The organism is Lentzea xinjiangensis (assembly GCF_900110955.1).
Taxonomy (GTDB): domain Bacteria; phylum Actinomycetota; class Actinomycetes; order Mycobacteriales; family Pseudonocardiaceae; genus Lentzea; species Lentzea xinjiangensis.
Window position 1 is genome coordinate 1 of the sequence record NZ_FOFR01000005.1, and the last position, 57,671, is coordinate 57,671.

Annotated in this window: 47 protein-coding genes (1 of these 47 running past the window's edge); 23 read left to right on the forward strand and 24 right to left on the reverse strand. The window is 71.4% G+C overall.

Translation table 11 applies throughout. The features are described 5' to 3' along the window. A partial coding sequence (locus tag BMW88_RS13870) for an NHL repeat-containing protein (protein ID WP_483868429.1) occupies positions 1 to 1,662 on the reverse strand: 1,662 nt, incomplete at its 3' end. A 187-nt stretch (positions 1,663 to 1,849) separates the two neighbouring features. On the opposite strand from BMW88_RS13870, the gene BMW88_RS13875 reads away from it, so the two are divergent. Then, positions 1,850 to 2,494, forward strand: coding sequence for a hypothetical protein (locus BMW88_RS13875; protein ID WP_089951126.1), 645 nt, complete (start codon positions 1,850 to 1,852; stop codon positions 2,492 to 2,494). A gap of 179 nt (positions 2,495 to 2,673) precedes the next feature. On the opposite strand, the gene BMW88_RS13880 is transcribed toward BMW88_RS13875, so the two are convergent. Together BMW88_RS13880 and BMW88_RS13885 are read right to left on the reverse strand one after the other, a co-directional pair. Continuing rightward, positions 2,674 to 3,345, reverse strand: coding sequence for a fibronectin type III domain-containing protein (locus BMW88_RS13880; RefSeq protein ID WP_218148056.1), 672 nt, complete (start codon positions 3,343 to 3,345; stop codon positions 2,674 to 2,676). Beyond that, entirely contained in the window at positions 3,342 to 3,944 is a 603-nt protein-coding gene (locus tag BMW88_RS13885) for a polysaccharide lyase family protein (protein WP_089951127.1), read from the reverse strand. Before BMW88_RS13885 ends, BMW88_RS13880 begins: the two co-directional genes overlap by 4 nt. Before the next feature lie 79 nt (positions 3,945 to 4,023). Here BMW88_RS13885 and BMW88_RS13890 point away from each other — a divergent pair, with 79 nt between their 5' ends. Further along, entirely contained in the window at positions 4,024 to 4,911 is an 888-nt protein-coding gene (locus BMW88_RS13890) for a LysR substrate-binding domain-containing protein (protein ID WP_089951128.1), read from the forward strand. On the opposite strand, the gene BMW88_RS13895 is transcribed toward BMW88_RS13890, so the two are convergent. Further along, positions 4,814 to 5,677 carry an EamA family transporter gene (locus BMW88_RS13895; protein WP_089951335.1) on the reverse strand — a complete coding sequence of 288 codons (864 nt, stop codon included), beginning with the start codon at positions 5,675 to 5,677 and terminating at the stop codon, positions 4,814 to 4,816. The two genes, BMW88_RS13890 and BMW88_RS13895, sit on opposite strands and share 98 nt — an antisense overlap. 93 nt (positions 5,678 to 5,770) lie before the next feature. On the opposite strand from BMW88_RS13895, the gene BMW88_RS13900 reads away from it, so the two are divergent. Further along, positions 5,771 to 6,679: an RluA family pseudouridine synthase gene (locus BMW88_RS13900; protein WP_089951129.1), complete on the forward strand. Its 909-nt coding sequence runs from the start codon at positions 5,771 to 5,773 to the stop codon at positions 6,677 to 6,679. Here BMW88_RS13900 and BMW88_RS13905 read toward each other — a convergent pair. The 3 genes from BMW88_RS13905 to BMW88_RS13915 all read right to left on the reverse strand — a co-directional run bounded on the left by BMW88_RS13905 (position 6,674) and on the right by BMW88_RS13915 (position 11,436). After that, entirely contained in the window at positions 6,674 to 7,567 is an 894-nt protein-coding gene (locus tag BMW88_RS13905) for a phosphotransferase family protein (protein ID WP_177221095.1), read from the reverse strand. The two genes, BMW88_RS13900 and BMW88_RS13905, sit on opposite strands and share 6 nt — an antisense overlap. 166 nt (positions 7,568 to 7,733) lie before the next feature. Next, positions 7,734 to 10,928 (reverse strand): GH92 family glycosyl hydrolase, encoded by a 3,195-nt coding sequence (locus BMW88_RS13910; protein WP_089951131.1) that lies wholly within the window; start codon positions 10,926 to 10,928, stop codon positions 7,734 to 7,736. 73 nt (positions 10,929 to 11,001) lie between these two features. Next, complete coding sequence (locus tag BMW88_RS13915) at positions 11,002 to 11,436, reverse strand: hypothetical protein (protein ID WP_089951132.1); 435 nt, start codon at positions 11,434 to 11,436, stop codon at positions 11,002 to 11,004. 58 nt (positions 11,437 to 11,494) lie between these two features. On the opposite strand from BMW88_RS13915, the gene BMW88_RS13920 reads away from it, so the two are divergent. From BMW88_RS13920 to BMW88_RS13935, 4 genes are all read left to right on the forward strand, one after another. Continuing rightward, on the forward strand, positions 11,495 to 11,878 hold the full coding sequence (locus tag BMW88_RS13920) for a VOC family protein (protein ID WP_089951133.1): 384 nt from the start codon (positions 11,495 to 11,497) through the stop codon (positions 11,876 to 11,878). 115 nt (positions 11,879 to 11,993) lie between these two features. Beyond that, on the forward strand, positions 11,994 to 12,683 hold the full coding sequence (locus tag BMW88_RS13925; RefSeq protein ID WP_089951134.1) for a chitinase: 690 nt from the start codon (positions 11,994 to 11,996) through the stop codon (positions 12,681 to 12,683). A 131-nt stretch (positions 12,684 to 12,814) separates the two neighbouring features. Next, complete coding sequence (locus BMW88_RS13930; protein ID WP_425434656.1) at positions 12,815 to 13,867, forward strand: chitinase; 1,053 nt, start codon at positions 12,815 to 12,817, stop codon at positions 13,865 to 13,867. 53 nt (positions 13,868 to 13,920) lie between these two features. Next, positions 13,921 to 14,409, forward strand: a complete 489-nt coding sequence (locus tag BMW88_RS13935; RefSeq protein ID WP_089951136.1) for a DinB family protein — start codon at positions 13,921 to 13,923, stop codon at positions 14,407 to 14,409. Between the two features lie 40 nt (positions 14,410 to 14,449). Here the strand turns inward: BMW88_RS13935 and BMW88_RS13940 are convergent, their stop codons facing one another. Then, on the reverse strand, positions 14,450 to 14,728 hold the full coding sequence (locus BMW88_RS13940; protein ID WP_089951137.1) for a mycoredoxin: 279 nt from the start codon (positions 14,726 to 14,728) through the stop codon (positions 14,450 to 14,452). Between the two features lie 282 nt (positions 14,729 to 15,010). Between BMW88_RS13940 and BMW88_RS13945 the strand changes: the two genes are divergently transcribed. Both BMW88_RS13945 and BMW88_RS13950 read left to right on the forward strand, forming a co-directional pair. Next, positions 15,011 to 15,634 carry a DUF4360 domain-containing protein gene (locus tag BMW88_RS13945; RefSeq protein WP_089951138.1) on the forward strand — a complete coding sequence of 208 codons (624 nt, stop codon included), beginning with the start codon at positions 15,011 to 15,013 and terminating at the stop codon, positions 15,632 to 15,634. Between the two features lie 58 nt (positions 15,635 to 15,692). Then, complete coding sequence (locus tag BMW88_RS13950; protein WP_089951139.1) at positions 15,693 to 16,337, forward strand: DUF4360 domain-containing protein; 645 nt, start codon at positions 15,693 to 15,695, stop codon at positions 16,335 to 16,337. 146 nt (positions 16,338 to 16,483) lie between these two features. Here the strand turns inward: BMW88_RS13950 and BMW88_RS13955 are convergent, their stop codons facing one another. Together BMW88_RS13955 and ilvA are read right to left on the reverse strand one after the other, a co-directional pair. Then, positions 16,484 to 16,810 carry a hypothetical protein gene (locus BMW88_RS13955; protein WP_089951140.1) on the reverse strand — a complete coding sequence of 109 codons (327 nt, stop codon included), beginning with the start codon at positions 16,808 to 16,810 and terminating at the stop codon, positions 16,484 to 16,486. A 122-nt stretch (positions 16,811 to 16,932) separates the two neighbouring features. Continuing rightward, positions 16,933 to 18,168, reverse strand: coding sequence for a threonine ammonia-lyase IlvA (gene ilvA, locus BMW88_RS13960; RefSeq protein ID WP_089951141.1), 1,236 nt, complete (start codon positions 18,166 to 18,168; stop codon positions 16,933 to 16,935). A 67-nt stretch (positions 18,169 to 18,235) separates the two neighbouring features. Between ilvA and BMW88_RS13965 the strand changes: the two genes are divergently transcribed. Both BMW88_RS13965 and BMW88_RS13970 read left to right on the forward strand, forming a co-directional pair. After that, the gene (locus tag BMW88_RS13965; protein ID WP_177221096.1) at positions 18,236 to 19,117 is read left to right on the forward strand and encodes a lytic polysaccharide monooxygenase auxiliary activity family 9 protein; all 882 of its coding nucleotides are present in this window, start codon (positions 18,236 to 18,238) and stop codon (positions 19,115 to 19,117) included. A gap of 73 nt (positions 19,118 to 19,190) precedes the next feature. Further along, on the forward strand, positions 19,191 to 20,435 hold the full coding sequence (locus BMW88_RS13970) for a ThuA domain-containing protein (protein ID WP_245777771.1): 1,245 nt from the start codon (positions 19,191 to 19,193) through the stop codon (positions 20,433 to 20,435). On the opposite strand, the gene BMW88_RS13975 is transcribed toward BMW88_RS13970, so the two are convergent. Next, entirely contained in the window at positions 20,414 to 20,791 is a 378-nt protein-coding gene (locus BMW88_RS13975; protein WP_089951144.1) for a hypothetical protein, read from the reverse strand. The two genes, BMW88_RS13970 and BMW88_RS13975, sit on opposite strands and share 22 nt — an antisense overlap. Positions 20,792 to 20,993: 202 nt before the next feature. On the opposite strand from BMW88_RS13975, the gene BMW88_RS13980 reads away from it, so the two are divergent. Genes BMW88_RS13980 through BMW88_RS14000 form a run of 5 tightly spaced genes read left to right on the forward strand, consistent with a single transcriptional unit; the run spans position 20,994 to position 24,741 of the window. Continuing rightward, positions 20,994 to 21,431 carry a helix-turn-helix domain-containing protein gene (locus BMW88_RS13980; protein ID WP_089951145.1) on the forward strand — a complete coding sequence of 146 codons (438 nt, stop codon included), beginning with the start codon at positions 20,994 to 20,996 and terminating at the stop codon, positions 21,429 to 21,431. A gap of 3 nt (positions 21,432 to 21,434) precedes the next feature. Continuing rightward, positions 21,435 to 21,947, forward strand: a complete 513-nt coding sequence (locus BMW88_RS13985) for an ImmA/IrrE family metallo-endopeptidase (protein ID WP_089951146.1) — start codon at positions 21,435 to 21,437, stop codon at positions 21,945 to 21,947. 1 nt (position 21,948) lies between these two features. Continuing rightward, positions 21,949 to 23,058, forward strand: a complete 1,110-nt coding sequence (locus tag BMW88_RS13990) for an MAB_1171c family putative transporter (protein WP_089951147.1) — start codon at positions 21,949 to 21,951, stop codon at positions 23,056 to 23,058. Between the two features lie 16 nt (positions 23,059 to 23,074). Beyond that, on the forward strand, positions 23,075 to 24,139 hold the full coding sequence (locus BMW88_RS13995; protein WP_089951336.1) for an ATP-dependent DNA ligase: 1,065 nt from the start codon (positions 23,075 to 23,077) through the stop codon (positions 24,137 to 24,139). Further along, entirely contained in the window at positions 24,136 to 24,741 is a 606-nt protein-coding gene (locus BMW88_RS14000; protein ID WP_089951148.1) for a YigZ family protein, read from the forward strand. The genes BMW88_RS13995 and BMW88_RS14000 overlap by 4 nt, the downstream gene beginning before the upstream one ends. Positions 24,742 to 24,757: 16 nt before the next feature. Here BMW88_RS14000 and BMW88_RS40930 read toward each other — a convergent pair whose 3' ends face one another. From BMW88_RS40930 to BMW88_RS14015, 3 genes are all read right to left on the reverse strand, one after another. Next, positions 24,758 to 24,961: a hypothetical protein gene (locus BMW88_RS40930; protein WP_143116069.1), complete on the reverse strand. Its 204-nt coding sequence runs from the start codon at positions 24,959 to 24,961 to the stop codon at positions 24,758 to 24,760. 63 nt (positions 24,962 to 25,024) lie between these two features. Further along, a complete protein-coding gene (locus tag BMW88_RS14010; protein ID WP_089951150.1) occupies positions 25,025 to 27,625 on the reverse strand; it encodes a glycoside hydrolase family 3 protein in 2,601 nt (866 codons plus the stop codon). Positions 27,626 to 28,075: 450 nt separating this feature from the next. Continuing rightward, the gene (locus tag BMW88_RS14015) at positions 28,076 to 29,722 is read right to left on the reverse strand and encodes a glutamate--tRNA ligase (RefSeq protein WP_089951151.1); all 1,647 of its coding nucleotides are present in this window, start codon (positions 29,720 to 29,722) and stop codon (positions 28,076 to 28,078) included. Positions 29,723 to 29,799: 77 nt separating this feature from the next. On the opposite strand from BMW88_RS14015, the gene BMW88_RS14020 reads away from it, so the two are divergent. Continuing rightward, positions 29,800 to 30,981, forward strand: a complete 1,182-nt coding sequence (locus BMW88_RS14020; protein ID WP_089951152.1) for a zinc-dependent alcohol dehydrogenase — start codon at positions 29,800 to 29,802, stop codon at positions 30,979 to 30,981. Positions 30,982 to 31,000: 19 nt separating this feature from the next. Next, positions 31,001 to 31,621: an L-threonylcarbamoyladenylate synthase gene (locus BMW88_RS14025; RefSeq protein ID WP_089951153.1), complete on the forward strand. Its 621-nt coding sequence runs from the start codon at positions 31,001 to 31,003 to the stop codon at positions 31,619 to 31,621. Positions 31,622 to 31,675: 54 nt separating this feature from the next. Here the strand turns inward: BMW88_RS14025 and BMW88_RS14030 are convergent, their stop codons facing one another. Further along, complete coding sequence (locus tag BMW88_RS14030) at positions 31,676 to 33,499, reverse strand: S8 family serine peptidase (RefSeq protein ID WP_177221097.1); 1,824 nt, start codon at positions 33,497 to 33,499, stop codon at positions 31,676 to 31,678. A 243-nt stretch (positions 33,500 to 33,742) separates the two neighbouring features. Here BMW88_RS14030 and BMW88_RS14035 point away from each other — a divergent pair, with 243 nt between their 5' ends. Next, positions 33,743 to 34,702 carry a hypothetical protein gene (locus tag BMW88_RS14035; protein ID WP_143116070.1) on the forward strand — a complete coding sequence of 320 codons (960 nt, stop codon included), beginning with the start codon at positions 33,743 to 33,745 and terminating at the stop codon, positions 34,700 to 34,702. A 320-nt stretch (positions 34,703 to 35,022) separates the two neighbouring features. Here BMW88_RS14035 and BMW88_RS14040 read toward each other — a convergent pair whose 3' ends face one another. Further along, entirely contained in the window at positions 35,023 to 35,604 is a 582-nt protein-coding gene (locus BMW88_RS14040) for an NUDIX domain-containing protein (protein ID WP_245777772.1), read from the reverse strand. A gap of 128 nt (positions 35,605 to 35,732) precedes the next feature. On the opposite strand from BMW88_RS14040, the gene BMW88_RS14045 reads away from it, so the two are divergent. After that, the gene (locus BMW88_RS14045; protein WP_177221098.1) at positions 35,733 to 36,827 is read left to right on the forward strand and encodes a helix-turn-helix transcriptional regulator; all 1,095 of its coding nucleotides are present in this window, start codon (positions 35,733 to 35,735) and stop codon (positions 36,825 to 36,827) included. Here BMW88_RS14045 and BMW88_RS14050 read toward each other — a convergent pair whose 3' ends face one another. Together BMW88_RS14050 and BMW88_RS14055 are read right to left on the reverse strand one after the other, a co-directional pair. Next, entirely contained in the window at positions 36,828 to 37,742 is a 915-nt protein-coding gene (locus BMW88_RS14050; RefSeq protein ID WP_245777773.1) for a ParB/RepB/Spo0J family partition protein, read from the reverse strand. It abuts the gene before it with no gap. A gap of 58 nt (positions 37,743 to 37,800) precedes the next feature. After that, complete coding sequence (locus tag BMW88_RS14055; protein ID WP_089951156.1) at positions 37,801 to 38,193, reverse strand: CoA-binding protein; 393 nt, start codon at positions 38,191 to 38,193, stop codon at positions 37,801 to 37,803. Positions 38,194 to 38,309: 116 nt separating this feature from the next. On the opposite strand from BMW88_RS14055, the gene BMW88_RS14060 reads away from it, so the two are divergent. Beyond that, positions 38,310 to 38,735, forward strand: coding sequence for a YciI family protein (locus tag BMW88_RS14060; protein WP_089951157.1), 426 nt, complete (start codon positions 38,310 to 38,312; stop codon positions 38,733 to 38,735). Between the two features lie 15 nt (positions 38,736 to 38,750). Here BMW88_RS14060 and BMW88_RS14065 read toward each other — a convergent pair whose 3' ends face one another. Both BMW88_RS14065 and BMW88_RS14070 read right to left on the reverse strand, forming a co-directional pair. Further along, the gene (locus BMW88_RS14065) at positions 38,751 to 39,545 is read right to left on the reverse strand and encodes a PucR family transcriptional regulator (RefSeq protein WP_089951158.1); all 795 of its coding nucleotides are present in this window, start codon (positions 39,543 to 39,545) and stop codon (positions 38,751 to 38,753) included. 113 nt (positions 39,546 to 39,658) lie between these two features. Beyond that, on the reverse strand, positions 39,659 to 40,576 hold the full coding sequence (locus tag BMW88_RS14070; protein WP_143116071.1) for a PucR family transcriptional regulator: 918 nt from the start codon (positions 40,574 to 40,576) through the stop codon (positions 39,659 to 39,661). Between the two features lie 108 nt (positions 40,577 to 40,684). Here BMW88_RS14070 and BMW88_RS14075 point away from each other — a divergent pair, with 108 nt between their 5' ends. Then, entirely contained in the window at positions 40,685 to 41,395 is a 711-nt protein-coding gene (locus BMW88_RS14075) for a Crp/Fnr family transcriptional regulator (RefSeq protein ID WP_177221099.1), read from the forward strand. Between the two features lie 28 nt (positions 41,396 to 41,423). Further along, positions 41,424 to 41,846 carry a DUF6069 family protein gene (locus BMW88_RS14080; RefSeq protein WP_089951161.1) on the forward strand — a complete coding sequence of 141 codons (423 nt, stop codon included), beginning with the start codon at positions 41,424 to 41,426 and terminating at the stop codon, positions 41,844 to 41,846. Between the two features lie 55 nt (positions 41,847 to 41,901). Here the strand turns inward: BMW88_RS14080 and BMW88_RS14085 are convergent, their stop codons facing one another. The 4 genes from BMW88_RS14085 to BMW88_RS14100 form a co-directional block, all read right to left on the reverse strand. After that, the gene (locus BMW88_RS14085) at positions 41,902 to 42,903 is read right to left on the reverse strand and encodes a beta-ketoacyl-ACP synthase III (RefSeq protein ID WP_089951162.1); all 1,002 of its coding nucleotides are present in this window, start codon (positions 42,901 to 42,903) and stop codon (positions 41,902 to 41,904) included. 284 nt (positions 42,904 to 43,187) lie between these two features. Then, positions 43,188 to 43,862 carry a helix-turn-helix transcriptional regulator gene (locus tag BMW88_RS14090; protein WP_089951163.1) on the reverse strand — a complete coding sequence of 225 codons (675 nt, stop codon included), beginning with the start codon at positions 43,860 to 43,862 and terminating at the stop codon, positions 43,188 to 43,190. A gap of 539 nt (positions 43,863 to 44,401) precedes the next feature. Beyond that, positions 44,402 to 44,833 carry a glycosyltransferase gene (locus BMW88_RS14095; protein ID WP_089951164.1) on the reverse strand — a complete coding sequence of 144 codons (432 nt, stop codon included), beginning with the start codon at positions 44,831 to 44,833 and terminating at the stop codon, positions 44,402 to 44,404. Positions 44,834 to 45,063: 230 nt separating this feature from the next. Beyond that, positions 45,064 to 57,671, reverse strand: partial view of a type I polyketide synthase gene (locus BMW88_RS14100; protein ID WP_089951165.1) — the final stretch only. 17,203 nt of this gene lie beyond the right edge of the window; 12,608 of the gene's 29,811 nt are visible here — the last part of the coding sequence; the start codon falls outside the window, past its right edge; its stop codon occupies positions 45,064 to 45,066.

Sequence of the window (57,671 nt, forward strand, 5' to 3'; positions counted from 1 at the left end):
CGGGGTGTTCGGGGGCGGGGTGTTCGGCGGGGGCGTGTTGGGCGGCGGGGTGTTCGGCGCCGTCACCGTGAACGCCGCCATGCCCGCGGCACCGGCCTGCGTCGCCGTCGACGCCCGCACCGTCACGTCCAGCCTGCCGCTCGTGCAGAAGGTGGACCCCGTGCAGGGCACCGACAGGTCCGTCGACGTACCGCTCACCTGGGCCGACACCGAGCCGCCGGAGAACGAGCCGGAGCCCGCCACCGTGTAGCCGACGACCGGGTCGGTGGAGGAGACCGCGCTCCAGCTCACCGTCACGACCAGCGCCGAGGCCGAGCGCGACTTCTCCCGCACCGTGACACCGGCGGGCGCGGGCGGAGCCGCCGCGCCGGACGAGGAGGGCGGCGTCGACGCCGGAGCCGACGACGGCGCCGGCGGCACCTCGGTGGTCGGGCCGTTGCCCACGCCGGGGTGGCGCGGCGGCTTCACCGGCTCGTTCGGGTTCGGCGGCGGGGGCGGCGGCACGGACGGCGGCGGCGAGCGGTCCGGGTCCTTCACCGGCAGCTCGGGGCTGCGGATCGTCAGCGACCGCGTCGCGCCGTCGGAGTCGACCAGCACGCCTGTCGAGGAACCCGGCACGTTCACGAACAGCCGGCCGTCGTCGAACACCAGCTCGGGGTCGGACCCGCCGGACGTGCGCACGTCGTCGCCGCCGCGCCGGCCGCCGCGGTCGAGCACGACGACCTTGCCGGATCCCTTGCACGGCACGTAGACCTTGTCGCGGAAGACCGCCGGCCGCCCCGGCTTCGGGCAGCCCATGGCACCGACGTCGACGCGCAGGACGTCGCGCCCGACGACGAGCACCACGGCCGAGGACGACGGCACCGACGCGGGCACGAGGTCGAGCGGCGAGGACTGCGCCGCGATCACCTCGGCGTCCGAGCGGTCGGTCGACGACGCCACGTCCTCACCCGTGCCGTCGCGCACCACGACACCGCCGTCGAGGCCGATCAGCGTGACGCCCTGGTCGTGCGGGACGAGCACGGTGCGCGGTCCCGCGCCGGTGACCGCCCGCTGCGAGCGCTCCTGGAAGCGCTGCTCGTCGTCGGACCAGTCGAGCGACCTCAGGGTCCCGCCGTGGTCGACGAGCCACAGCACGCCGCGCTCGTCCACCACGGCGTCCGCGAGCGGCTGACCGGCCTGCCACGTCTGCCCGACGTCGGCGAGCGTCAGCGGGTCCGCGGTGTGCACGGTGCCGCTCGCGCGGTCGACGACGAACACCATCCCGTTCGCCACCAGCACCTTGCTCGTCGCGCCGGGAGGTGCCTGCCGGCGACCGGACGCGAGCAGCGTGGCCAGGTCGACGACGGTGATCTCGCCGGTCCGCCGGTTCAGCACGATCAGGCGGCCGTCGGACTGGGCGATCTCGAGCTGCGAGTCCGGCCCGCTGATCTGCAGGCGGGTCTGCGGCTTGCCCGACATCGGGTTGACCTGCACGACCTCGCCGCGCTGGTCGTCACCGAGCCAGGTGAGCCCGTCGGACACCGCGACAGACGTCCGGGAGATCCCCTGCCCGAGCGCGGCGCCCGCGAGCACCAGCACACCCAGCAGTGCCGCGGCGAAACTCGCCGACTCCCGCCCTCCACCGGAGATAATGCGTCTGATCCGGTGCCACCAAGACATACCGCGCCCTCCCTCGCCCGCCGGGATGCTAACCCCCGGCTATGACAACTTCGGACGGCGCACGGTTCCCGGATCGCCCGGTCAGCCGACTGGCAGACATCAGGAACGGTGATGACTGCGGCCTGCCAGTTCCGAAAACCGAATGGCGTTACGCCGAACCGGTCAACACATAGGGCAGAGTGGTCGTATGGAGATCCCCGGCATGGGACTTGCCAGGCAGGCGCTCGGCGCCGCGCTCGACACGACGGCCGCCGCCGCCGCGGTCCCGGGGCGCGTGCTGGACCTGATCGGCGAGGTCGAACGGCTGGTCCGCAAGGTCAACGGCACGATCGACGCCGTCGACGGCGTCGTGCAGAAGGCCGACGCCCTGATCGACCGCACGGCGGACGTGGTGGCGGACGCGGAGAAGACCGTGGTGGAGGTCCGCGCGATCACGGCGAGCGCGAGCGACGTCGCTGAGCGGGCCGGAGTGGTCGTGGCCGCGGCGGGCCGGACCGCGGACACGGCGAACGAGCTGATCGGCATCTACGAGCCCATCGCGAAGCAGGCGCAGCCGCTCGCGCAGCGGTTCGTGGAGGAGCTCTCGCCGCACGAGGTGGAGGCCGCGATCAAGCTCATCGACGAGCTGCCGGTGCTGACCGAGCACCTGACCAGCGACATCCTGCCGATCCTCGCCACGCTCGACAAGGTCGGTCCCGAGGTGCACCAGCTCCTGGAGGTCACCAGCGACATGCGCCAGGCCATCCTCGGCATCCCCGGTTTCGGGTTCATGCGCCGCCGCGGCGAGAAAAAAGAAGAGGAGGAAGGTGTGAACGAGGCCGAGAACGGGTAGCCCACTCTCCATGACCTCTCGCGCGCACGACGACCAACTCACGTGGTGGCTGCTCAGCGGCGTTTTCGGCCTGCTGTCCCTGATCGACATCGGCCTCGCCCTCACCGAACGCGCGTCCTGGCCCTACGCGCTCGCGGCGCTGCTGCTCGCCGCGAGCGCGTGGTGCGCCAGACACGCGCTCAGACCTTCCCCGTCCTCTGGTGGGTCAGGTTCGACGGTGCCCCGAACCGGAAGGCCCGCACCCGATACGTCGCGGTTTTCTCGTCTGGGAGTGTGATCAGCCCGAACGAGGTGACGTCCGGGTCGAGCCTGGCCGCGACGCGGTAGTCCGCCGCGCCTTCCGGCTTGAGCTCGACCAGGTACCCCTCCTCGCCTTCCGCGCGGTCCTCCCACGTGAGGAGGATCCCGTTGGCGTGCTTCACCTCCGCCACCAGCCGTCCCGGCGCCGCCTCTGGTGAGGACAGCGGGTGCGCACCCCCGCCGCTGCCGCGCGGCCGCGCCCACTCGTGCCCGTCGGTCTCCGGCACCTCGTCACCGGGCGGCAGGGCGATGTCCACAGTGGCCGACGCGGGCCCGTGCACCGGCCGGACCCGGTAGTAGAACGGCGTGTCCGGGATCAGGTCCGGGTGCCGGTAGGAGCCGCGCGAGGGAGGCGCGAACTCCAGGACCACGTAGTCGCCGCCGGCCGCGTTCGCGTACTCGACGACCTGTCCGGCCGCCCCCGCCTCCGGACGCCAGCGCAGCGCCACGTCGACCGGCGAGGTCAGCTCGGACGTCAGCACGGGGTCCGGCCGCTCCTGGCCGCAGGCAGCCAGGAACAGCAGTCCCACCAGGGTGAGGCGCCGGATCACTTGCGCCAGAACCGGACGTTGCTCCAGACGACCGTGGCAGGTCCTTGACCGCTGGACGTCCGATACGCGCCGAACTTGTCGTAGAAGCTCGTGCCCGAGCTCGCATAGGTGTGCTTGCGCGAGCCGTTGATGTACGTGCGGTGTTCCGTGGCCGTGTTGTGCACGGTGTTCACGCGCACTGTCGTGCCGACCGTCGCGCCGGTGGCGATGGTGTCGCCCCCGTGCACGGCGTAGAGCCGGCCGCCGCGTTCCACGGCGAGCATCCAGAACGGTCCCGCGGTGGGGGCCTCGCGGAACGTCTGCTTGAGACTGACGCGGGTGCCGCCGAGACTCGTGATCCGGAAGCTCCCCTCGAACTGCCGCGTGCCGCCGGTGTAGGTGGCGTACCGGCGCTCGGCGCGCTGGTCACCGCTCGCGGTCGAGCAGGTGAGCTGGAACGTCAGGCCGCTGACGGTGCCGCAGCCGCGTTCCTGCACGGTGAACGAAGGCGAGTAGCCGGTCCACGGACCGGTTTCGACCTGGGCCCGCGCGGGTGATCCCGCCACGAGCAGACCGGTTGCCAGTGCGAGCCCGGCGGTGGTGCGGAGCCGTTTCGCCATACCGGAACCTCCTCAAGACGTGCTGAGGACAGCACGTTTCTCAGGGGGCGGTGACGGCAGCGTAGCCGATAATGATCGGATGTTCGACCTCCACCGCCTGCGGCTGCTGCGCGAACTGTCCCAGCGGGGCACGCTCGCCGCGGTCGCGCAGGCGCTGAACTACAGCCCGTCGTCGGTGTCGCAGCAGCTCTCGTTGCTGGAGACCGAGGTCGGCGTGCCGCTGCTGGAACCGGTCGGCCGCCGGGTCAAGCTCACCCCGCAGGCCGAGATCCTGGTGCGGCACACCGAGGAGGTGCTCGCGCGGCTGGAACGGGCGGAGTCGGAGGTCGCCGCGTCGCTGCACGAGGTCACCGGGACGCTGCGGGTCGCGACGTTCCAGACGGCGGCGCTGGCGCTGATCCCGGCGACGCTCGCCCGCATGCGCGACGAGCACCCGGCGTTGCGGATCGAGTTCCAGGTGCTCGACCCCTCGGAGGCGTTGTCCGGCCTGAACGCCCGCGACTTCGACCTCGTGTTCCTGGAGGAGTGGCCCGACCAGCCGCAGGCCCGGTTCTCCTCGCTGGAGTACCGGGAGCTGATCAGGGACCCGATCCGGCTGGCCGTCCCGCGCGGCCTGCCGGTGAGCGAGATCCGCTCCTCCCCGTGGATCATGGAGACCGCCGGCATGCCGCAGCGGTTCTTCAACCTGAACTGGTGCCGCCACCACGGTTTCGAGCCGGACGTGCGCTTCTCGTCGGTCGACGTGCTGGTGAAGCTGCGCTTCGTGGAGCGGGGGCTCGCGGTCGCGCTGCTGCCGGACCTGGTCTGGTACGACCGCGAGATCACCGTCGACCTGCACGAGCTGCCGGAGCCGATGTCCCGGCTGCTGTTCACCGCGGCACGGGCAGGGCGGGGTCAGCACCCGGCGGTGCGGGCGTTTCGCGAGGCGCTGGAGCTGGCCGCAGCGCCGCTCCGGCACCAGCCGTGATCACCAGCGCGATGGCGGCCAGCGAGACGACGCCCAGGCGCTGGCCCAGCAGCACCGCGCCGGCGAGCGCGGCCGCGGCCGGCTCCAGGGCCAGCACGACGCCGAACGTGGTGGGCCGCAACGACTTCAGCGCCCTGATCTCCAGCGTGTACGGGATCACGGACGCGAGCAGCGCCACCAGCGTGCCGAACAGCAGCACCCGCGGCTCGACCAACGTGGCACCGGCCGTCGAGAGCCCGTACGGCAAGGTCAGCGCGGCGGCGACCAGACTCGCCGCGGCGAGACCGCCGGTGCCGAGCCCCGCCGTCGCGAGCCTGCGCCCGGCGAGCACGTACCCGGCCCAGAACGCGGCCGCCACCAGCGCGAGCGCCACGCCGATCAGGTCGAGCGCCGCGCCGGTGTGCTCGCGCACGCCCAGCACGACGACGCCGGCGAGCGCCAGCCCGACCCACACGAAGTCCCTGGGCCGCCTGCTCAACGCCGCCGCCAGCCCGAGCGGCCCGAGGAACTCGATCGTCACCGCCACGCCGAGCGGGATCCGTTCGAGCGCCAGGTAGAACGTGCCGTTCATGCCGGCCATGGTCATCCCGAGCACGAGCGCCTCCTGGCGGAACCTCGGTCGCACGAGGACCGCCAGCACCAGTGCGGCGATGCTCAGGCGCAGCGCCGTGGCGCCCGGCGCCCCGATCTGCGCGAAGAGCCGGCTGGCGAAAGCCGCGCCGAACTGCAGTGAGACGACCGAACCGAGAACCAGGAAACCCGCCATGCGGTCAGCGTCGCCGACCACATCCGATCGGTAAAGCGGATGTTTCCGAGCGATATCGATCGGCTTTTCCGAACATTTAGACTGGCCGGTGCGATGAGACGCAAACCTTCCTCCCCCCTCCCCCAGCGCCACGGCCTGGACGCGGCCCGCCTGAAGCTGCCGGCGGACGGCCCGTGGCCGTCGCTGCGCGACCACCTGGTGGAACGCCTGCCGCGGGTGGAGCCGGCGCGCATCGAGGAGATGCTGCGCGAAGAACGGATCTGGAGCGTCTCCGGGCCCTTGGGCATCGACGCGCCGTTCGTCCCCGACAGCTACATCTGGTTCCACCGCGACCTGCCCGTCGAGGTACCCGTCCCGTTCGAGGTGGGCGTGGTCCACCAGGACGACGACATCGTGGTGGCCGACAAACCGCACTTCCTCGCGACGATCCCGCGCGGCAGCCACGTCATGCAGACCGCGCTGGTGAAGCTGCGCGACTCGCTGGGCCTGCCCGAGCTGTCCCCCGCGCACCGGCTCGACCGCGTCACGGCCGGTCTCGTGCTGTTCGTCGTGCGGCGCGAGCTGCGCGGCAAGTACCAGACGATGTTCCGCGACCGGTCGGTGGAGAAGGAGTACGAGGCCATCGCCCCGTACGACCCGGCGCTGGAGCTGCCGCGGGTCGTGCGTTCGCGGATCGTCAAGGAACGCGGGATCATCACCGCGTTCGAGGTCGACGGCGAACCGAACGCCGAGACCCACGTGGCGCTCGCGGAGCACCGCGGTGGCGTGGGCCGCTACCGCCTCAAGCCGCTGACCGGCCGCACCCACCAGCTGCGCCTGCACATGTCCGGTCTCGGCGTGCCGATCGTGAACGACGACTTCTACCCGGTGCTGCGGGAACGACCGCTCGACGACTTCTCCTCGCCGCTGCAGCTCCTGGCCCGCACGCTGTCCTTCGTGGACCCGATCTCGGGGGTGCGGCGCTCCTTCACGTCGCGGCTGTCGTTGTCCACCTGGTCATGACACGTGCGTGCGGACCGTCCCGATCGGCTGCGGCTCCCAGATCCGGCTCATCCGCTCGTGCAGGCGCGCGGCGAGCGCGCTCGTCTTCGGGTGCGTCTCGGTGAACGTCGCCACGACCCGCGTGCGGTACAGCAGCCGGCCGCGCGCGGTCGTGCTGTACCAGAACCAGTCCTCGTCGAGGACCTTGGCGAGGTGGTCGGTGCCGTCGCGTTCGGAGCGCTGCACCAGGGCGTCGCCCTGCACGAGCCACCGCACGCACGCGTCCTCGAGCCCTTCGACGTGCCCGCGTTCGGCGAAGTAGGCCTGCTCGGCGGCTTCCCGCAGCTCCCGGGGCGTCTCCGTGACCGTCGCGCAGGTCGGGAACCCGATGCGGAGGTAGACCAGCTCGGTGACCCCGTCACCGAGCGCCGCGCCTTCGAGGTCGACGAACCGGGCACCCCGCTCGGTGTACATGTCGTTGCCGGGGCACGGGTCGCCGTGCAGCAGGTCGAACTTCCCGGTGTCCTCGAACGCGAGCTCGTCCTCGGCGCCGCCGATCTCGACGCCCAGCGCCCGCGCGAACCGCAGGAACGGCTCGGGGTCGGGCACCTCCTGGCGGGGCAGGAGCCCGGCGTGGCCCGGCCCGGTGGCCATGTGCAGCCGCGCGAGGCCGCGGGCGTAGTCGACCACCCAGTCCTCGGCTGGCGGGTCGGAGCGCAGCCGTTCGAGCACCACGGTCCTGGTGTCCGGGTCGACGTCGAGGACGCGGGGCACCACACCGGTGTGCTCGGCCAGCCGCAGGGCGGTGACTTCCCGGTCGAACGCCGCCGGGTCGCCGATCACCTGCTTGACGATCCGGTCACCGTCCGCCCAGACGCGCGAGCGCCGGCCGCTGGGGAGGAGTTCCACGCCGCCAGTATCGCGGGTCGTGGACTTCGTCGTGGTCCGGGCAGGACCGGGGCCGGTGGGGACGACGCCGAGCCGCCCGTGAGCGGCTCGGCGTCGTCCCGGTCGAGTTCGACGGCGATCTCCCGCCCGCACATCCCGCGCGCGCAGGAGATCGCCGAGATCATCCTCAGGCGAGGGTGATCGCGTACAGCTCCACCCGCGGGTCGTCCGGCAGCGTCACCGAACGCACCGTCTTCGTCGCGTCCAGGCGCAACGACTGGCCGAACAACCGGACCGGCGGCCCGTCGACGCCCTGCCCCGCCTTGATCCGGTGCGGCATCTCCAGCACGGCGAGCCCGCCGCCCGCCCAGTCGGGCACCGTGGCCGCCACCTCGGCCGAGGTGCCGTCGGTGTACCAGACGGTGAACCCGGCGGACACCGGGCCGTTGTGCGACGACCCCACGAAGTGCAGCCAGGAGAACTGGCCGCCCGGCAGCAGCAGGGCCTGCCCCCGCGCCTCCACGAAGTTCGGCGCGGTACCGGTCGGATCCGGTGCCTGGTAGGTGATGCCGCCCCACGTCACGGGCCCCTTGGCGGGCAGCAGGGCGGCGTCGTAGCTCCAGCCGCCGCCGTCGAAGTCACCGGACGCGGAGTCGGCGACCGTGGCGGTGCCGTCGTGGTTGAGCTCCGGCGTCACGTCGACCGAGCACGTCGAGAACGCGCACACCGCGGCCGGTTTGATCTCGATGACGGCCTTCACCGCCACCGACTCGACCCGCGCGGACACCTCGTAGGAGCCCGGAGCCGCACCGGCGGGCACCGACACCGTCAGCGGCACCGTCCTCTGCGTGGGCAGGTGCCGCGACACGATGACGAACGGCCTGGCGCCGCTCACCTGCCAGCCGGCGGGCGCGGTCACCTCCGGCCGCACGGACGTCGCGCCCGGCGCCTGCGCCAGCACGTCGAGCTGCAGCGTCAGCGACTGCGCGGCGTCCGAGGTAGGCAGCACGATCTCGGAGTTGCGCAGCGACGCGGACACCGCCCGGCGCGGGTCGGCGTTGCCGTCGTTGAGCGACGGCGGCTCGTCCGAACGCCCGGTGCCCCACGACGACGGCTTCGAGGACACCTCGTGGGTGAGCTTCCCGCCGCGCTGCAACGAGGTCCACGACAGCCAGGTCTTGCGGACGTCGCGGCCGCCGAAGGACACGCTCTTGATGTAGCGGTTGGTGTCGGAGACCCCGCGCGCCGACACGGTCAGCGTCCCGCCCTGGGTGCCGTGCTGTCCGATCCGGACGGTGGCCGACTCGAACTGCGGCGAGGACAGCGCGAGGAAGTCGGCCCCGTTGAACGTCGGGTACAGGCCCAGCGACGAGAAGACGTACCAGGCCGACATCGTGCCCAGGTCGTCGTTGCCGGTCATGCCGTCCGGTCCCGTGGTGAACAGGGTCATCGCCGCGCGCACGACCGTCGCGGTCTTCGACGGCGTGCCCGTCCACAGGTACATGTACGGCGCGAGCAGGTCGGGCTCGTTGTTCGGGTTGTAGGTCGGCTTGCCGTAGTAGTCGTACGGCTCGGTGATCCAGTCCTTCCGCGCGGTGCCCGCCGGGTCCACGAGCAGCTTGCCGTAGGCGAAGAACGAGTCGAGCCGCTTCTCCGTCTCCCGGCGGCCGCCCATCAGCGACACCAGTCCGGCCGGGTCCTGCGGGACGAGCCACTGGTACTGGTAGGCGCCGCCCTCGTGGAACTGGTGCGAGGCGTCGACGGGGTTGTACGGCGTGAGCCACGTGCCGGCGGTGGTCCGCGGCCGGAACTGGCCGATGGAGGAGTCCCACAGGTTGCGGTACCACTGGCCGCGGTCGGCGAACAGGCGCGCGTCCTCCCGCTTGCCCAGGCCCTTGGCCATCAACGCGAGCGACGCGTCCGCCGCCGAGTACTCCAGCGTGGCCGAGGCCGGGTGCACGCAGTCGTTGTCGCCGCCCTTGTGCGCGCAGTCCTCGCCGAGCTCCAGACCGGACGGGATGTAGCCGCGGTCGGAGTAGTACCGCACGCCCGAGCGGCCGTTGTAGGGCGAGTCGGCGGGCGGCAGTGACAGGGCGTTCTTGCGCAACAGCTGGTAGGTCTCCTCCTCGTACCCGCGCAGCAGCCCCTTCGACCAGGCCTCGACGAGGAACGGCGTGACCGGGTCGCCGGTCATGATGTTGGTCTCGGAGGAGGCCAGCGCCCAGCGCGGCAGCCACCCCCCGTCCCGGCCGCTGGCCACGACGGACAGCGCGACGTCCCGGGCCACGCGGGGTTCGAGGATCTGCAAGAGCTGGTTCTGCGGCCGGTAGGTGTCCCAGAGCGAGAAGTTCTGGTAGGGCGTGAAGCCCGACGCCGTGCGCACCTGGTTGTCGAAGCCCAGGTACTTGCCGTCGACGTCACCGGCGAGGTTCGGGTGCAGCACCGAGTGGTAGAGCGCGGTGTAGAAGGCGACCTGCCGGTCGCGCGGCCCGCCGGACACCCGCACGGCGTCCAGCTGCTTCTTCCACACCTCCTTCGCGGCGTTGACCGTGCCGTCGAAGTCGTAGGTGGGAGCCTCCGCCGCGAGGTTCTTCCGCGCGCCGTCGAGGCCGGTGTAGGACAGGCCGATCTTGAGCACCACGTCGCGGTCGGCCGAGGCGTCGAAGGTCACCCAGGCGCCGTTCCCGCCGGTGCCGGCGGCGTCCCGCGAGCCGGGCGTGGGAGCGTTCCCCCGCCAGGAGCCGAACGACGCGAACGGCCGGTCGAACGACGCCGTGAAGTACACGGTGTGCTCGTCCTTGCCCGCGCAGAACCGGCCGTTGCGCACCCGGCCCTCGATGGTCCGGTCACCGACGACGTGGATCTCCGAGTCGAGCACGGTCTGGTTGGACCGCCCGGTGTTGAACAGCACGTTGGCCGCGCCGGAGGCGGGGAACGTGTAGCGCTGCCAGCCCGTCCGCTGCGTGGCCGTGACCTCGGCGTTCACCCCGTACCGGGACAGCCCGACCCGGTAGTAGCCGGGCTGCGCGGCTTCGTCCGAATGGCTGAAGTCCGACTTGTAAGCGTTGATGTCAACGTTGTCAACGGACCCGACTGTCGGCATGACCGGCAGCTCGCCCATGACGCCGCAGCCCACGCCGGACAGGTGCGTCTGCGAGAAGCCGTAGATGGAGGTGGCCTTGTAGTCGTACCCGCCCTGCCCTCCCGTGTCCGGGCTGACCTGCACCATCCCGAACGGCACCGAGGCGCCCGGGAAGGTGTTGCCGAAGTTCTGCGTCCCCACGAAGGGGTTGACCAGGGACGAGGGCTCCTCGTCGGCCTGAGCCGCTTGCGCAGGGACTGTTAACGCCAGTAACAGTCCGGCTACCACCAGTGTCCGCATGAGAGGCAGTATTGCCTGATCGGCGCGTCGCCGACACCCCCCGCAAGTGCCGGCGACGCGGTGCGAGCCGTTCCTAGCAGCGTTTGGTGGAGTAAGCGATGAAGTTGTCGTCCTGCTGAACGCTGACCATGCCGTAGGCGGCGGTGCACTTGGACAACGTGTCGGCCGGCTTGCCCCACAGCTCCACAGGATCGAACTGGTTGCTGTTGCCGCCCTTGTAGGAGTCCGGGGTGCTGTCGCTCGAGCTGCTGTAGACGGCGATCGCGGTCTGCGTGATCCAGTGACGGCCCGTGGCGCGGAAGCTCTCCCACACGTAGACGTAGGAGTAGTTCGACCCGCACCCGGCGAACTGCTTCACCGAGGCGATGGTGTCGCCTCGCCACTTGACGTGCCCGGTCGACCCGATCTGCGCGGCGCTGGCGCAGCCGGGCGGCGTCTCCGCGGTGGCGACACCGGGAAAGACGAAACCGAGCAGCACGAGCGCGACGGCGATGATTCCCCTCTTCATGCGGGGAATCATCATGATCGGCGCTGACAACTCCCTGACACGCGAGTAGGCATGACACATGCCCGTGCAGCTCAACCACACCATCGTCCACGCCACCGACCAGGAACGCTCGGCGCGCTTCCTCACCGAGCTCCTCGGCCTGCCGGACCCGGTCCGCTTCGGCCCGTTCCTCGTCGTCGAGGTCGCGAACGGCGTCTCCCTCGACTACCTGACCAGCCAGGCCCCGATCACCGGGCAGCACTACGCGTTCCTGGTGACCGAGGAGGAGTTCGACCAGATCTTCGGCCGCATCCGGGAACGCGGCCTCGACCACTGGGCCGACCCGCACCACTCGCAACCCGGCCGGATCAACCACCACGACGGCGGACGCGGCGTCTACTGGGACGACCCGGACGGCCACGCGCTGGAGATCATCACCAGGCCCTACGGCTCCGGCGCCTAGACCAACCGGCTCAACCCGGCAAAGGTATAGACCACCTCTTGTGCTCGGAGTCCTTCCCTGCCACCGTGAGAGCGGTAACACAGTGGGCGCGCCGATGCTCCGAGGAGTTGGTCCCATGTTCAGGACACGCGCCGCCGCCCTGATCGTCGCGTTGCTCGGCGTCCTCACGCCCGCGCAACCGGCGACGGCGGCGCCCTTCATCGTCACCGAGGCGCAGTTCAACCAGATGTTCCCGTCCCGCAACGGCTTTTACACCTACAGCGGCCTGAGGAACGCGATGAGCTCGTTCGGCTCGTTCGCGAACCAGGGCAGCGAGACGGTGAAGAAGCAGGAACTGGCGGCGTTCCTCGCGAACGTCTCGCACGAGACCGGCGGGCTCGTGCACATCCGCGAGATCAACCAGAGCGGCGACTACTGCGACGAGAGCCAGTCGTACGGTTGCCCCGCCGGAACCAGGGCCTACTACGGCCGCGGCCCGATCCAGTTGTCGTGGAACTTCAACTACAAGGCCGCGGGCGACCACCTGGGTCTCAACCTGCTGAACAACCCCGACCAGGTGGCCACCAACGCCACGACGTCGTGGAAAACCGCCATCTGGTACTGGATGACGCAGCACGGTCCCGGCACGATGACCCCGCACAACGCCATGGTCGGCTCGCGCGGGTTCGGCCAGACCATCCGCAGCATCAACGGTTCCCTGGAGTGCGACGGGAAGAACCCCGGCACGGTGGAGAGCCGCGTCTCGAAGTACCGGCAGTTCACCGGGATCATCGGCGTGGCCCAGGGGTCGAACCTCTACTGCTGACCGCGGGCAGAATGGTCTAGACCCTTGACTGGTCTGGACCACTGCTGCGAACCTCGGCACTGTTCACGTCCTTGTTCCATCCGAAGCGCACAGGCTCCAGGAGTGGAGGACTTTTGCTGAAAAAACGCATCTTGGCGTCTCTCGCGGCGGGTGTGATGGCGGCGGCATTGGCCGTCATCGCACCGACCGCCCCGTCCCAGGCGGAGGTGTCCGCGCAGGCGTGCACGTTCACCGACTGGGCGCAGGGCCAGTGGTACACCGCCGGTTCCATCGTGAGGTTCGAAGGCGCGTACTACATCGCCGAGCACGACAATCCCGGCTACAGCCCGACGGTCTCCACCTGGTACTGGGAGCCGACGAGCTGCGACGGCGGCGGAGCCCCCGGCGGGGGCGGTTGCACGTTCACCGACTGGGTGCAGGGCCAGTGGTACACCGCCGGCTCCATCGTCCGGTTCGAGGGCAACTACTACATCGCCGAGCACGACAACCCGGGCTACAGCCCCACGGTCTCCACCTGGTACTGGGAGCCGACGAGCTGTGACGGCGGCGGCGGCGGAAACCCCGGCGGCGGCAGCTTCGTCGTCAGCGAAGCCCAGTTCAACCAGATGTTCCCGGGGCGCAACAGCTTCTACTCCTACAGCGGGCTCGTGGACGCGATGAACTCGTTCCCCGCGTTCGCCAAGACGGGCAGCGACACCGTCAAGAAGCAGGAAGCCGCGGCGTTCCTCGCGAACGCGTCCCACGAGACCGGTGGCCTGGTCCACATCCGTGAGATCAACCAGGGCAACGACCTCTGCGACGAGAGCCGCCCCTACGGCTGCCCGGCCGGCACCTACGCCTACTACGGCCGCGGCCCGATCCAGCTGTCGTGGAACTTCAACTACAAGGCCGCGGGCGACTACCTGGGTCTCAACCTGCTGAACAACCCCGACCAGGTGGCCACCAACTCCGCGACCGCGTGGAAGACGGCGCTCTGGTACTGGACCACCCAGACCGGGCCGGGCACCATGACGCCGCACGCGGCGATGGTCAACTCGCGTGGTTTCGGCGAGACGATCCGCAGCATCAACGGTTCGCTCGAGTGCAACGGCGGCAACCCCGGCCAGGTCCAAAGCCGCGTCACGAAGTACCAGCAGATCACCGGGATCCTCGGGGTGACCCCCGGCGGGAACCTGTACTGCTAGAGGTCGGCCCCACCGGGACTTGAGGTGTCCTGGTCCGGCCACAGCTTGACTGCATGACCATGGAGCTCGACGAACTGCTGCACGAGCTGAACGACCAGCGCAGGACCTTCCGCGTCACCGTGCGGGGTCTGACCGCGGCTGACGCGGTCAAGCGCACGACCGTCAGCGAGCTCACGCTGGGTGGGTTGCTCAAGCACCTCACCCGGTGTGAGCGCACCTGGACGCACGTCCTCACCGAGCGGCCCCTCCCGCCTCCCGGCATGCTGGACCACGACCAGTACACCTGGTCCGGCCACGACTTCGAGGCGCTGCTCGCGTCCTACGACGAAGCGGTGCGCGCGACCGACGAGGCCGTGCGCACCGCTTCGCTGGACAAGCTCGTCGCACTGCCGCCCGCGCCGTGGGACCCGCACCCGGAACCCCTGTCCGTCCGGCGCATCGTGCTGCACCTGATCCGGGAGACCGCGCAGCACGCGGGCCACGCCGACATCATCAGGGAGGCCCTGGACGGTCAGTCGTCCACCGCGGCCCTGTACGAGTGACAGTTCAGGACGAGTGACGGCCCAGGACGAGTGACGGCGCTCAGGCCGCGAGCTGTTCCTTGACCTGGGCGAGCGACGGGTTGGTGAGCGCCGTGCCGTTCGGGAAGTGCACGGTCGGCACCGTGCGGTTGCCGCCGTTCACGCTCATCACGAAGTCCGCCGCACCGGGCGTCTCCTCGATGTTGATCTCGACGTACTCGATGCCCTCTCGGTCGAGCGAGCTCTTCAGGATCCGGCAGTAGCCGCACCACGAGGTGGAGTAGACGGTCAGCTGGTCGGGGGCCATCAGGGCGCACTCCTCGTCGTCGGGTGAAGTCATCAGTGTCAACGCCCGGCGGGGACGGCTTCTTCCCGGGGTGGCGCTGTGCCCCGCGCCACTCGGGCGGCCGGATCGTCAGACAATCGTCAGGTCAATTCCCGACACGGTGAGTGAGCATTGGTTCGCGCACGCCGCGAAATTTCGGGCGTGCAATTCGTCGTGCATCTCGGCGAAAGTCACCCACCATTTCAGTCACCCAATCGGCGGCCCGTCACCACGCGGAGTTTCCGATATCGTCTGCATTCCGCCGCCGCTACCGCACCTCGGAAAGAAAGGCTGGCCATGCTGAAAACGGTGGCGGCTACCGCCCTCGCGCTGTCCGCGGTCCTGACCGCGCCCGCCGCGAACGCGGTCGCAGACGTTCCCGATTTCGTCACGATCGATGTGGTCACCGTGAACGGTTCCGGTTGTCCCGCCGGCACCGCCGCGGTCGCGGCCGCGGACGACCGCACGGCGTTCACGGTCACCTACAGCCAGTACCTCGCCCAGGCGGGGCAGGGCTCCGGTCCCACCGACTTCCGCAAGAACTGCCAGCTCAACATCAAGGTGAGCTACCCGCAGGGCTTCACGTTCGGCATCGCGCAGGCGGACTACCGCGGTTTCGCCCACCTGCAGCAGGGTGCCACCGGAACGGAAAAGGGGAGCTACTACTTCCAGGGCATGTCCCAGGGTTCGAGCCGCACCCACAACTTCTCCGGCCCGAAGAGCGACAACTGGCAGGCGACCGACCGCGCCCAGGTGTCGGAAATCGTCTACGCGCCCTGCGGAGAAGTCCGCAACCTGAACATCAACACCGAACTGCGCGTGAACGCGGGAACCGCGTCGAAGGCCAACAGCTTCATGACGATGGATTCCACCGACAGCAGTGTGAGCACGAAGTACCAGTTCTCCTGGAAGCGCTGCTGACTCCAGGCACCAATGCCGCCGCCCGTTCATCGTCGGACCCCAGACGGAAAGGTGCCCCATGTTCACCACACTGGCCGCGGCCGCCCTCGCGTTGTCGACGATCATCATCCCGCCGGGCGGCGCCCCCGGCGACACTCCCCCGCCGGACCACATCACCATCGACGTCGTCACGATCAACGGGTCCGGCTGCCGGCCGGGAACGGCCGCGGTCGCCGTCAGCCCGGACAACAAGGCGTTCACCGTCACCTACAGCGAGTTCATGGCGCAGGTCGGTCCGCAGGCGCTGCCGACCGACTTCCGCAAGAACTGCCAGCTGAACCTGCGCGTCAACGTGCCGTCCGGCTTCACCTACGGCATCGCGTCGACCGACTACCGCGGTTTCGCGCACCTCGAGCGCGGCGCCACGGCCCTGGAGAAGGCCAACTACTACTTCCAGGGCATGTCGCAGACCGAGTACAAGCAGCACAACTACAAGGGTCCGTTCAGCGACGACTGGCAGGCGACGGACACGACCGACGTGGCCGCGATCGTCTACCACCCCTGCGGCGAGAAGAGAAATTTCAACATCAACACAGAGCTGCGGGTCATGGCGGGCACGTCCGACCCGAAGAAGGTCACCAGCTTCATCGCGATGGACTCCACCGACGGGTCCATCGAGACGACCTACCACTTCGCGTGGAAGACCTGCCCGCCCAAGCCGTAGCGGCTCCGCCCGGCGGCCTGCGCGGGCCTGCCGGTCGACGCCCGCGGATGATCAACGCATGCCCCGGAGCCCGCGAGGCGGGCCCGAACACCGCACTGTCCCCTGGTGTTCGGGCCCGCCTCGCGGCGGGCGAGCGGCTCCCGGTGCTACCGGCCGTCCGGCACCGACGGCGTGCAGAAGACCGCCAGCACGGTCTCGTCCTCGTCGTCCTCGCTCAGCTCGATGGAACCGCACTCGAACCTGGCCGAGCCGTGGTCGAGCAGGGTGAGCACCCCGCGGTCGTCCCGGTCTTCCTCCTCCTCGCTGGAACAACCGGCGGCGCTGATCGCGAACAAGCCGCCGTCGAGGTGCTCGATGTGCAACGTCCGCGCGCACGTCACGTGGAGGCCGGGCTCGGCCTGGGCCGCCGACGTCAGAACCCCGCAGGTCAGCAGCATGCTCACGCCGAGCGTGCCGACGATCAGTCGCTTCATCTTTCCTCCACATCGCGGACGTGCACGAGGCGCGGACCGGGCTGGACGCCGCGCTGGAGGTGGGGTTCCCGTGCCGGAGGCCGAGTGGTGTGGAATCACCCCATCGGGGTTCCGCGCACCGGTCAGATCAGGAAGCGGTACGCCGTCGACCCCGGCTCGACGTGCTGGATCCGCAGCGGGGACTCCTTCATCCGCCCCCACAGCAGGTCGTAGTCCTCGCGCCGGCCGAGCTCGATGCACACCAGCGCGGCCCCGGTCTCCCGGTTGTCCCGCTTCACGTACTCGAACTGCACGATGTCGTCGTCCTTGCCCAGCACGTCGTCCAGGAACCGCCGCAGCGCGCCGGGCTCCTGCGGGAACTCGACCAGGAACCAGTGCTTCAGGCCGCGGTGGACCATCGACCGCTCGACGATCTCGGCGTAGCGCGAGACGTCGTTGTTGCCGCCGGACAGCAGGCACACCACGGTCGAGTCCGGCGCCACGGAGATCTCCTCCAGCAGCGCGGCGGAGGCGAGGGCGCCCGCCGGTTCCGCGATGATGCCGTCGACCTGGTACAGCTCCAGCATCTCGGTGCAGACCGCGCCCTCGGCCACGGTGAGCAGCTCGGCTCCGCTGTCGCGCACCATCGGGAACGTCACCTCGCCGGCCCTGCGGACCGCGGCGCCGTCGACGAACGAGTCGACCTCGGGCAGCGTGACCGGGTGGCCCGCCTCCACCGCGGCGATCATGCTGGCCGCGCCGGCCGGCTCGACGCCGATGATCCGGGTGCGCGGGAAGCGCTCCTTGAACCACGTGCCGACACCGGAGAGCAGGCCTCCGCCGCCGACCGGCACCACGACCACGTCCGGCGCGCCGCCGAGCTGCTGGACGATCTCCAGGCCGACGGTGCCCTGGCCCGCGACCGTGCGGGGGTCGTCGAAGGCCGGGACGAGGGTCGCGCCCGTCGCCTGCGCGTAGTCCTTGGCCAGCGCGGCCGCGTCGTCGTAGGTGTCGCCGTCGACGACGAGCTGCACCATGCCCTGCCCGAGGGCGGAGATGCGGTCGCGCTTCTGGCGCGGGGTCGTGCGGGGGACGTGCACGCGGCCCTCGATGCCGAGGCGGCGGCAGGCGTAGGCCATGCCCTGCCCGTGGTTGCCCGCGGACGCGCAGACCGCGCCACCGAACGCGAGCTCGGTCTGGCACAGCAGGTTGAACGCGCCGCGCAGCTTGTAGGAGCGGCCCACCTGGAGGTCCTCGCGCTTGAACCACACGCGCGCGCCGGTCCTCTCGGACAACCGCTGGTTCACCTCGAGCGGCGTCGTGCGCGCGACCCCGCCCAGCCGGGCTGCGGCGGCGGACACCTCATCAGCGAAGGACATGACACAACATCTTCCGTGAACGACTCGGGTCTGGCACGCGTACCCCTGGATGACAAGGGAGGTGGTCGTGTTTCGCCTTGTGGGCGTGCTGACGCTGCTCATGGTGCTCTCCGCGGTTCCCGCGCACGCCCACGGCGCGCCCACCGACCCGGCGAGCAGGGCCTACCTGTGTTCACCAGGTCAGCCGGGAGCATCATCCCCGCCCTGCCGCGCCGCCGTCGCGGCGGGGCTGCCGTCCACGGAGTGGGACAACATCAGGCTGCCGGGCGTGGCCGGCCGCGACGCGGCGAGGGTCCCGGACGGCGAGCTGTGCAGCGCGGGGCTCGCGAGGTACGCCGGTCTCGACGCGCCCAGCGCCCAGTGGCCGGTGACGAGGCTGAAGAGCACCGCCTTCACCTACCGGGCGACGATCCCGCACCAAGGCTCGTTCCGGTTCTACGTGACGCGCGAGGGCTACTCGCCGGCGGCGCCGCTGCGCTGGGCCGACCTGGAGCAGTTCCTCACCGTGACGAGCCCGCCGCTGGTGAACGGCTCCTACGCGTTCACGGTGCGGCTGCCGGAGAACCGGACGGGACGGCACCTGATCTACACGATCTGGCAGAACACCGACACCCCCGACACCTACTACTCGTGCACCGACGTAGAGGTCCCGGCGCGTGGGGCAGCGGCGAACCCGCCCGCGCCGGTGGCCGCGCCGCCCGCTCCCGCCCCGGCCAGCCCCTCCGCCGTGCCCTCCGGGCCCACCTCCAGGTCCGTGCCGGCGTCCGGGCCGGGCACCCCGCGGCCCGTGCCCGTCGCGTCGAGTGCGGACCAGCCTCCCTCCGGCGCGACGCGGTTCGGCATGGCGGCCGTCGTCGCGGCGCTGGGCGGTCTCGCGGTGCTGGGCGGGTTCGTGCTGGGCGGGTTCGTGCTGGGCGGTCTCGTGCTCCGGCGCCGGCGAATTCTGTGAACGTCCCGGTCCCCGCCAGGACCCGGCCGGTCCTACGATGATCTTCGGGCGCGCAACCCAGCGAGATGAAGGTGTGCCCTTGAAGACTCGAAAACTGCTGGCGCTGCTGGCGATGATCGCCGCGACGCTCGTCCCGGTCGCCGGTCCGGCACCGGCGCACGCCGCCCCGTTCAAGGTGCTCGCGTTCTACAACGGCACCTGGGACAAGGCCCACATCGCCTTCGTCGCCGAGGCGAACCCCTGGCTCACCCGGGCCGGTCAGGCGAACGGCTTCACCTACGAGGCGACGACGGACTGGAACCGCCTGAACGCCCTGACCCCCGCCCAGGCGCAGGTCGTGGTCTTCCTCGACGACGCGCCCACCGGCGCCGCCGCGCGGGCTGGCTTCCAGCGCTACGTGGAGGCCGGTGGCGGGTTCTTCGGCTTCCACGTCTCGGCGTTCACGCAGAACGCGGACGAGTGGCCGTGGTACCACAACACGTTCCTGGGCAAGGGCAACTTCGTCGGCAACACCTGGGAGCCCACCACCGCGGTGCTCAGGGTCGAGACCCGCACGCACCCGTCGACGCTGCGCCTGCCGGAGCGCTTCACGTCGTCGGTGAGCGAGTGGTACAGCTGGTCGCGCGACCTGCGCACGAACCCGGACATCCAGGTCCTGGCCAGCGTCGACCCGGCGAGCTTCCCGCTGGGCACCGACCCCGCCCAGCAGTGGCGCAGCGGGTACTACCCGATCATGTGGACGAACAAGAACTTCAAGATGGTCTACGCGAACTTCGGCCACAACGCGATGGACTACGTGAACAACGTCCCGAAGTCGTCCACCTTCGCCTCCCCGGTCCAGAACGACTTCCTCGTCGACAGCCTCCGCTGGCTGGGCGGTGCGGGCGCTCTCCCGCCACAAGGCGAGTGGAAGACGGCCGTCAACCGCGGCAACGGCAAGTGCGCCGACGCCCGTGCGGCCGGTACCGCCAACGGCACCGTCATCCAGCAGTACTCGTGCAACGGCACCACGGCGCAGAACTTCCGCGCGGTGGCGACGACCGACGGCTACTCCCGCCTGGAGTACCGCAACGACCCGCTCAAGGTGCTCGACGTGAGCGACGTGAGCGTCGCGGACGGCGCCGGCGTCCACCTGTGGGACTACGTCGGCGGTGCCAACCAGCAGTGGCGCGTCACGACCGGCGCCGACGGCTTCTCGACGCTGACGGCCCGGCACTCGGGCAAGTGCCTGAGCGCCCCGGCCGGCGGCGCCGACGGCGGGCAGCTCGTCCAGGCGGCCTGCGACGGGTCGGCTGCTCAGTCGTTCCGGCTGAGCTGAGGCGCGGTCACGGTCACCCGTTCCCCCGGTCTCGCCTCCGCCGAGGCCGGGCGGGACGAGGCCAGGAAGCCGTACATGTCGTTGAGCTGGTGCAACGCCTGCACCGCGTCCCGCCACACCGGGCAGGGCCAGGCCCGATGCCGCCCGTACCACGCCTGGCACGACTTGCAGCGGTGCCGGGCGTCGGGCTCGTGCATCCGCAGCAGCCCCCGCCACCAGGGCAGGGCCTCGCGGAGCTGCTCGCGCAGCTCGTACACCTCGTCGGGCGAGTCAGCCCCGGCGAGCTGGTCCATGGTCTTGTAGACGACGTCGATGACGGTTCGGTGGAAGGAACCCTGTCGTTCAGCAAGCGCCATGTCCCAGAACCTCCGAGAGGTGGCGATCGGGTGGGCTGACCTGGCCGTGCCGGACCGCGTGAACACCCTCGGCAGTTGAGACAGGCACGGGGTGGAGTCTATGTTGGCCTTTGGCAGGCTTTCAACTGGCGAAAATCGGGTCACCCAGATAGCCCTTTCCACCAGTGGAAGAGCTCACTGCGCGCTACGGGGGGAGCAGGCAATGGCGGGGGAACGGTCCCTGGCTGACAAGCTCAACCACCTCTTCGCCCGGCACACCGCGCGGTCCGGCCAGGAGTACAGCAACGAACAGGTCGCGGCGGCCATCGCGGACACCGGCGTGACCATCTCCCAGAGCTACATCTGGCAGCTGCGCAAGGGCAAGAAGGACAACCCGACGTTCAAGCACTTGCAGGCCCTGGCAGGCTTCTTCGGTGTGCCGGTGAGCTACTTCTTCGACGACGCGGTCACCGACCGCGTCGACGAGCAGCTGAAGTCGTTGCAGGACGAGCAGACCAGGCTGAACGAGATCGCTTCCGGCAGCGACGCGCAGCTCATGGCCATGCGGGCGGGAGAGCTCTCCCCGGACCGCCGGCGACTGGTCATGGAGCTGCTCGACGTCGTCTACCGACAGGAACAGGCCGAGCGCGGTGAAGGATGACTCGTGGCCGAACGAGAGTTGCGCAGGCGGTGCCGCCGCCTGCTGAACGAGCTGGACATCCAGCCACCGCTGGACGTCGAGGAGCTCTGCCGGCGCGTCGGTGACCAGCGGGGCAAGCCGATCAGGCTCATCGCCCACCCGATCCCGGTGCCCGGCCCGTTCGGCGTCTGGATCGCCACCGCCAAGGCCGACTACATCCTGTACCAGCAGGAGACGTCCAAGGCGCACCAGAACCACATCATCCTGCACGAGCTGGGGCACGTGCTGGCCGGGCACACGAGCGACGAGCAGGACGACGACCTGCTCACGGGGCTGTACCCGGACCTGGAACCGGACGCGGTCCGCCGGGCGCTGCGGCGCACCTCCTACGACTCCGAGCACGAGCGCGAGGCCGAGACGGTCGCGACGATCATCCTGGAGTGGGCGTCGGTGCTCGACAAGGTCGCGCCGAGGGCCTCGGAGGGCCCGGCGCGCCGCATGTCCTCCTCGCTCGCGGACCGGCTGGGGTGGCTCTGACGTGGAGTACCTGAAGGAGACCCAGGGCATCGTCGCCTACTCCGCGCTGGTGGTGATGCTGTACCTGCTGGTGCGCCGCCCGCACGACCCGCGGCTGCGCTCGGTCACGGGGCTGGTGGCGGGCTGGGCGGTGGGCTACCCGTTCGGCAGGGCGGCGGCGAACGGCAGGTGGTTCCTCGGGCTCGACCCGATGGTCTGCCAGCTGATCCAGCACTCGATGCTGCAGGTCGGCGTCTACGGCCTGATCTGCTTCTTCATCTTCTCCGCGCTCGACGACGCCAAGGCGAGACGGCACGCGCTGCTCCAGCTCGCGCCGCTCGTCCTGTGCATCTCGGTCATGACGTGGGCGGTCCTGTCGATCCCCGACGAGATGCGGGTGGCGGCGGCGCGCGTGCCGAACTCGCTCGGCGGCGGCCCGACCGGCGTGCTGGCCATCACGGTGTTCTACGCGCTGGGCAACGGCTACCTGCTCTACGGCTTCGCGACGATGTTCGTGTGGGCCCGGCGCTACGCCCGCGGCGCCGAGCCGCGGCTGCGCAGGGGCCTGCTGCTCACCTCGACGGGCCTCGCGCTGCTGGTGCCCGCCGACGCGATCTTCGTGTCGTCGAACGTCTCGCGCTACTTCGGCGAGCCGCTCCCCCGCTGGTTGCTGACCGCCGCCGTGTGGTTCCTGCTGCCGGGCGTGCTGCTGTGCGTGACCGGGGTCGTCTACCCGATCGCGGCGATGCGGATCGCGGCGACCAGGCTGTGGCTGCGGCACCTGCGCGCCTACCACCGGCTCGCTCCGCTGTGGACGCTGCTGCACCAGTCGTTCCCCGAGGACGCCCTGCACCGCGTGCCGTCGCGGCGCGACGCGTTCTCGCTGCGCGGCGTGCACCGGCGCTACTACCGGCGCGTCATCGAGTGCCGCGACGGGCTGGTGCGGATCAGCCCGTACATCGCGGAGACCCCCGAGGAGCTGCCGCTGGCCGAGAGGCTGCGGGCGGGGCTGGAGACGCGCCGGTCCGGAGTGGTCACGATGCGGCGGCCGATCGCGCTGGCGCTGCCGGAGGACGACGGGATGGACGCCGACGTGCGGGAGCTCGAAAAGCTCGCGGTGGCGTTGCGCTGAGCTTATGGTCACGGGCGTGGACCTGCCCGTGATGCCGCCGGTGAAGCCGATGCTCGCGAAGTCCGTTCCCGAGCTGCCGCGCGGGGACGGCCTGTCCTACGAGCCGAAGTGGGACGGGTTCCGCTGCGTGGTGTTCCGCGACGGCGACGAGGTCGAGCTGGGCTCGCGCAACGACAAGCCGCTCACCCGGTACTTCCCCGAGGTCGTCGAGCTGCTCAAGCGGGCGCTGCCGCCGCGCTGCGTCGTCGACGGCGAGATCGTGCTGGTCACGCCGGACGGGCTGAGCTTCGACGTCCTGCAGCTCCGGCTGCACCCGGCCGCGTCCCGGGTCAGGAAGCTCGCGGCCGAGACCCCGGCGAGCTTCGTGGCGTTCGACCTGCTGGCGTGCGGCGACTCCGACCTCACCGCGCTGTCGCTCGGGGAGCGCCGCCGCAGGCTGGAGGAGGTCGTCTCCGAGGTCCCCGGCGTCTACCTGACACCGTCCACGACGGACCCGGACGTCGCGCAGGACTGGTTCACCCGGTTCGAGGGCGCGGGCTTCGACGGCGTGGTGGTGAAGCCGCTGGACGGCGTCTACGAGCCGGACAAGCGCGTGATGTGGAAGGTGAAGCACGAGCGGACGGCCGACTGCGTGGTCGCCGGCTACCGCCTGCACAAGGACGGCGAGAGCGTCGGGTCGCTGGTGCTCGGCCTCTACCAGGACGGCGAGCTGCGCAACGTCGGGGTGGCGAGCAGCTTCACCGCGGCCCGCCGACGCGAGCTCGCCGAGGAGCTCGCGCCGCTGCGCGACCCCGCCGAGCACCCGTGGAGCGCGTGGGCCACGTACGAGGGGCCGGGCATGAACAGCCGGTGGAACCCCCAGAAGCAGCTCCAGGTCGTGCTGCTCGAACCGGTCCGCGTGGCGGAGGTGCGGTACGAGCACGTGCAGGGCGGACGGTTCCGGCACACGGCGCGGCTGGTGCGCTTCCGGGAGGACAAGACACCCGCGGAGTGCACGTTCGAGCAGCTCGAAGAGGTGCCGCCGGCCGAGCTGGCCGCCCTGTTCGGTGCAGCGGAGAGACGGCGCACAATCGAGCAGTGAAGGTGATCAGGCGGGACGGCACGCACGAGATCGAGATCCAGCGGTCGCGGTTCCTGTGCCACGTCGCCCGCGTCGCCTCCGACCAGGAGGCTTCGGAGTTCTTCGCCCGCGTCCGCAAGGAGCACTGGCAGGCCACGCACAACTGCACGGCCTTCCGCACGGCCGGGACCCAGCGCTCGTCCGACGACGGCGAGCCCGCCGGTACGGCCGGTGTGCCGATGCTGGAGGTGCTGACGCGCCGGGACCTCGTGGACGTCGCCGTGGTCGTCACGCGCTACTACGGCGGGATCAAGCTGGGCGCGGGCGGCCTGGTCCGAGCCTACGGACGGGCGGTGTCGGAGGCGATCGACTCCGTCGGCACGCTCACCCGCGAGCGGCACGAGACCGTTCTCCTGGCGGTGGACCACGACCAGGCCGGGAAGCTGGAGAACGCGTTGCGCGCGGCCGGGCACCACGTCGCGGACGCCGAGTACGGCCGCGACGTCACGTTCACGGTTCTCACGAAGGACCCCGACGGCTTCGAGGTCTGGCTCGCCGCTCAGACCGGCGGCGCGGTGACCGCGATCAGGGGCGAGCCGGTCGACCTCGACGTCCCCGGCTAGCACTTCGCGGCCCAGGTCAGCGGGAACGGGTCCTGGACGCCGCCGACCGGCCGTTCTGCACCAAGAGCGCGCACGCGGTGGGCATGGACGAGCCGCGGACCGCGGCGGCGATCTCGCCGAAGAAGCTCCACCAGCTCTTCGACGTCAAGGATGCGCTGGTCGAGGGGGTGATGACGAACCCGGCGACCACCGTGTCGTCGGAGCCCGCCCGGGCAGGCACAGGTGGCGGCGCGCTTCCTGCCGGAGAAGCCAGCCTGAAGCGCGCCGCGGAACCCGGTGGTGCCTACGTGCAGGGGATGACGTCCGGGTCGGCGCCCGCCTTGGGCACCCACCGCACGTTCGCGAACGACGCCTGGAACGCGCCGTCCGTGTAGACCAGGAACGGCGTGTTGATGTTCTCCAGGTCCAGCCCCTTGTCGGCGAAGCAGTTGACCGAGAGCTTCACGGTCGACTTCTGCCCGACCGGGAGGTTGCGGAACGCCTGCGTGGCGTCGACCTCCGCCATGCACGGGTACACGCAGTGCGCGCTGATGACCGTGCGGTTGGCCGGGGCCTGGTGCACGATCACGTCGAACTGGATGGCCGCGTTGGCGTTGCCGTACCCGCGCAGGTCGGTGCCGGTCGGGCTCTGCAGGTACACCTGGGCGGGGCCGGTGCCGGTCCACGTCGTCTTGAGCGCGTCCTGCTGGACGTTGACGTCGGACTGCACGACGTTGATCTCGGCGTGCGCGGCCTGACCGTCGGGGCCGATCTCGGTGCCGCCCCAGTTCTCCGCCGACCCGATCATGCTCTTGTACGGCGCGATGTCCGTGCGGTTGAAGACCTCGAGGTCCTCGGTCGCCGTGCCGCCGCCACCACCGGAGCACAGGGCGCCGGGGCTCGACTCGTCGAGCTTGCCGACGTTGCCGGTCTGCCAGTCGCGCAGGCCGTACCCGAGCTTGAACAGCGGGGTCTGGGCCGGTTCACCCGACTGCGGCGGGCAGGCGGCGCTCGGCCACGAGTAGGACAGCTTGCCGCTGAACCCGTTGTGGCGTCCCCGGATCAGCAGGTCCGCGATGCCCTGGCCCTCGGTGCCCGGCAGCCAGGCGGCCACGAACGCGTCGGAGCGGTTGATCTCCTTGTTCATGTACAGCGCGCGGCCGCCGACGTAGACGGTGATGACCGGCTTGCCCTTGCCGGACACCTTGTCCAGCACGGCGATGTCCTGCGGGTGCAGGCGGGCGGCCTCGAGCGACCGCTTGCCGAGGTCGCCCACGCCCTCCGCGTACGGCGTCTCACCGATGACGGCGATGACGGCGTCGAACTGCGCCGGGTCGACGCCGTCCGCGGTCTCGGCGAACGTGACGTTCGCGGCGCCGAGGGTGTCCTGGATGCCCTTGAGGATGCTGGTGGCGTTCGGGAAGTCGGCGTTGGTGTTGCCGGTGCCCTGCCAGCTCAGCGTCCAGCCGCCGGTCTGGTTGCTGATGTTGTCCGCGCTCTTGCCGACGACGAGGACCTTGCTGCGCTTGGAGATCGGCAGGACGCGCTTGTCGTTCTTCAGCAGCACCGCGGACTCGCGCACGGCTTCGCGGGCGAGCTCCTTGTGCAGCAGTGCCTTCTGCTCACCGGCGTGCTCGCGCTGCGAGGGCTTGGGCGCCTCGAACACCCCGGCGCGCAGCTTGACGCGCAGGATGCGGGTGACGGCGTCGTCGATGCGCGCCATCGAGATCTGGCCGGCCTCGACCTGGGCGATCGTGTTGGTGATGAACGCCTTCCAGTCGTGCGGCACCATGATGATGTCCATGCCGGCGTTGATCGCCTGCGCACAGCTCGAGTTCGTGCAGCCGGTGACCTGCCCGATGCCGTTCCAGTCGGAGACGAGCAGGCCGTCGAAGCCCATCTTCTCCTTGAGGATGCCGGTCTGCACGTACTTGCTGCCGTGCACCTTGCCCTCGTTGATGACGTCGTTCGTCCAGCTGTTGAACGAGATCATCACCGTCTGCGCACCGGCGGCCAGGGCACCGTAGTAGCCCTGCCCGTGCACGTTGATCATCTTCTGCTCGGTGGACGGGTTGACGCCCTGGTCCTTGCCACCGGCCGTGCCGCCGTCGCCGATGAAGTGCTTGGCGGTGGCGATCACGCCGTCCTCGCCGATGCGCTTCTTCGCGTTGTCCTGCAGGCCCTTGACGGCCTCGTAGCCGTAGGCGCGGGTGATCCGCGGGTCCTCCGAGAAGCCCTCGTAGGTGCGTCCCCACCGGTCGTCCTCGACGACCGCGAGCGTCGGCGCGAACGCCCAGTCCTGGCCGGTGGCCCGGATCTGCTCGGCGGTCGCCGCGCTGATGTCGCGCACGAGGCACGGGTCGTGCGCGGCGCCGAGCCCGATGTTGTGCGGGAACACCGTCGAGCCGAACACGTTGTTGTTGCCGTGCACCGCGTCGATGCCCCAGATGACGGGGATCTTGGTGCGGGTCTGCTTCGACGCCTCCCAGTAGGCGTCGGCGATGGCCAGCCAGTCCTGCGGCGTGGCGTGCTTGTTGCCGCCGGGGAAGCTGCCACCACCGTTGAGGACCGAGCCGAACCCGTAGGTCTTGACGTCCTCGGCGGTGATCGCGGCGATCTCGGGCTGCGTCATCTGGCCGACCTTCTCGGCCAGCGTCATGTCCTTGAGGATGGCCTTAATGCGGGCCTCGTCCCTGCGGTCGCCGTCGAACTGGCTGTCGACCCTGGGCCAGTCCTTGAGGGTGGGCAGGGACTTCTCGATGCGGGCGCACCCGTGCTCGGTCCTCGGCTGTCCGATGACCGGCTGTTTCGATCCGTGCTGCGCTTCCGGCGCGGCGGCCGCGGATGTCGCGCTGGCGGCGAGCGTCAGCCCCAGCACCGCGGCGAGAGTGCTTCTCCAATGCATGCCGCGATCCTCAACGGCGTGTTACGTCCACGTCAATGGGAACGCTCTCACGACTTTGTTCCGGAAACGTCCAGGACGAACGGGGCATACCGGGCTCAGGTGGGTGCGGCACGGGTGCGGGCAGGGTGGGTGGGCCGGTCGGGGTGGGCCGGACGGGCTGCTCGGGTGGGACGGTTGGGGGACGGCGGCCGGGTGGTGGGGCTGTGGGAAGAGGCTGCGAGACGGGCTGAGCTGAGGACCATCGCGTTCGTCCGGTTGCGGCGGCGTGCGGCGTGCCTCGGCCGGTCGCAGGTCCCCCCACCGGCGGGCCACCGACGCGGCCGCTGCCGTCCAACGCGGTCGCCTCACCACCGCCGCACAAAGCCCCCGCCCGGCTCGACTCGCCGCCACCGGAAAACCCGACGGCCCCCGGTTCCGCGGGGAACCAGGGGCCGCCGAGGCGTCATCCGGTCAGCCGGCGAGCGCGCGCACGCGGCGCAGCACCTCGTCGGTGCCCAGCGTGCGGGCGACGGCGTGCAGGTCCGGGCTCTTCGTCGAGCCGGTCAGGGCGACGCGGATGAGCTGGGCCGCCTCGCGGATGGAGCCGGGGTAGGCGTCCGGGTTCTTCTTCAGCTCCTTCGGGTTCGGCGCGAAGCCGTGCTTCGCGGCGAGCTCGCGGATCTGGCCGAACCACTCCTGGCCGTCCTCGAGGTCGGTGTAGCCGTCGGCGAAGTCGGTGGCGAAGGCCGCGATCAGCTCCGGGGGCAGGCCGCCGAGGCGCTCGTCGGCGCGGTCGGACACCAGCTCGAACAGCGCCGGGAAGAAGAAGCCGTAGGCCTGGCGGAAGTCGGACCACTTGCGGAGGTCCTTGCGCGGGTTCGCGACCTCCGGGCCGCGCTCCACCTGCAGCGCCGCGAGGGCCTCGGCGCGCGAGGACTCCAGCACGGTGACCAGCTCGGGGTCGTGGGTGGCCGCCCAGGCGGTGATGCGCTCGACGATCTCGGGACCGGACAGGGTGGCCACGTAGTCGGCGGCGATGTCCTCGAGCTTCACCAGGTCGACCAGCGGGCCGGCGACACCGCACTCGGCCAGCGAGATCGGCGCCTGCAGCGCCTCGGCGAGCGGGAGCTCCGCCAGGCGGGCGTTCACCAGGCCGCGCAGGTAGTACTGGACGGCCTCGGCCGGGAAGCCCGCCTCGATGAAGAACTCGACGGAGGCCTCGGGGTCCTTGCGCTTGGAGAGCTTGCGGCGGGAGCCGCCCTGCTGCTTCATCAGCGGCGCGATGTGGGCGTACTCGACGCGCTCGAAGCCCAGGGCGTCGAAGAGCTGCAGGTGGGTGGGGACCGAGGAGATCCACTCCTCGCCGCGGACCACCAGGTTCACGCGCATCAGGTGGTCGTCGACGGCGTGGGCGAAGTGGTAGGTGGGAAGGCGCGGGCTCTGGTCGGAGGCCTTGAGGATCACCACGTCGTTGCGGTTGGCCTCGTGCTCCAGCTCGCCGCGGATCGCGTCGGTGAACTTCGTGCGCTCCCCCGCCTTGCCCGGCGAGCGGAACCGCACGACGTACGGGCGGCCCTCGTCCAGGGCTGCCTGGACGTCCTCGGCGGTCTTGTCACGCCAGATCGCCCAGCGGCCGTAGTAGCCGGTGGGGAGCTTCGTGGCCTGCTGGCGGGCGGTGATGTCCGCCAGCTCCTCCTTGGTCGCGAAGCACAGGTACGCCTTGTCCTGGCGCAGCAGCTCCCGCACGTACGTCAGGTAGATCCGCTCGCGCTGCGACTGGTGGTACGGGCCGTAGGCGCCCACGGCGTCGGCCTCGTCGGGCTCGATGCCGAAGTAGGCGAACGCCCGGTTGAACTGCTCGACGGCACCGGGCACCTCGCGGGCCTGGTCGGTGTCCTCCACGCGCACGATGTACGCGCCGCCCGAGTGGGACGCCAGGGCGCGGTCGATCATGCCGACGTACAGGCCGCCGATGTGCAGGAACCCGGTCGGCGACGGGCCGAGGCGGGTGACCTTCGCGTCGCCGCCCAGGGCGCGGGGCGGGTACTGCTCCTCCCAGAAGGACGGCTCGGGCAGGTCCGAGGGGAACAGGGCGTCGACGACGGCACGGTCGAGCATCGCTGAGGGTCTCCAAAACCGGGGAAAGAAAGTCCTCCCAGGTTATCAACGCAACGCGAGGGGGAACGCCACTGGGCATGAAGGCAGTCACTTGGCACGGCAAACGCGATGTCCGGGTCGACACCGTCCCCGACCCGATCCTCAAGGAGCCGGAGGACGTCATCGTCAAGATCACGTCCAGCGGCATCTGCGGATCGGACCTGCACCTGTACGAGGTGCTCGGACCGTTCCTCACCGAGGGCGACATCCTCGGGCACGAGCCCATGGGCGTCGTCGAGGAGGTCGGTTCCCGGGTCACGAACCTCAAGCCGGGCGACCGGGTGGTGATCCCGTTCAACGTCTCCTGCAACCACTGCGTGATGTGCAACCAGGGCCTGCAGAGCCAGTGCGAGACGACCCAGGTCAGGGAGCACGGCTCCGGCGCCGCGCTGTTCGGCTACACGAAGCTCTACGGCCAGGTCCCCGGCGGGCAGGCCGAGTACCTGCGCGTCCCGTTCGGCAACTCGCTGCCGATCAAGGTCCCGGACGGCCCGCCGGACGACAGGTTCGTCTACCTCAGCGACGTCCTGCCCACCGCCTGGCAGGCGGTGGAGTACGCGGACGTGCGGGAGGGGAGCATCGTCGCCGTCCTGGGCCTCGGCCCGATCGGTGACATGGCGTGCCGGGTGGCCCAGCAGAAGAACGCCAGGGTCATCGGCATCGACCTCGTGCCGGAACGGCTCGCGCGCGCCAAGGCCCGCGGGGTCGAGACGATCGACCTGCGCGGCGCCGGCAAGCGCCTCACCGAGGTGGTCCGCGACCTCACGAACGGCCGCGGCCCGGACGCGGTGATCGACGCGGTGGGCATGGAGGCCCACGGCGCGCCGGTCGGCAAGATCGCCCAGCAGCTCACCGGGCTGCTGCCGGACACGATGGCGCAGCGGCTCATGAAGGAAGCGGGCGTGGACCGGCTCAGGGCCCTCTACAGCGCGATCGACATGGTCCGGCGGGGTGGCACGATCTCGATCGTCGGCGTCTACGGCGGCATGGCCGACCCGATGCCGATGCTGACCATGTTCGACAAGCAGGTCCAGCTCCGGATGGGTCAGGCGAACGTGTGGCGCTGGGTGCCGGAGATCCTGCCGCTGCTCACCGACGACGACCCGCTGGGCGTCGAGGACTTCGCCACGCACCGCCTGCCGCTCGAGGACGCGCCCAAGGCCTACGAGACGTTCCAGAAGAAGAACGACGGCATGGTCAAAGTGCTGCTCAAACCTTGATCGGCATATCCTGCCCCGCATGGCCAAGTACCTGGACGTCCACCCGGTCAACCCGCAGAAGCGCGCCATCGACCAGGCCGTGCGGATCCTGCAGGAGGACGGCCTGATCGCGTACCCCACCGACTCCTGCTACGCGCTCGGCTGCCGGCTGGGCAACAAGGACGGCATCGACCGCATCCGGGAGATCCGCAAGCTGGACGACAAACACCACTTCACGCTGATGTGCGAGAACTTCGCGCAGCTCGGCCAGTTCGTGGTGGTGGACAACGCGGTGTTCCGCGCGGTCAAGGCGTCCACGCCGGGCAACTACACGTTCATCCTGCCCGCGACGAAGGAGGTGCCGCGCCGCATGATGCACCCGAAGAAGAAGACGGTGGGCGCGCGCATCCCGGACCACGTCGTGACGCGGGCACTGCTGGAGGCGATGGGCGAGCCGCTGCTGACGTCCACGCTGCTGCTGCCCGACGAGGCCGAGCCGCTGGTCGACGGCTGGGAGATCAAGGACCGGCTGGACCACGTGGTGGACGCGGTGCTCGACTCCGGGGAGTGCGGCACCACGCCCACCACGGTGGTGGACTTCTCCAGCGGCGAGGCCGAGATCATCCGCTACGGCGCAGGCGACCCGGCCCGCTTCGAATGAGGAAACGCGGGGGCCCCGCGTTTCCCATGAGGAAACGCGGGGCCCCCGCGTTGCTCAGGAGACGACCAGGGCGTAGTCGGCGTCGGTCGCGGCCGTCTCGACGTGGCCGTCCACGTTGACGGCGGTCGCGACCACCTCGACGGTCCAGGTGCCTGCGGCGGGTGCCTGGACGAGGACGTTCTCCACGGTGTCGACGGTGTTCGCGGCGCCGCCGGGCGTGGACCAGTTGCCGGCCAGCAGGCCGTTGTTGCCCCAGTAGACGGTGCCGTCGGGGGCGGTGACCTTCAGCGTCAGGTCGTTGACGGTCGCCTTGGCCGCGGTCGGCGACCCGGCCGGGTCGGTGTAGGCGAGCGTCGCGCGCAGCGGCGTCTGGCCGTTCGACGTCACGGTGTACTTGCGCGTCTGACCGGTCGTGACGAGGTCGGTCTCGTTCACGAGGACCGGCAGCTTCCAGCCGCCCGCCTTGGCGCGGTCGTGGAGGTTGCGCACGGACACGGTGCCCCAGCCCTGGTGGGTGCGGGTCTGGTCGTGCGTGGTGCCGCTGAACGCGTGCTGGTCGGCCGTGTTGACCAGCAGCGCCTTCGCGGTCGCCGCGTGCGGGCGGGCCGCGAACACGTCCCTGGCCTTGCCGGGGCCGCCGTCGAACACGCCGTCGGCCCACATCTGGAACAGCAGACCGGCGTTGCCGCAGGTGATCGGGGTGGCTCCGGACGTGCCGCCGAACGACGCGGTGTACGCGGCGTCGTTGGTGGAGGTCGTGGTGTCGATGCGGTCGTAGAAGTTCGACAGCTCGGGCTTGATGCGGCCGTCGGCGGCGGGGCCGATCGACGCCCCGCTGTTCCACTTGTCGTCGGACCGGTCGGCGGTGTTCTGGTGGTAGTGGCCGCCGACGGACAGCACGTTCTTCGCCCACGCCTGCGGCCGGGAGCTGCGCGTGCCCGCGTTGCTCTGCGACTGGCAGATCAGGATGTCGTGGTCGAAGACGATCCGGTCCATCTGCTGCGAGATCGACGTGTAGGACGTGGTGAGCGCGTCACCCCAGCTGTTGGACTGGAACACGGCCTTGTACGGGCCGGCCGGGTCGACGAGCTCCTTGGTGTGCGCGTAGCGGTCACCGGATCCGTAGACCGCGAAGATGCCCTGCGCCTCGGGCAGCACACCGCGGTGCGCGGCCGAGACGCCGGAGGCGAAGATCTGCCCGTAGGTCGAGGTGCCGTGCGAGGTGCTCGACGAGTTGCCGGTGTGCATCACCGGCGGACGGGCGGCGAACTCCTGGTGCGTGGTGCGCAGGCCGCCGTCCATCACCTCGCCGCGCACGCCCTGGCCGCGGTAGCCGCCCACGCTCTCGACGTGGTTCGCGCCGGACGACTCGCGGGAGATCGCCATGTCGGTCTCCGGCGCGGACACCGGGTCGATGGCGAGCACGGCGGGCAGCTCGGCGAGCCGCGCGGCCTGGCCCGCGTCGAGGGTGGCCATGATGTGCTCGCGGCTCTCGGAGATCACGTTCACCCTGCCGCCGAGGGACCTCACCCGCTCGGCGACGGTCTTCTGGTCGCCCGCGTCCGGCTGGGTGAGCGTGACCAGGTAGTCCGCGGCGCCGCCGAGCGCCAGGACCTTCGGCTGGGCGCGGAACGGACGCACCTCGCGGACGTAGCCCAACCGCGAAACGCGCGAGGTGCCGGTCATCCTGGCGACGTAGGTGCCGTCCTGGACGAACGCGCCGAGCCGCACGCCGAGGCCTTGGAGCTCGTGGCGCTGGGCGTCGGACAGGGTGGCGCGGAACTGCAGCAGGTAAGCGCTCTCCGCTTCGGCGGCGACCGCCGGGACGCCGCTGAGCAGCGCGAACGCTGACACGGCCGACAACACTGTGCGCAGCACGAATCGAACCTCCACATCGGCAGGGTCGGCGGCGACCGGAGGGAGTAACCGCCCGTGACCAGCACGTTACCGTGAATCACCGGATCGGGACATCAGTCGATCGGCGGTGATCATCTTGACGGACGGTGTAGAACAATCCTTTCGGCCGCCGCTATTCACGTTCGCCCGGATGGTGCATCCGGAGTAACGTCCGGTCCGGTGCGCCCGACATGCCCGGCAAATGCATTTCCGCGCGGAGGACGGATGCCTGTCTCGCCTGAGCAGCTGATGGAAGAACTGCGCACGTTGTGCCGGGGGCGCGGGGTGCAGACTCCGGGCATCGACTTGCACGTCGGCCCGGCGCTGCGCCAGGTGTGCGGCATCGTGGAGACCGACGGCGCGGAAGCGGTCAGGACGAAACTGCAGGGCTGGGTCTCGAACGCGGTGCGCGGTTTCCCGGCGGAGGTCCGCAACGCGGTTCTGGCACCGCTCGGACTGCACGAGGACGCGCAGTTCCGGTTCCTCAACGAACGCATCGAGTGGCTCGCGAAGCAGCAGGACCGCGGCGCGCGCACGGTGCGCAGGAGGATGGACGCCGGACTGCAGCGCCTGGTGGAGGTGGCGCTGCAGCCGGCCGGGTCGGCGACGCACGCGATGCCGTCGGAGCTGTGGCACGTCAAGGAGTTCGACGCGCTGCTCAAGCTCGACGGTCCGACGCCCGCGTGCACGGAACGCCGGACCGTCGTCGCCGACACCGACGGTGTCACCGAGATCGCGTGGTCGATCACGATCCCCGCTCCCACGCCCGATGGTGCTCCAGGGGATCTGGACGTGGAGGTCCTGCACGGGGTCGAGCTCATCGGCCACGAACGGCCGTCCCCGCGGCGCTTCCTGATGAGACTGCGGTTGCCCCGACCCCTCAACGCGGGACAAACGCACCAGTTCGCACTCGAGGTGCGGGTGCCACGAGGACAGTCGATGCGCCCGACCTACGTGTTCTGGCCCGAGCGCATGTGCGAGTCGTTCCGGCTGCGGGTGCGCTTCGACCGGGACGACCTGCCGGAAGCGGTGTGGCGCGTCGAGGAGGCCCTGGCGCGCGACACCGATGACCTGACGCCCTGGCCGAAGGCGCTGCCCGTGGACGAGATCGGCGAGATCGACGTGTCGTTCCCGCATCCTCGCCAGGGCCGCGGCTACGGCGTGCAGTGGACGCCACGCGGTTAGCCGGACTCGTTCAGCAGTTCACGCAGAAGTGCGGTTCCACGGCTGACACCTCCCTTTGTGGTCAGGGAGAACCGCAGCCCGAAGTCAGATCACCGAGACCATGAGGGAACTGCCGATCACGAACCCCACGAACAGGCAGATCGCGGCAACCTTCACGACGGTGGCGAGTGAGCAGATCATTCTCATCGAGAAATTCACCTTCTCATTCTGACTGGCTTTTCGGACCGAAGTCCTCGCCGATGCACCAAGAATGGCTTTCCGCCAGTCGAATGAGAACGGGTTTCCTGTTTCCCGATGAACGAGGAAACCCTCTGGGAACGCTATTTCTGCGCCGTGCGGCGCAGCGCCATCACGAGCAGCGCGTGCGAGCTGCCGGCGTGCGGGAGCATGCCCTGCCGGACGAGGTCGAGCGCGCGGCAGAACGGCATGGTCCGCACGCGCAGGTCCGACTCACCGGGTTCGAGAGCGGCCTCCCCCTGGGTGAGCCCCGTGGCGAGGAAGATGTGGTCGACGTGGTTGCTGAGGCTGTCCGCCCCGTGGATCTGCCCGAGCCGCTCCCAGGACTCCGCGCGCAGCCCGGTCTCCTCCGCGAGCTCCCGCCGGGCCGCGGCCAGCGGATCGGTGTCCGCCGCGTCGACGGCGCCGCCGGGCAGCCGCCACTCGGTGCCGCCGTGCGTGTAGATCCACTGCCGGGTCAGGACGACCTGGTCGTCGTCGCGGATCGCGAGGACCGTCACCGAGCCCGGCGCCACCACGTGTGTGTATGTGCCGTGCCCGCCATCGGGTCTGACAACGTCATCCGCGCGCACCTCGAACCACGGGGACCGGTGCACCACGTTGGTCGCCAAGCGCTGCCAGACCATCACCACACCAGCCGCCTCGTCGGACCGCGTCATCACCATGACTCACATGGAACCATCGCCGACCGCTCGAGTTAGCCCCAGTTGATCGTCAATCTCCGGCCAAATCGTGGACATCCGGCTCCTGGTCGTTTGAACCCGTCCACACTGCCGGGGAGGGGGTGAAGCCGTTGCCACCCACGTTCGCACAGGAGGTTCGCCGCCTGCGCAACGAGCGCGGGCTGTCGCTCAACGAGATGACCGGCCTCGTACCGTACAGCAAGGGGCACATCAGCAAGATCGAGAACGGTCAGGTCCAGCCGAACCCGGCGATGGCCCGCGTCTTCGACGACGCCCTGCGGGCGGGAGGGCGGCTGATCGAGCTGGCCGCCGCGCCGGCGCGCCCGATTCCCAGCGACCACACCACTTTGCTGACCTACGACTCGATGTTCGAGCACCACCGGACGCTGGGGCACCGCCTCAGTCCCGAGGTCGTGCTCGCGAGCCTGCGCCCCCAGGTCGAGGTGCTGAGCTCGATGGCGCGCTCGGCCGACGACCCCGGCCTGGCCAGGGGCCTGTGGCTGCTGGCGGCGCGGTACGCCGAGTACGCGGGCTGGATGGAGCAGGAGAAGGGCGACGACGCCTCGGCCGCCGAGCTGACCCGGCGGGCCGTCCATTACGCCGCGAAGGGTGGCGACCTGGAGCTGGAGGCGTACGCGCTGGTGCGGGCGGCGGAGTTCGCCCTCTACAAGGGAGATGCGCGCGCGACCGTCGATTACGCCCGCCGGGCGGGAAAATCCCGGTTCCCCCTTGTGCAAGCCGTTGCCGCGCAACGCGAAGCCCAGGGTTATGCGCTCGCGGGCGCCGCCGAGCGGTGCCAGGCCGCCCTGGACCGGGCCGCGCTGCTGCAACAGGCCGTCAGCGAGTCCCGGTACGGCACGACGAGCCTGGTCGACCAGGTGGCCATCGCGCGGGCGTGGTCGTTCCACGACCTGGGCCGCCACGCCGAGGCCGCCGAGATCCTGGACGAGCAGATGCCGCTGATCGCGCCGACCGCCCTGCGCGCCCGCACCCGCTTCGGCCTGCGCCGCGCCCTCGCCCACGCCGAGGCGGGCGATCTCGCCCACGCCTGCGAGCTGGTCGTCGGTCTGCTGGACGACATCCGGCAGGTGAAGTCGGCGACCGTCCACATCGACCTGACGGCGTTCAGCAGGCTGCTGGCCCGCCTGCGCCCGGCGGCGGGGCGCGAGGTGGCGCGCGAGATCAGCGACATCCTGTTCGTCTGATCAGACGGCGGTGCGCTGGTTCTCCCGCTCCAGCGCCTCGGCCATCTCGGCCCACGCCTCGGCGCACCCGCGGGCCATGTCCGCCACCAGCTCCCGGCAGTGCGACGGCACGCCGGGCACGACGGTGGCCCACTCCCCCGGCGCCACCGCGTGGGTCTCCAGCCAGCGCAGCACCAGCCGGCCGTGCTCGGTGAACCGCAACGAGGGGTCGCGCCGCAGGATCGGCAGGGTGGCGCCGGGCGCGCGAACCTCGGTGCGCGCCACCGGCGCGTCACCCCCGGCGCGTTCGGCGGCCCGCATCCGCTCCGGCACGGGGTCGAGGCCCGCGCTCAACCGGCGCCGCACGTCCCGCACGGTTCCGGGCGACACCCCGGCGGCCCGCGCGATGTCGCGCAGGGAGGCGTCCGGCCGTTCGGTGATCATCTGACCGGCCAGCCGGCGTCCCGCGGCGGAGTTGACGGGCCTGACCTTGCCGTCCCGGCCGACCCGCACGGCGGCCTGCCCGCCGACCGCCCGGCGCAGGACGCCGACGGACTTGGCCGCGAGGCCGGTGGACGCCGCGATGGCGCGATCCGACCGCTGCGGGTGCGAGCGCAGCAACCGCCGCGCCGCCGCCTCGCGGTCCGCCGTCGACAACGTGGCGACGTTCATGGACACGGACAGGCCGAACACGTCCTCGGCGGGTCCGTCGACGTACTCGACCTCGACGGACCGGCAGCCGCGCAGCGCCGCCGCCTTCAGCCGGTGTGCGCCGTCCACGACCCTCATGGTCGGGCGGTGCACCACGATCGGCCGCAGCTGCGCGCCGGACGAGGCCAGCGACCGGACGAACTCCTCGCTGAAGCCGCCCAGCCGCGGCGACTCCGCGGGCAGCAACGCGTTGATGTCGATGAGCATGCGAAACCAGGCCCCCACGCTGATGGTCCCCGGAACCCCCATGCCCGGGGACGACCTCAGCAGGTTAACCAGTCGTTCAACGGGAGCGCCACTCGATCGCCGGACAGACGTCCATCACCATGCGCAGCCCGGCGTCCTTGGTCCGCCGGTAGGCGTCGTGGTCGACCACGCCGAGCTGGAACCAGACGGCCTTCGCGCCGATGGCGACGGCCTCGTCGGCGAACCGGCCCGCGTCCTGCGAGCGGCGGAACACGTCGACGACGTCGACCGGGAACGGGATGTCGGCGAGCGAGGCGTAGCCCTGCTCACCGTGCACGGTCTCCGCCGACGGGTGCACCGGCACGATCTTCTTGCCCCGTTGCTGCAGGAACCTGGCGACGCCGTGGGCCGCGCGGGACGGGTTGTCCGACAGCCCCACGATGGCCCAGACCTGGCAGTTCTCGAGGATCCAGTCGACGTCTTCGTCCATGCGGTCCAGCGTAACCCTGTGACGCCGATCACATCTGCGGCAAGCTCGTCGAAACGGGGCGCCACCGGTCGACGCGTCGGTAGAAACACATCGGACACCGGGCAGAGGAGATCGAGATGCGGTTCATGGTCATCGTCAAGGCCAGCCCCGAGAGCGAGAACGGGCAGATGCCCTCCGCCGAGGAGCTGGCCGCGATGGGCGACTTCAACGAGGAGCTCGTGAAGGCGGGCGTGATGCTCGCGGGCGACGGCCTGTACCCGAGCGCGAAGGGCGCGCGGGTCCGGTTCGACGACAAGGGCTCGACGACGGTCGTCGACGGCCCGTTCACCGAGTCGAAGGAGCTCATCGCCGGGTTCTGGATCTGGGAGCTGCCCTCGCTCCAGGACGCCGTGGAATGGCTGAAGAAGGCGCCGTTCCGCGCCGGCGAGGTGGAGATCCGGCAGGTCCACGGCGCCGAGGCGTTCGAGGAGGTCATGACGCCCGAGCTGCAGGCGCAGGAGGACCGCCTGCGCGAGCAGATCACCGCCCGGAACCCCCAGTAGCACCGGCCGGCGTCCTCAGCCGGTGCGCGGCAGCGGCACCTGCGGGGTCGAGTGGGCGGTCAGGGCGACGCTCAGCGTCAGCAACTCGCGCGGCGAGGTCGGACGGCAGCCCGTGAGCCGTTCGACCAGCCGCAGGCGGTGGTCCAGCGTGCTGCGGTGGATGTCCAGCCGGCGTGCCGCGGCCGTGCGGTTGCCGTCCTCGGCGATGAACGCGCGCAACGCGTCGAGCAACGGCCGCCGCGCGACGACGGGCTGGATCGTGCGGACGAGCCGCTCGGCGATGCGCGGCTGGCGCAGGACCGCGAAGTCCGCCAGCACGGTGCGCAGCTCGTAGACGCCGGGCGCCCGGCCGTACCCGATCCGCAGGACGTCCGCGGCGGTGGCGCGGGCGGTGGCGAGGTCGTGCCGCGGTGCCCACGCGACCGCCATCCAGACCTCGGCACCGATCCGGTCGTGCAGGTCGCGCGCCAGCGCCACGTGACCGTCCTGCGCGCACGGCAGCAGGACGTAGCCGCCGCGATCGCCGTCGAGCACGAGCGCGTCCTCGTGGTCCGGCACGGCGGCCGCCACCTCGGCGGCACCGTCCTCTGTGGACGAGCAGTACGCGATCACCGCGTAGGCGAGGGCCAGACCACCGGAGGACCCGTTGTCCTGCCCGGAGAACAGCGACCCGGAGAGCAGTGAGCCGGAGAGCAGCGACCCGGCGAGCCGGCGGCGGGCCTGCACGTCCTCGACCGGGGGGAGGGCGTACGGGCGCAGGATGTCCCGCAGCACGTCGGTGAGTGGTCTGCCTTCCGCAACGGTGGTCACGCGTCGCCTCCCTGTGCGCCTGCCGTGTCGCTGCGCAACGGTAGGCAACGGCCGGGAACCGGCCCAGACGGCTTGGGAGAGCCTTAACGTTGCGCCGGCGGCCGGTGCGCCGGTCAGCCCCTCGCGCCCGCGCGGCTCATGCCGATCGCGGTGCCGAGAACGGCGAGGTCACGGGGGTTGACCGGGCTCAGCCCGGTGAGCTGCTCGACCTGCCACAACCGGTAGTCGATCGTGCTGCGGTGGATGAACAGCTTCTTGACAGCTACCGCCCGGTTCCCGTCGGCCTCGATCAGCGCCAGCACGGTCTCCACGAGAACGGCGTTGCCCAGCAACGGCGCCACCACCCTGGTGAGCTCGTCGCGGGCCTCCGGTGTCTGCGCGACGGCGCTTTCGAAGAGCACGTCGTCGATCCGGTACACCCCCGGCGGCCGGCCGAGCGACGCGACGAGGCCGTCGACCTCGTCGACCTCGCGGCGTGCCAGGGGAACGCGGGCGGCCGGCCGTTCCGCGACGCACAGCCAGACCTCGCCGCCGAGCTCCGCGCACACCTCGCGGCACAGCGGCAGCGCCACCACCTCCGCGACCGGCAGGAGCAGGTGGCCCGAGGACGACCTGAGCACCGTCCCGCGCCGCCGGAAGGCGTTCACCACCTTGTCCACCGCCGCCCCGCGCACCGAGACGACCGTGTAGGAGGCGGCGGCGCCCCCGGGCGCGCTGCCCGCGAGCACCGCGTCCGCCAGGCCGTCCTCGCCGGTGAAGAACGCGGCCATCAGCCCGGCGGTCAGCGCGGTTCCGGCGGCGGCCAGCGCGCGGGCGTCGCCACCGTCGTCGAGCATCGCCCCGGTCAGCGCCCGGTCGGCGGACCGCAGGGCGGCGACGACCCGGGCGACGGGAAGTTTCGCCGCGGCCAGCCGGGTGCCGACGCGGTGTGCGGCCGTCTCCGCCGCGTCCTCCCAGCCGCCGCCCGTCGCGGCGGCGCGGTAGACGGGGAGGAACTCCTCGTGCAGCAGATGGCCGACGTCGAACAGCACGGGTCCCTCCCCTCTCCGCACCTCTGCAGGAAATCAGCGCGCAACCTGGGGAAAACCCCACAAAGTCCCCAGCGCCACGCCAGTTCCGCCCGTCCTACCGTCGGGCGCATGGCACCTCAGCTGCTCGCTCCGGCGCGGCCGCCGATCCTCGCGCCGTCCACCGAGGCGTGGCATGAGTTCACGCGCGCCCTGGAGCCCGTCGAGTTCCGCCGCGGCGACGTGCTGCTGCGGCTCGGCGTCCCCGCCGAAGAGCTGTTCGTGATCCGCGCGGGCAAGGCGAAGACCTGCTGCGCCTCCCCCGACGGCCGGGAGCTGGTGCTGGACTTCCACTGCGCGGGCGAGCTGCTGGTGGAGCCGGCGCTGTTCGACGCGGCGCCGTCGGTGTCGACGACGATCGCGGTGACCGACGTGCAGGCGGGCCGGATCGCGCGGGCCGACCTCGCGCGGTGGCTGGCGCTGTGCCCGGAGATCACCGAGCGGCTGCTGCGCGCCATCGCCCGCCGGCACCGCGAGTCGCACCGGATGCGCATGGACGTGGTGCAGCTGGACGCGTCCGCGCGGCTGGCGAAGGCGTTGCTGCGCCTGGCGGGGCGGTTCGGCACCGACCGGCGCGGCACGCTGCTGATGATCGAGGACCTGACGCAGGAGGAGCTCGGCCAGTACATCGGGGCGCGCCGCGACACGGTCAACAAGACGCTCTCGGAGTTCGCCCGGCGCGGCTGGATCGCGATCGAGCGCAAGACCATCTTCCTCACCGACCCCGCGCAGCTGTCCCGCCGCGTGCGGGTGGGGACGCCCGCTGTGCCCCCGCAGCGGTGATCACCGTCAGTTCACGAGGAGTTCCCGCATGTCAACGGAAACCAAGACCAGCACGGGCAAGGTGGTGCTGGGTGTCGCCGCCGCGGTCGTCGTGGCGTCGATCGGCAACGCGATCGTGTCCTGGGTGGCGCGCGAGCTCGGCGCCGACCCGGCCGCCGTCGAAGGCTTGCAGCCCAAGGCGTACGTGGTGCTGACCGCGCTCGGCGTGGTCGTCGCGGCCGTCGCGTGGGCGGTGATCCGCCGGCGTGCGGAAGATCCCGCCCGCACGCTCGGCAGGCTGGTGCCCGTCGTGGTCGTGCTGTCGTTCCTCGCCGACGTCCCGTTGTTCTTCCTGCCCGGTGCCTCGGTCGTCGGCGTGGTCGCGTTGATGGTCATGCACGTCGTCGTGGCGGCGGTCGCCGTGCCGATCTTCCACCGCGTGCTGCCGGTGCGCACACCTGTTGACGCGTAGGAGCTTTCTCATTCGACCGGCCGGGGGGCCTTCCGCTCCCCGGCCGGTCGCGCGTTCACTCCGCGAGAGCGAGGTCCGGCCACACCAGGGTCGTCGCTCCCCAGGTGAGGCCGCCGCCGAACGCGGTGAGCAGCACCTTGTGCCCGGCGCGCAGCTCGCCGGACCGCACGCCGTGGGCGAGGGCCAGCGGGATCGAGGCGGCGGAGGTGTTGCCGACGTGGGTGATGTTGGAGATGAACCTGTCGCGCGGCACCTCCAGCTCCTCGGAGACCGCGTCGAGGATCCGCGTGTTGGCCTGGTGGGCGATCACCCTGTCCACCTCGGACGCCGCCCAGCCCTGCCGCTTGACGGCGGTGCGGGAGGCGGCGGACATGCGCGCGACCGCGTTCGTGAAGACCTCGCGGCCCTCCATCTGGAAGAACTTGTCGCCGTGCGGCACGATGCCGCGCGAGGAGCGCTGCCGCGACCCGCCGGCGGGCACGGTGATCAGGTCGGCCAGCTCGCCGTCGGAGCCGAGGTCGAACGGCCCGAGCGCGCCGGGCTCGCCGGGCGAGCCCGCCCGCAGCACCACCGCGCCCGCGCCGTCGCCGAAGATGACGGACGTGGTGCGGTCCTGCGGGTTGAGGATCGTGGAGTAGGCGTCACCGCCGATCACGAGGAGGCTGTCCACGATCCCCGCCGTGATGAGCCCGGTCCCGACGCCGAGCCCGTACACGAAGCCCGTGCACACGGCCGCGATGTCGAACGCCGGGACGTCGACGAGGCCCAGCCGCGACGCGATCTCCGGCGCCGTCGCGGGGCAGGGCCTGTCCGGTGTCGTGGTCGCGAGGACCACCGCGCCCGCGCCCGGCACGCCCGCCGACCGCAGGGCCCTCCTCGCCGCCTCGACCGAGAGGTCCGAGGTCGCCATGCCGGGTTCGACCACGTGCCGCGTGGTGACCCCGATCCGCGTCCGGATCCACTCGTCGGTCGTGTCCAGCTTGGCTGTCAGCTCGTCGTTGGTGACCACTCGCGGCGGGAGCCACGACCCGAGTCCCGCGATCACCGCTGCGCGCATTCTCCGACCTTCCTCACCGGTTGTCCGCCGGCCCTCCGCGCGGGAGGTGGCGGGGTAAACCCCTGGAACACCACGGATCGCTGGAACCGTTCAACGGCCGGCCCGCCCGGCGGCGGGGACGTGGTCGCGCTGTCGCCTGGCCGCTGGTCCCGCCCGGCCCGCTGATCGGTTCCGGCAGGACGTCGTCGTCCTCGTCATGACCGCCCCCGACCCCGGCCGCGGTGTGCGCGGCGAGGTCAGCGCCCGCGCCGGTGCCGCACCCCTGTCCCGGCCGCGGGTCGTCCTCACTTGATGAAGTCGGGCGAGACCCGGGGCGGCCAGCTCGCGACGCTCAGCACGCCGAGGCTGTAGGCGCGGGACACCAGAGCGGCGCGGTTGGGGGCCTTGAGCTTCTTCAGCATGGTGCCGACGTGGTACTCGACGCCCTGGCGCGACAGGAACAGCCGCGACGCGAGCCGCACGGTCGACTCGCCGGTGGCGATGCCCTCCAGGATCCGGGCGTCGAGGTCGCTCAGGATGCGGTTGCGGTCGACGACGACGGCGTTGGGCTGCTCGCCCTTCTCCGGGTTCACGACGACGACGAACTGCACGAGGTCGCCGTGCACGTCGTGGACGGCGATGCCGGTGATGTCCCCGGTGAACACGGTGTGGCGCGGGCCGATGCCGGCGAGGTGCTCGACGAAGCGCTGGCGGCGGCCCTCGACGAGGCGGTCGAACTGCTTGCGCATCGGGCCGTGCACGCCGGGGTGCAGCAGCTCGTAGAAGCTGCGGCCGAGCAGCGACTCGCGGGAGTGGCCGAACCGGGCCACGAAGTCGTCGTTGGCCTCGACGACGCGCAGCTGCAGGTCCAGGCGCGCGAGGCACAGGCCGGAACGCTCCAGCAACGAGCGGAACACGTCGGCGTCCGGAACGGCGGTGGTGTGTTCAGGTGCGAGAGAACCAGCGGCAACAGTGGGCATCGGGAAGCTTCCCTCTCGATTCGACGAACGCGGCGTTCCGCGACAGCAGAAGAGGAAGTTGAGGTGGCCGCCGGGAGATCTGGGTTATTCCCGGAATCCGACCTCGACGGGGTGAATCGTAGGAAGATTCCGGGAACCCGGTCAACGAGAGCATGAGGGGTGGCCCCTGATGTTGTGGTCGGGGTGCGTCGGGGGTTCGGGAAGGCACCCGCGCATTTCGGTAGGACGTTTCGGGTGCGTCTCACCTGATCGGACCAGCGACACCGCGCTGACCAGCGCGGATCCGCCGCGCTCACTACCCGCGGCACCGCGCGGTAATTGAGACGCCGGTCAGTTGTGCGAGATGTGCGCACCGGGGAATCCCCTGACGTGTAGCCGGTCTCACACCGGCGGCGAACGGACCCGGTGAGTTCGCCCGCGATTCCGCCGTTCGTAACAGTGCGGACGGCCGGACCGGCCACTTCGAATTCGGTGCGGGGCGCTTCGGAAAATTCCGGGCGAATTACCGGCGGGTTCTTCCGCGATTCTCCGGCGGCGGCCTAGTACGCCGCGACGCGGCCGGGCACCACCCGGTAGAGGCTCGGCTTCTCGGGCAGGAAAGCGAGCCCGAAGCGGCTGAGGAACTCGCCGAACGACGCGTCGACGAAGTCGTCGTCGGGCAGCCCGTCCCACGTCTCGGCGGCGGCCCTCGCGACCTCGCTCGCCGTGGAGTCGTAGACGACGAGGTCGGGCCGGTCGTCGGCGAAGTAGCCGCGGGCCACGGAGACCGGCGACGAGCTGTCGTCGAGGAAGCCCACCACGTCCCAGCCGCCGGTGGCCTCGCTCAGGGCGAGGCGGGCGGCGACCTCGGAGGAGGTGGCGTAGGTGACGCGGTAGCCGCGCCGCACCAGTTCCTCGATCACCGCGAGCGCCGGGAGCGCCTGGCCCTGCGCGGGATTGGCGAAGATCGCGACATGCCGCCGTCCCGTCATCTGTGAGGACCACCCTTCTGCGAACGACGAGCTGCCACCTGCCGTTGTACGGCATCCGATGCTCGGGAATCTTTCACTTTCCTCTGTGCGCGGACCGGGATCGCTTCCCGTCGTGACAGGGCCCGTCGGGTGGCGGGACGCGGCCGCGGCCGACGCCGGTGTGGCGGGCCGGCAGCCCGTGGCCGCCGGCCCGCCACACCGATCACCGGTGACGTGCCCCGTTCCCTCGCCTACAGACCGAGCTCCTCGTCGAGCATCGCGAACAGCTCGTCGTCCGAGGCCGACTCGAAGTCCTTGATCTCGGTGGTCCTCGCGGAGGCCCACCTCGTGCGCAGGACGTCGAGCCTGCCCGCGATCTGCTGGTGCAGGGCGTCGTCGACGGACGCCTCGGAGAGCGCCTTCTCGAGCGCGTCGAGGTCGGCGAGCACACTCGGCAGCCCGGCTTCCGGCGCGTCGGCCAGCAGCTCGGTCTTGAGGTGTGCCACCAGGTCCGCCGGCGTCGGGTAGTCGAACACCAGCGTGGCGGGCAGCTTCAGGCCCGTCGCGGCGCCGAGGCGGTTGCGCAGCTCGACCGCGGTGAGCGAGTCGAAGCCGAGGTCCTGGAACTGCCGGTCCTCCTCGACGACCTCGTTCTCGCCGTGGCCGAGCACCTCGGCGACCTGGCCGCGGACGAGCTCGAGCAGCGCGTCGGTGCGGCCCTGGTCGGTGAGACCGGTCAGGCGGGCGATCAGCGAGTCGGCGGTCTCCTGGCCCGCCACGGCCTTCTTCGACCTCGTCCGCACGAGGCCGCGCAGCAGCGGTGCGACCTCGGCGTTGCGCAGGACGGCGAAGTCGAGCCTGACCGGCAGGGTCGCCGCCAGCCCGGTCCCGATCGCCTCGTCGAAGAGGGTGACGCCGAGCTCGCGGGTGATCGCCGGCATGCCGGAGCGCGCCATGCGTTCCGCGTCCCGCGCGCTGAGCATGCCGGTGTCCCAGGCGCCCCAGGCGAGGCTCGTGGCCTGCCCGCCGGTGGCCCTGCGGTGCGCGGCGAGCGCGTCGAGGAACGCGTTGCCCGCCGCGTAGCCCGCCTGGCCCGCGTTGCCGAAGGTGCCGGCGACGCTGCCGAACAGGACGAGGTTCGCCCGGGGTGCCAGCTCGTGCAGGTGCCAGGCGGCGTCGACCTTGGGCCGCAGCACCGGGGCCAGGCGGTCCGGCGTCAGCGACTCGATCACGCCGTCGTCGAGGACGCCGGCCGCGTGGACGATCGTCGCCGGGTCGTGGTCGGCCAGCAGCCGCGCGAGCGCCTCCCGGTCGGTGACGTCGCAGGCCACGACCGTCGCCCGCGGCAGCCCCTCGACGCTGCCCCCGCTGCGGCTGACCAGCACGATCTCCTCGACGCCGTGCGTGTCGGCGAGGTGCTGGGCGATGATCCGGCCGAGGCCGCCCGTGCCGCCGGTGATGAGCACCTTGCCGTGGTCGACCGTGCCCTCCTGCCTCGGCGCCCTGGCGAGGCGGCCGCCGAGGACCTCCCCGTCGCGGACGACGACCTGCGGCTCGCCGGCGTTGAGGGCCTGCCGCAGGACGGCGAGGCTGGCGGGCCGGTCGTCGACGTCCAGCAACCCGAAGCTGCCGGGGTGCTCGGACTGGGCGGCCCGCACCAGGCCCCAGACGGCCGCCGCCACGGGGTCCGGCGCCTCGCCGCGGGCCGCGACGGCGTTCCTGGTGACGAACCAGAGCCGCCCCCGCCGCTCGCCGCGGGTCCACTCCTGGACGTCGGCCAGCGCCCGCGCCACGGCGGCGTGGGTGGAGGCGACGACGTCGCCGGTGGGGGCCGCGACCTCGGTCAGGACGACCTCGGCGTCCTCGCCGAGGACGAGGTGGCCGGCCAGCCCGAAGTGGTCGGGGCCCGTGATCGCCACCGGCTCCGCGATCGGAGCGTCGGCGGTGATCGGCGTCCAGCCGAGCGTGAACAGGGCGTCGCGGGTGGTGTTCTGCTCGAGCTGCCCGGTGCTGACCGGGCGGACCACCAGCGACTCGACCTCGGCGACGGGGTTGCCCTGCGGGTCGGCGATGACGATGTGCAGCGCCCCGTTGCCGGCGCGGCTCGTCCTGACCCGGACCGCGGTCGCGCCGGTGGCGTGGACCCGCACGCCCTCCCAGCTGAACGGCAGCCCCGCCGCCCCGTCGCCCTCCTGCAGCAGGGCGGTGTGCAGGGCGGCGTCGAGCAGGGCCGGGTGGATGCCGAACGCCGACGGTTCGACGCCCTCGGGCAGCGCGACCTCGGCGTAGACGGTGCCACCGTCCTGCCAGGCGCTCTTGAGGCCCTGGAACGTCTCGCCGTAGGCGAACCCGATCTCCGCGAACCTGTCGTAGACGCCGTCGAGCGCGATCGGCTCCCCGACCGGCCACTGCGCGAGCCGGGTCCCGGTGTTCCCGCCGGCGGTGAGCACACCGCTCGCGTTCTCGGTCCACGGCAGGTCGGTGTCCTCCGGCCTGCTGTAGATCGTGACGGCGCGCTTGCCGTTCTCCTCGGCGCCGGCCGCGACCTGGATCTGGACGCCACCCTGCTCGGGCAGGGTGAGCGGGGCCGCGATGGTGAGCTCCTCCAGCGCGTCGAGCCCGAGCTCCTCACCGGCCCTGAGCGCGACCTCGACGAGCGCCGCGCCGGGCACGAGCGCCCGTCCCATGATCACGTGGTCGGCGAGCCAGGAGTGCGTGCGCAGCGCGATCCGGCTGGTGAACAGGTAGCCGTCCTGCCCGGCGAGCTGCACCGCCGCGCCGAGCAGCGGGTGGGCGACGCTGCCGAGGCCAGCCGCCTTGACGTCGCTCGCGCTCTCGACGACCTTCGGCCAGTACGACTGCCTGCGGAACGCGTAGGTGGGCAGGTCGACCTTCCTGGCCCCCCGCAGCAGCGGGGTCCAGTCGACCGCGACGCCTTCGGTGTGCAGCTGCCCGAGCGCGGTGAGGAACTGCCTGACCTCGCTGCTGCCCCGCCTGCTGACCGGGACCGCGCCGTCGACGAGCGGCGTGAGCGCCGCGTCGGGCCCGATCTCCAGGAAGGCGCAGTCGCCGAGCGCCGTCACGTTGTCGTGGAACCGCACCGCGTCCCGGACGTGCTGGACCCAGTACTCGGCGCCGGCCGGGTCACCGGCGGTCCGCAGCGGGATGCGCGGCTGGTGGAAGGTGATCTCCGCGAGCGCCTCCCGGAAGTCGGGCATCATCGGCTCCATCAGCGGCGAGTGGAACGCGTGGCTCACCTTGAGCTGCTTGCACTGCCACTGCTTGGCGATCTTGAGGACCTCGTCCTCCTCACCGGCGAGCACCACCGTCCGCGGCCCGTTGATCGCCGCGATCGACACGTTGCCCGTGAGGTACGGCGTCACCTCCTCCTCGGAGGCGATCACGGACACCATCGCGCCGCCCGGCGGCAGGGCCTGCATGAGCGCGGACCGGGCCGTGATGAGCAGGCACGCGTCCTCCAGGGACAGGACGCCGGCGACGTGCGCCGCCGCGACCTCACCGATCGAGTGCCCCGCCACGTGGTCCGGCTTGACGCCGAACGACTCGACCAGCCGGTACAGCGCGGTCTGGACCGCGAAGAGCGCCGGCTGCGCGAACCCGGTCTGGTTCAGCGCCTCCTGGTCGTCGCCCCACATGACCTCCCGCAGCGCCGGGTCGAGGTGCTGGAGCACGTCGTCGAGCGCCTCGGCGAACACCGGGTAGGTCTCGTACAGCTCCCGGCCCATGCCGACGCGCTGCGAGCCCTGGCCGCTGAACAGGAACGCGACGGGACGCCTCCGCACCGAGCCCCGCGCGATCACCTCGCCGTCGAGGACGACGGCCCGGTGGTCGAACAACGTCCTGGTCGTCAGCAACGAGTACGCGATGTCCGCGGCGGACCCGCGGGCCTGCCCGATCCGCTCGACCTGGCCGTCGAGCGCCGCCTCGGACCTGGCCGACACCACCCACGGAATCGATCCCGTCTGGGGGCCCCGGGGGGAGACCGAGGTCCCCACTCCAATCCTCTCACCGAGGACCGGCGGTGCCGCTCCGGCAAGATCGGTAACGGCCGGGTTGTCCACAGGCGCCGAGTTGTCCACAGATTCCGTCACGACGTCCTGACCAGCGATTTCACCGGGTACGCTGGAAATCGGGGGGATCCCCGGCCCCTGCTCCAAGATCACGTGGGCGTTGGTGCCGCTGATGCCGAACGACGACACCGCCGCGCGGCGCGGCCGCGCCACCGAGGGCCACTCGGTGTTCTCCTGGAGCAGCTCGACCGCACCCTCGGTCCAGTCCACGTGCGACGACGGCGTCGACGCGTGCAGCGTCCGCGGCAGCACCCCGTGCCGCATCGCCTGCACCATCTTGATGATGCCCGCGACACCGGCGGCGGCCTGCGTGTGACCGATGTTCGACTTGATGCCACCGAGCAGCAGCGGCGTGGACCGGTCCTGCCCGTAGGTCGCCATCAGGGCCTGAGCCTCGATGGGGTCGCCGAGGGAAGTGCCGGTGCCGTGTGCCTCCACGGCGTCGACATCGGCGGTGGTCAACCCGGCAGACGCCAGGGCCTGACGGATGACCCTCTGCTGCGACGGACCGTTGGGAGCCGTCAAGCCGTTGGACGCGCCGTCCTGGTTGATCGCTGATCCACGCACGACCGCCAGGATCGTGTGGCCGTTGCGCACTGCGTCGGACTGACGTTCCAGCACGAGCAGACCGACGCCCTCGGACCAACCGACACCATCGGCCGTGTCGGAGAACGCCTTGCAGCGTCCGTCCTCCGAGAGACCTCGCTGACGCGAGAACCCGACGAACGAACCCGGAGTGGACATCACGGTCACACCGCCGGCCAGCGCCAGTGAGCACTCACCGGCCCGGAGCGCCTGCATCGCCCAGTGCAGAGCGACGAGAGAGGACGAGCACGCCGTGTCGACCGAGACGGACGGGCCTTCGAGTCCCAGCGCGTAGGACACGCGTCCGGAGATCACCGAAGGCGACGCACCGGTCGAACCGAAGCCCTCGGTGTCCGCACCGCCGATGAGCTGCGTGTAGTCGTTGTACATGACACCGGCGAACACACCGGTCGAGCTGCCCCGCAGCGACGCCGGCGCGATGCCGGCCCGCTCCAGCGCCTCCCACGCGGTCTCCAGCATGAGCCGCTGCTGGGCGTCCGTCGCGACGGCCTCCCGCGGCGACATCCCGAAGAACTCCGGGTCGAACTGGTCGGCGTCGTGCAGGAAGCCGCCCGCCCGCACGTAGGAGGTGCCGGGGTGGTCGGGGTCGGGGTGGAACAGCGTGTCGAGGTCCCAGCCGCGGTTGGTCGGGAACGGCGTGATCGCGTCGACGCCGTCGACCACGAGCTGCCACAGGTCCTCCGGCGACGAGACACCGCCGGGGTAGCGGCAGGCCATGCCGACGATGACGATCGGGTCGTCCGTGGTGGACACCAGCGCGGGCAGGTCGGAGACGTCGGACACCGCGCCCAGCAGCTCGTCCTTGAGGTAGGCGGCGAGCTGGGCCGACGACGGGTAGTCGAACACCGCGGTCGCGGGCAGCTTGAGCCCGGTGACTGCCGTGAGCCGGTTGCGCAGCTCGACCGCGGTCAGCGAGTCGAAGCCGAGCTCCTGGAACGCCCGCGCCGGATCGACCGCCGCGATCGTGTCGTGGCCGAGGACGGCCGCGACCTCGGCGCGGACCAGGTCCACCACCGCGTCCAGGCGGCCCTTCTCGTCCAGGGAGGACAGTCGCCGCACCAGCCCGGACGCCGTCTCCGCGCCGGCGACCTTGCGGCGCGCCTTGACCCGGATCAGCCCGCGCAGCAGCGGTGTGACGTCGCCGAGCTGCTTGAGCGCGCCCAGGTCGAGCCGCACCGGCACCACCGCCGGCTCCGGTCCGGCGACCGCGGCGTCGAACAACCGCAGCCCCAGCTCGGCCGAGATGGCCGGCATTCCGGAGCGCCGCATCCGTTCCGCGTCCTCGGCCGGCAGCATGCCGGTGTCCCAGGCGCCCCACGCGAGCGACACACCGGGCAGCCCGGCGCGCCGCCGGTGCGCGGCCAGCGCGTCGAGGAACGCGTTGCCGGCGGCGTAGTTGGCCTGCCCGGCGTTGCCGAACACCCCCGCGGCCGACGAGAACACGACGAACTGCGTCGCCCCGGTCGCGAGCTCGTGGAGGTGCAGCGCGGCGTCGACCTTGGCGCGCAGCACGGTGTCGAGGCGGTCCGGCGTGAGCGACTCGACCACGCCGTCGTCGAGCACGCCCGCCGCGTGCACGACACCCCGGACCTCGTGCTGTGCCAGCAGGTCCCGCACCGCGTCCCGGTCGGCGACGTCGCAGGCGACGACGGAGACGCGGGCGCCCAGCTCCTCCAGCTCGCTCACGTCACCGGTGCCGCTGCGGCTGACCAGCACCAGCTCGGTGACGCCGTGCGCCTGCACCAGGTGCCGGGCCACGATCCGGCCGAGCCCGCCGGTGCCGCCGGTGATGAGCACCGGGCTCTCCCAGGTGGTCCCGGTACCGCCCTGCGCACGGCCCAGGCGGGCCGCCCGCGCTTCACCGCCGCGGATCACGAGCTGGGGCTCGTCGAGGTCCAGCACGCCGGGCAGCGCCGCGAGCGACGGCTCCTCGCCGTCGAGGTCGATCAGCCCGAACCGGCCGGGGTGCTCGGTCTGCGCGGTCCGCACCAGGCCCCACACCGCCGCACCGGCCAGGTCGTCGCCCTCGGCCGCGCCGCGCGTGACGAAGACGAGGCGCCCGTCGTGGTCCTCGCGGATCCACTGCTGCACCAGGTCCAGCGCCCGGTGCGTGGCCGCGTGGACCGACTCGGCGATCCCCTCCCCCGCGATCGGCACGAGCACGACGTCCGCGCCGGCCGACGACAGGCTCTCGGCCTGGTCCACCGGCAGCCCGAGGACGTCCGGCCCGAGCACGCGGACCGTCGCGTCCCTCTGGCCGGGCACCGCGACCGGCGTCCACCGCACGGAGAACAGCGCGTCCTGCTCGGCCGGTTGCTCCGCGGCGACCGGCCGCATCACCAGCGACTCGACCGACGCCACCGGGTTGCCGGCGGGATCGGCGAGCGCGATGCGCAAACCGTTGTCGTGGCGCGTCATCTTGACCCGCAACGCCGTCGCGCCCGTCGCGTGCAGCGACACGTTCTCCCACGCGAACGGCAGTCCGGCCGTCCCGTTCCCGTCGAGCAGCGAGGCGTGCAGCGCGGCGTCGAGCAGGGCCGGGTGCAGCCCGAACGGCTTGACGTTGGCGTCGTCGGGGAGTGCGACCTCGGCGTAGGTGGTGTCGCCGTCGCGCCACGCCGCCCGCAGGCCGCGGAACGCGCCGCCGTAGGCGAAGCCGGCCTCGGCGAACTTCTCGTAGCAGTCCTCGACGTCGACGGCTTCGGCCTTCGGCGGCCACACGGATGCGTCGAACCCGGCAGCGTCGAACCCGGCACGCCGTTCGCCCTGGGCCAGCACACCGCTGACGACCTGCGTCCACGGCGCGTCGGTCACCTCGTCGGGCCGTGCGTGGATCGTGAACGTCCTGCGGTCGTCGCCCGCGGAGACCTTCATCTGCAGTGCGAGTCCGCCGTGGTCGGGCAGGACCACGGGCGCCGAGAGCGTCAGCTCTTCGAGCCGGTCCAGGCCGACCTCGTCGCCCGCCCGCATCGCGAGCTCGACGAGCGCGGCGCCCGGCACCATCACGCGGCCCATGATCGTGTGGTCGCCGATCCACGGGTGCGTGCGCAGCGCCAGCCTGCTGGTGAACAGGAACCCCTCCCCGTCGGCGAGTTCCGCCGACGCGATGAGCAGCGGGTGCCCGAGCGCGACCATGCCGATGCCGGACGCGTCGTCCCCGCCGATCCGCACCGCCGGCCAGTACCGCTGGTGGGCGAACGCGTAGGTCGGCAGGTCGATCTTCTTGCCGCCGGCGTGGAAGCCGCTCCAATCGACCTTCACGCCGTCGACGTGCAGCCTCGCCAGTGCCGTCAACGCGGCGACGCGCTCCTCCCCGTCCTTGCGCAGCACGGGGATGGCGTCCTCGACGAGCGCGGACAGCACGCCGTCGGGCCCGACCTCCAGGAACGTGGTCGCGCCGTTGTCGCGCAGCTTCCGGACGTTGTCGCTGAACCGCACCGCGTCGCGGACGTGGTTCACCCAGTACTCGGCGGTGGTGACGTCGCCGCTCGCCACGACCGGGATGCCCGGCCGGTGGAAGGTGATCTCCGCGAGCGACTCGCGGAAGTCGTCCAGCATCGGCTCCATGAGCGGCGAGTGGAACGCGTGGCTGACCTTGAGCCGCTTGTTCTTCCAGCGGCCGGCGATCTGGAGCACCTGCGCCTCGTCGCCCGCGATCACCACGGACTTCGGCCCGTTGACCGCCGCGATCGACACGGTCGCCGTCAGGTGCGGCGTCACCTCTTCCTCGGATGCCTGGACGGCCACCATCGCGCCGCCTTCCGGCAGCGCCTGCATGAGCGCCGACCGCGCCGTGACGAGCAGGCACGCGTCCTCGAGGGAGAGGACGCCGGCGACGTGCGCCGCCGCGATCTCGCCGATCGAGTGCCCGGCCACCTGGTCGGGCCGCACGCCCCACGACTCGAGCAGCCGGTAGAGCGCCGTCTCGACCGCGAACAGCGCGGGCTGGGTGTAGCCGGTCTGGTCGAGCACCTCCTGGTCGTCGCCCCACATGACCTCGCGGACGGCCGGGTCGAGGTGCACCAGCACCGCGTCCAGCGCCTCGGCGAACACCGGGAACGCCTCGTACAGCCCGCGGCCCATGCCGAGCCGCTGCGAGCCCTGGCCGCTGAACAGCACCGCGAGCGACCGCTGCGACTGCGCGGTTCCGCGCGCCAGCACCTCGTCCCCGAGCAGCACGGCCCGGTGGTCGAACTGCGCGCGCGTCGCCAGCAGCGAGTACGCGATGTCCTGCGGCGCACCCACCGCCGCCCGGACCCGCTCGATCTGGCCCGGCAGCGCCTCCGCCGTCTTGGCCGACACCACGAACGGCACCTCGGACGGCTCCTCCGATGCCACTCCGGACGGCTGCCCGGACGGCACAGCCGCCTGCGGAATCGATCCCGACTGACCGGCCCCCTGGAGGGAACCGCCCCCCATCCCCATCATCTCAGGCAGGTCTGACATTTCCGGCGCCGCCGGAACGTTCGCCGGGGCTTCCAGGATGACGTGCGCGTTCGTGCCGGAGAGGCCGAACGACGAGACACCGGCCCTGCGCGGCCGTGACACCGCGGGCCACGGCGTGGCCTCGGTGACCAGCTCGACGGCGCCCTCGGTCCAGTCGACGTGCGACGACGGTTCGGTGACGTGCAGGGTCGGCGGCACGACACCGTTCCTCATGGCCTGCACCATCTTGATGACGCCCGCGACGCCGGCGGCCGCCTGCGCGTGGCCGATGTTGGACTTGATGCCGCCCAGCAGCAGCGGCACGTCGCGGTCCTGGCCGTAGGTCGCGAGCAACGCCTGCGCCTCGATCGGGTCACCCAGCGTCGTACCGGTGCCGTGCGCCTCGACCGCGTCGACGTCCGAAGTGGACAGACCGGCGGAGGCCAGGGCCTGGCGGATGACCCGCTGCTGCGACGGGCCGTTGGGCGCGGTCAGGCCGTTGGACGCACCGTCCTGGTTGACCGCGGAGCCACGCATCACGGCCAGGATCGTGTGGCCGTTGCGCAGGGCGTCCGACTGGCGTTCCATCACCAGCAGGCCGACGCCCTCGGACCAGCCGACACCGTCGGCGGAGTCCGAGAACGCCTTGCAGCGCCCGTCCTCCGCCAGCCCGCGCTGCCGCGAGAAGCCGACGAACGCGCCCGGCGTCGACATCACCGTCACACCGCCGGCCAGCGCCAGCGAGCACTCACCGGCCCGCAGCGCCTGGGCCGCGAGGTGCATGGCGACCAGCGACGACGAGCACGCGGTGTCGATCGACACCGACGGTCCCTCGAACCCGAAGGTGTAGGAGACGCGCCCCGACACCACCGAGGGCGACGTGCCCGCGCCCTGGTGGCCTTCGGAGTCGGCCTCGAGGATCTGCGCGTAGTCCGAGTACATGACACCGGCGAACACACCGGTCCTGCTGCCGCGCAACGAGGTCGGGTCGATGCCCGCCCGTTCCAGCGCCTCCCAGGTCGTCTCCAGCAGGATGCGCTGCTGGCCGTCCGTGCCGAGCGCCTCGCGCGGCGACATCCCGAAGAACGCGGGGTCGAACAGGTCGGCGTCGTGCAGGAAGCCACCGGCGCGCGCGTAGGAGGTGCCCAGGTGGTCGGGGTCCGGGTGGAACAGCGAGTCGAGGTCCCAGCCGCGGTTGGTCGGGAACGGCGTGATCGCGTCCGTGCCCGAGACCACCAGGTCCCACAACGTCTCCGGCGACGTGACGCCACCGGGGAACCGGCAGGCCATGCCCACGATGACGATCGGGTCGTCCGAGGTGGACACCGGCGCGGGCAGCGCCTCGAGCACCTCGGCGGCCCCGAACAGCTCGGCGTGCAGGTGGTCGGCCAGCGCGATCGCCGTCGGGTAGTCGAAGACGAGCGTCGCCGGCAGGCGCAGGCCGGTCGCCTCGGTGAGCTGGTTGCGCAGCTCGACGGCGGTCAGCGAGTCGAACCCGAGGTCCTGGAACGCCCGCGTCGCGTCCACCGCGTCGATCGACGAGTGGCCGAGCACCGAGGACACCTGGGTGCGCACCAGGTCGACGAGTGCGGCGTGCCGGTCGGCGACGTCCATCGCGCCGAGCTTCTGCACGAGCCCGGAGGCCGTCGCGGAACCGGCGGCCGTGCGGCGCGCCTTGACCCGGATGAGCCCCCGCAGCAACGGCGCCACCGCGCCGCGGGCCCGCAGCGTCGCGAGGTCGAGCCGCACCGGAACGGTCAGCGCCGCCCCGCTCGCCACGGCCGCGTCGAACAGCTCCAGGCCCTGCGGCAGGGTGATCGGCGGCATGCCGGCGGCGGTCATCCGCGCGGCCTCGGCCTCGCTCAGCTCGCCGGTCATGCCGCTGACGCCGGCCCACACGCCCCACGCCATCGAGGTCGCGGGCAGGCCTTCCGCCCGGCGGCGTGCGGCGAGCGCGTCGAGGAACGCGTTGCCGGCCGCGTAGTTGGCCTGACCGGCGTTGCCGAACACACCGGCCGCCGACGAGAAGACGACGAACGCGGTCAGGTCACGGGTCAGCTCGTGCAGGTGCCAGGCGGCGTCGGCCTTGGGCTTGAGGACGGTCGCGACCCGGCCGGGCGTCATCGACTCGATCACGCCGTCGTCCAGCACGCCCGCCGCGTGCACGACACCGCGGACCTCGTGCTGTGCGAGGAGCTCCGCGACCGCGTCCCGGTCGGTGACGTCGCACGCGGCGACGGTGACCTGTGCTCCCAGCGCCTCCAGCTCGGACGTGTCGGCCTGGCCGCGCCGGCTGACGAGCAGCAGCTCGCGCACCCCGTGGTTCTCGACGAGGTGCCGTGCGATGACGGCGCCCAGCCCGCCGGTGCCGCCGGTGACGAGGACCTTGCCCTCCCAGCGGACCTCCTGCCCGCCCGCGAGGCGCGCCAGCCGCCCGGCCAGCACCTCGCCGTCGCGGACCACGAGCTGCGGCTCGTCGACGCCGAACGCCACCGAGACCATCGCGGCGGAGACGGTGTTGCCGCACAGGTCGATCAGCCCGAACCGGCCGGGGTGCTCGGACTGCGCCGACCGCACCAGGCCCCAGACCGCCGCGGCGCCCATGTCCTCGCCGGTGGTGGCGCCGCGCGTGACGAACGTGAGCTTGCCGTCCTTGCCACTGGCGAGCCACTCCTGGACGAGCCGCAGCACGCGGGCCGTGTTGTCGTGCGTGTCGGCGAGCACGTCGCCGGTACCCGTGACGGGCACCAGCACGAGTGCCGCGTCGGCGTCGGCGATCGAGCCGGCCACGGGGAACCCGAGGCCGAGCACGTCGGGGCCGATCACCGCGACCGACTCGGGCGCCGCGACGTCCTCCTGCGTGACCGGCACCCACTCGAGGCCGAACAGCTCGCTGCGCCCGGCCTCGCCGAGCTGGCCCGCGTCCACCGCCCGCACGACCACGGCCTCGACCGTGGCCACCGGTGCGCCCGTGACGTCCGCGAGGGCGATCGTCCTGCGCATGCCGCCCTCGTCGCGGGTCAGCTTGACGCGCAGCTCGCTCGCGCCGGTGGCGTGCAGCGTCACGCCCTCCCACGAGAACGGCAGGCCGGGGTCGAGCGTCTCGTCCAGCAGCGCCGCGTGCAGGGCCGAGTCGAGCAGCGCCGGGTGCAGCCCGTAGGCGGTGCCGTCGACGTCCTCGGGCAGCGCGATCTCGGCGTAGATCTCGCCGCCCGCCCGCCAGGCCGCCCTGAGGTTGCGGAACGCGTGCCCGTACGCGAAGCCCGCGGTCGCGAACTTCTCGTAGCACTCCTCGTGGTCCATCTCGACGGCCCCGGCGGGCGGCCAGACCGTCACGTCGAAGGCAGCCGCGCCGGGGTGACCACTGGTCGTGCCGCTCGCGAGGAAGCCGGTCGCGTGCTGCGTCCACGGCACGTCCGGCGCGTCCTCGGGCCGCGAGTGGATCGCGTACTGACGGCGGCCGTTGGTGTCCGGCCCGACCTTGAGCTGCACCTGGACGGCGCCGCGCTCGGGCAGGACCAGGGGCGCGGCGAGCGTGAGGTCGTCGACGCGGTCGAGCCCGACCTCGTCCGCGGCCCGCGTCGCGAGCTCGACCAGCACGGCCGCGGGCACCAGGTTCCTGCCCATGATCACGTGGTCGGCCAGCCACGGGTGCGTGCTCAGCGACACGCGGCTGGTGAAGACGACGCCCTCGCCCTCGGCCAGCTCCACCGCCGCGCCGAGCACCGGGTGCGCGA

Coding starts and splice junctions, on each gene's coding strand:
- BMW88_RS14075 (WP_177221099.1), top strand. CDS start 40,685: ATGGCACCTCAGCTGCTCGCTCCGGCGCGGCCGCCGATCCTCGCGCCG.
- BMW88_RS13895 (WP_089951335.1), bottom strand. CDS start 5,677: ATGGCGGGTTTCCTGGTTCTCGGTTCGGTCGTCTCACTGCAGTTCGGC.
- BMW88_RS14040 (WP_245777772.1), bottom strand. CDS start 35,604: ATGGTGATGACGCGGTCCGACGAGGCGGCTGGTGTGGTGATGGTCTGG.
- BMW88_RS14035 (WP_143116070.1), top strand. CDS start 33,743: ATGCCTGTCTCGCCTGAGCAGCTGATGGAAGAACTGCGCACGTTGTGC.
- BMW88_RS13955 (WP_089951140.1), bottom strand. CDS start 16,810: ATGAAGCGACTGATCGTCGGCACGCTCGGCGTGAGCATGCTGCTGACC.
- BMW88_RS13945 (WP_089951138.1), top strand. CDS start 15,011: ATGCTGAAAACGGTGGCGGCTACCGCCCTCGCGCTGTCCGCGGTCCTG.
- BMW88_RS13940 (WP_089951137.1), bottom strand. CDS start 14,728: ATGACTTCACCCGACGACGAGGAGTGCGCCCTGATGGCCCCCGACCAG.
- BMW88_RS14015 (WP_089951151.1), bottom strand. CDS start 29,722: ATGCTCGACCGTGCCGTCGTCGACGCCCTGTTCCCCTCGGACCTGCCC.
- BMW88_RS14020 (WP_089951152.1), top strand. CDS start 29,800: ATGAAGGCAGTCACTTGGCACGGCAAACGCGATGTCCGGGTCGACACC.
- BMW88_RS13920 (WP_089951133.1), top strand. CDS start 11,495: ATGCCCGTGCAGCTCAACCACACCATCGTCCACGCCACCGACCAGGAA.
- BMW88_RS14060 (WP_089951157.1), top strand. CDS start 38,310: ATGCGGTTCATGGTCATCGTCAAGGCCAGCCCCGAGAGCGAGAACGGG.
- BMW88_RS13885 (WP_089951127.1), bottom strand. CDS start 3,944: ATGGCGAAACGGCTCCGCACCACCGCCGGGCTCGCACTGGCAACCGGT.
- BMW88_RS14085 (WP_089951162.1), bottom strand. CDS start 42,903: ATGCGCGCAGCGGTGATCGCGGGACTCGGGTCGTGGCTCCCGCCGCGA.
- BMW88_RS13890 (WP_089951128.1), top strand. CDS start 4,024: ATGTTCGACCTCCACCGCCTGCGGCTGCTGCGCGAACTGTCCCAGCGG.
- BMW88_RS13935 (WP_089951136.1), top strand. CDS start 13,921: ATGACCATGGAGCTCGACGAACTGCTGCACGAGCTGAACGACCAGCGC.
- BMW88_RS14095 (WP_089951164.1), bottom strand. CDS start 44,833: ATGACGGGACGGCGGCATGTCGCGATCTTCGCCAATCCCGCGCAGGGC.
- BMW88_RS14080 (WP_089951161.1), top strand. CDS start 41,424: ATGTCAACGGAAACCAAGACCAGCACGGGCAAGGTGGTGCTGGGTGTC.
- BMW88_RS13900 (WP_089951129.1), top strand. CDS start 5,771: ATGAGACGCAAACCTTCCTCCCCCCTCCCCCAGCGCCACGGCCTGGAC.
- BMW88_RS13925 (WP_089951134.1), top strand. CDS start 11,994: ATGTTCAGGACACGCGCCGCCGCCCTGATCGTCGCGTTGCTCGGCGTC.
- BMW88_RS14055 (WP_089951156.1), bottom strand. CDS start 38,193: ATGGACGAAGACGTCGACTGGATCCTCGAGAACTGCCAGGTCTGGGCC.
- BMW88_RS13915 (WP_089951132.1), bottom strand. CDS start 11,436: ATGAAGAGGGGAATCATCGCCGTCGCGCTCGTGCTGCTCGGTTTCGTC.
- BMW88_RS13950 (WP_089951139.1), top strand. CDS start 15,693: ATGTTCACCACACTGGCCGCGGCCGCCCTCGCGTTGTCGACGATCATC.
- BMW88_RS13980 (WP_089951145.1), top strand. CDS start 20,994: ATGGCGGGGGAACGGTCCCTGGCTGACAAGCTCAACCACCTCTTCGCC.
- BMW88_RS14025 (WP_089951153.1), top strand. CDS start 31,001: ATGGCCAAGTACCTGGACGTCCACCCGGTCAACCCGCAGAAGCGCGCC.
- BMW88_RS13875 (WP_089951126.1), top strand. CDS start 1,850: ATGGAGATCCCCGGCATGGGACTTGCCAGGCAGGCGCTCGGCGCCGCG.
- BMW88_RS13975 (WP_089951144.1), bottom strand. CDS start 20,791: ATGGCGCTTGCTGAACGACAGGGTTCCTTCCACCGAACCGTCATCGAC.
- ilvA (WP_089951141.1), bottom strand. CDS start 18,168: ATGTCCTTCGCTGATGAGGTGTCCGCCGCCGCAGCCCGGCTGGGCGGG.
- BMW88_RS14090 (WP_089951163.1), bottom strand. CDS start 43,862: ATGCCCACTGTTGCCGCTGGTTCTCTCGCACCTGAACACACCACCGCC.
- BMW88_RS14010 (WP_089951150.1), bottom strand. CDS start 27,625: ATGCATTGGAGAAGCACTCTCGCCGCGGTGCTGGGGCTGACGCTCGCC.
- BMW88_RS13910 (WP_089951131.1), bottom strand. CDS start 10,928: ATGCGGACACTGGTGGTAGCCGGACTGTTACTGGCGTTAACAGTCCCT.